46 protein-coding genes, 3 tRNA genes and 3 pseudogenes (2 of these 52 only partly in view) are annotated in these 57,370 nt (G+C 60.8%); 39 read left to right on the top strand and 13 right to left on the bottom strand.

The features are described 5' to 3' along the window. The 5 genes and pseudogenes from PSH78_RS22715 to PSH78_RS22695 all read right to left on the bottom strand — a co-directional run. Positions 1-2,790: the 5' portion of an FAD-binding and (Fe-S)-binding domain-containing protein gene (locus PSH78_RS22715; protein WP_305496933.1), read on the bottom strand. The gene continues 21 nt to the left of window position 1, outside the view; 2,790 of the gene's 2,811 nt are visible here — the first part of the coding sequence; it begins with the start codon at positions 2,788-2,790; its stop codon lies off the left edge, out of view. After that, positions 2,787-3,458 (bottom strand): lactate utilization protein, encoded by a 672-nt coding sequence (locus PSH78_RS22710; protein ID WP_305496932.1) that lies wholly within the window; start codon positions 3,456-3,458, stop codon positions 2,787-2,789. The genes PSH78_RS22715 and PSH78_RS22710 overlap by 4 nt, the downstream gene beginning before the upstream one ends. Continuing rightward, complete coding sequence (locus PSH78_RS22705) at positions 3,455-4,912, bottom strand: LutB/LldF family L-lactate oxidation iron-sulfur protein (protein ID WP_305496931.1); 1,458 nt, start codon at positions 4,910-4,912, stop codon at positions 3,455-3,457. The genes PSH78_RS22710 and PSH78_RS22705 overlap by 4 nt, the downstream gene beginning before the upstream one ends. After that, positions 4,909-5,733, bottom strand: coding sequence for a (Fe-S)-binding protein (locus PSH78_RS22700; RefSeq protein ID WP_305496929.1), 825 nt, complete (start codon positions 5,731-5,733; stop codon positions 4,909-4,911). Before PSH78_RS22700 ends, PSH78_RS22705 begins: the two co-directional genes overlap by 4 nt. 150 nt (positions 5,734-5,883) lie before the next feature. Further along, positions 5,884-7,577 (bottom strand): annotated as a pseudogene (locus PSH78_RS22695) (lactate permease LctP family transporter). 263 nt (positions 7,578-7,840) lie between these two features. Here PSH78_RS22695 and PSH78_RS22690 point away from each other — a divergent pair. Next, positions 7,841-8,608, top strand: a complete 768-nt coding sequence (locus PSH78_RS22690) for a GntR family transcriptional regulator (protein WP_305496928.1) — start codon at positions 7,841-7,843, stop codon at positions 8,606-8,608. A gap of 120 nt (positions 8,609-8,728) precedes the next feature. Here the strand turns inward: PSH78_RS22690 and smpB are convergent, their stop codons facing one another. After that, positions 8,729-9,211, bottom strand: coding sequence for an SsrA-binding protein SmpB (smpB, locus tag PSH78_RS22685; protein ID WP_030139770.1), 483 nt, complete (start codon positions 9,209-9,211; stop codon positions 8,729-8,731). A 118-nt stretch (positions 9,212-9,329) separates the two neighbouring features. Between smpB and PSH78_RS22680 the strand changes: the two genes are divergently transcribed. Genes PSH78_RS22680 through PSH78_RS22670 form a run of 3 tightly spaced genes read left to right on the top strand, consistent with a single transcriptional unit; the run spans position 9,330 to position 11,483 of the window. Next, positions 9,330-10,733, top strand: coding sequence for a sodium-dependent transporter (locus PSH78_RS22680; protein WP_305496927.1), 1,404 nt, complete (start codon positions 9,330-9,332; stop codon positions 10,731-10,733). Between the two features lie 7 nt (positions 10,734-10,740). Continuing rightward, a complete protein-coding gene (locus PSH78_RS22675) occupies positions 10,741-11,184 on the top strand; it encodes a type II toxin-antitoxin system RatA family toxin (protein WP_305496926.1) in 444 nt (147 codons plus the stop codon). After that, the gene (locus PSH78_RS22670; protein WP_305496925.1) at positions 11,181-11,483 is read left to right on the top strand and encodes an RnfH family protein; all 303 of its coding nucleotides are present in this window, start codon (positions 11,181-11,183) and stop codon (positions 11,481-11,483) included. Before PSH78_RS22675 ends, PSH78_RS22670 begins: the two co-directional genes overlap by 4 nt. 60 nt (positions 11,484-11,543) lie before the next feature. On the opposite strand, the gene bamE is transcribed toward PSH78_RS22670, so the two are convergent. After that, positions 11,544-12,071, bottom strand: coding sequence for an outer membrane protein assembly factor BamE (gene bamE, locus PSH78_RS22665; protein WP_305496923.1), 528 nt, complete (start codon positions 12,069-12,071; stop codon positions 11,544-11,546). 97 nt (positions 12,072-12,168) lie between these two features. On the opposite strand from bamE, the gene fur reads away from it, so the two are divergent. Beyond that, positions 12,169-12,573 carry a ferric iron uptake transcriptional regulator gene (fur, locus tag PSH78_RS22660; protein WP_305496921.1) on the top strand — a complete coding sequence of 135 codons (405 nt, stop codon included), beginning with the start codon at positions 12,169-12,171 and terminating at the stop codon, positions 12,571-12,573. Positions 12,574-12,647: 74 nt separating this feature from the next. Here the strand turns inward: fur and recN are convergent, their stop codons facing one another. Next, positions 12,648-14,321 (bottom strand): DNA repair protein RecN, encoded by a 1,674-nt coding sequence (recN, locus tag PSH78_RS22655; protein ID WP_305496920.1) that lies wholly within the window; start codon positions 14,319-14,321, stop codon positions 12,648-12,650. Positions 14,322-14,561: 240 nt separating this feature from the next. Between recN and grpE the strand changes: the two genes are divergently transcribed. The 8 genes from grpE (at position 14,562) to PSH78_RS22615 (ending at position 25,007) form a co-directional block, all read left to right on the top strand. Beyond that, a complete protein-coding gene (grpE, locus tag PSH78_RS22650) occupies positions 14,562-15,128 on the top strand; it encodes a nucleotide exchange factor GrpE (RefSeq protein WP_181287537.1) in 567 nt (188 codons plus the stop codon). A gap of 101 nt (positions 15,129-15,229) precedes the next feature. Next, the gene (gene dnaK / locus PSH78_RS22645) at positions 15,230-17,146 is read left to right on the top strand and encodes a molecular chaperone DnaK (RefSeq protein ID WP_305496918.1); all 1,917 of its coding nucleotides are present in this window, start codon (positions 15,230-15,232) and stop codon (positions 17,144-17,146) included. 290 nt (positions 17,147-17,436) lie between these two features. After that, entirely contained in the window at positions 17,437-18,561 is a 1,125-nt protein-coding gene (dnaJ, locus tag PSH78_RS22640; protein ID WP_030139779.1) for a molecular chaperone DnaJ, read from the top strand. 9 nt (positions 18,562-18,570) lie between these two features. Continuing rightward, positions 18,571-19,377 carry a 4-hydroxy-tetrahydrodipicolinate reductase gene (gene dapB, locus PSH78_RS22635; RefSeq protein WP_305496916.1) on the top strand — a complete coding sequence of 269 codons (807 nt, stop codon included), beginning with the start codon at positions 18,571-18,573 and terminating at the stop codon, positions 19,375-19,377. A 254-nt stretch (positions 19,378-19,631) separates the two neighbouring features. Beyond that, complete coding sequence (carA, locus tag PSH78_RS22630) at positions 19,632-20,768, top strand: glutamine-hydrolyzing carbamoyl-phosphate synthase small subunit (protein ID WP_305496914.1); 1,137 nt, start codon at positions 19,632-19,634, stop codon at positions 20,766-20,768. A 105-nt stretch (positions 20,769-20,873) separates the two neighbouring features. After that, positions 20,874-24,095, top strand: a complete 3,222-nt coding sequence (gene carB, locus PSH78_RS22625; protein WP_305496913.1) for a carbamoyl-phosphate synthase large subunit — start codon at positions 20,874-20,876, stop codon at positions 24,093-24,095. Positions 24,096-24,097: 2 nt separating this feature from the next. Beyond that, positions 24,098-24,574 carry a transcription elongation factor GreA gene (greA, locus tag PSH78_RS22620; RefSeq protein WP_030139783.1) on the top strand — a complete coding sequence of 159 codons (477 nt, stop codon included), beginning with the start codon at positions 24,098-24,100 and terminating at the stop codon, positions 24,572-24,574. A 28-nt stretch (positions 24,575-24,602) separates the two neighbouring features. Continuing rightward, on the top strand, positions 24,603-25,007 hold the full coding sequence (locus PSH78_RS22615; protein ID WP_305496910.1) for an MFS transporter: 405 nt from the start codon (positions 24,603-24,605) through the stop codon (positions 25,005-25,007). 9 nt (positions 25,008-25,016) lie between these two features. On the opposite strand, the gene PSH78_RS22610 is transcribed toward PSH78_RS22615, so the two are convergent. Beyond that, positions 25,017-25,325, bottom strand: a complete 309-nt coding sequence (locus PSH78_RS22610; RefSeq protein WP_305496909.1) for a YhbY family RNA-binding protein — start codon at positions 25,323-25,325, stop codon at positions 25,017-25,019. 107 nt (positions 25,326-25,432) lie between these two features. Here PSH78_RS22610 and rlmE point away from each other — a divergent pair, with 107 nt between their 5' ends. The 16 genes and pseudogenes from rlmE to PSH78_RS22530 all read left to right on the top strand — a co-directional run bounded on the left by rlmE (position 25,433) and on the right by PSH78_RS22530 (position 40,958). After that, on the top strand, positions 25,433-26,083 hold the full coding sequence (gene rlmE / locus PSH78_RS22605; RefSeq protein ID WP_305496908.1) for a 23S rRNA (uridine(2552)-2'-O)-methyltransferase RlmE: 651 nt from the start codon (positions 25,433-25,435) through the stop codon (positions 26,081-26,083). A gap of 193 nt (positions 26,084-26,276) precedes the next feature. After that, entirely contained in the window at positions 26,277-28,190 is a 1,914-nt protein-coding gene (gene ftsH / locus PSH78_RS22600) for an ATP-dependent zinc metalloprotease FtsH (RefSeq protein ID WP_305496907.1), read from the top strand. An 8-nt stretch (positions 28,191-28,198) separates the two neighbouring features. Continuing rightward, positions 28,199-29,051: pseudogene (gene folP, locus PSH78_RS22595) on the top strand (dihydropteroate synthase). A gap of 16 nt (positions 29,052-29,067) precedes the next feature. Then, positions 29,068-30,405 carry a phosphoglucosamine mutase gene (glmM, locus tag PSH78_RS22590; RefSeq protein WP_305496906.1) on the top strand — a complete coding sequence of 446 codons (1,338 nt, stop codon included), beginning with the start codon at positions 29,068-29,070 and terminating at the stop codon, positions 30,403-30,405. A gap of 66 nt (positions 30,406-30,471) precedes the next feature. Beyond that, positions 30,472-31,227: a triose-phosphate isomerase gene (gene tpiA / locus PSH78_RS22585; RefSeq protein ID WP_305496904.1), complete on the top strand. Its 756-nt coding sequence runs from the start codon at positions 30,472-30,474 to the stop codon at positions 31,225-31,227. A gap of 4 nt (positions 31,228-31,231) precedes the next feature. Next, a complete protein-coding gene (secG, locus tag PSH78_RS22580) occupies positions 31,232-31,615 on the top strand; it encodes a preprotein translocase subunit SecG (RefSeq protein WP_025211789.1) in 384 nt (127 codons plus the stop codon). Positions 31,616-31,636: 21 nt separating this feature from the next. Next, a tRNA-Leu gene (locus tag PSH78_RS22575) sits at positions 31,637-31,722 on the top strand. 97 nt (positions 31,723-31,819) lie between these two features. Further along, a tRNA-Met gene (locus tag PSH78_RS22570) sits at positions 31,820-31,896 on the top strand. A 138-nt stretch (positions 31,897-32,034) separates the two neighbouring features. Next, positions 32,035-32,493, top strand: coding sequence for a ribosome maturation factor RimP (rimP, locus tag PSH78_RS22565; protein WP_013692254.1), 459 nt, complete (start codon positions 32,035-32,037; stop codon positions 32,491-32,493). Between the two features lie 59 nt (positions 32,494-32,552). Continuing rightward, positions 32,553-34,034: a transcription termination factor NusA gene (gene nusA, locus PSH78_RS22560; RefSeq protein WP_047229054.1), complete on the top strand. Its 1,482-nt coding sequence runs from the start codon at positions 32,553-32,555 to the stop codon at positions 34,032-34,034. A 27-nt stretch (positions 34,035-34,061) separates the two neighbouring features. Then, positions 34,062-36,581, top strand: coding sequence for a translation initiation factor IF-2 (infB, locus tag PSH78_RS22555; RefSeq protein WP_305496903.1), 2,520 nt, complete (start codon positions 34,062-34,064; stop codon positions 36,579-36,581). Between the two features lie 159 nt (positions 36,582-36,740). Next, positions 36,741-37,142 (top strand): 30S ribosome-binding factor RbfA, encoded by a 402-nt coding sequence (gene rbfA / locus PSH78_RS22550; protein WP_181287552.1) that lies wholly within the window; start codon positions 36,741-36,743, stop codon positions 37,140-37,142. 3 nt (positions 37,143-37,145) lie between these two features. Next, positions 37,146-38,063, top strand: coding sequence for a tRNA pseudouridine(55) synthase TruB (truB, locus tag PSH78_RS22545; RefSeq protein ID WP_030139793.1), 918 nt, complete (start codon positions 37,146-37,148; stop codon positions 38,061-38,063). A gap of 142 nt (positions 38,064-38,205) precedes the next feature. Beyond that, complete coding sequence (gene rpsO, locus PSH78_RS22540; RefSeq protein WP_039592311.1) at positions 38,206-38,475, top strand: 30S ribosomal protein S15; 270 nt, start codon at positions 38,206-38,208, stop codon at positions 38,473-38,475. A 175-nt stretch (positions 38,476-38,650) separates the two neighbouring features. Beyond that, the gene (gene pnp / locus PSH78_RS22535) at positions 38,651-40,756 is read left to right on the top strand and encodes a polyribonucleotide nucleotidyltransferase (protein WP_305496899.1); all 2,106 of its coding nucleotides are present in this window, start codon (positions 38,651-38,653) and stop codon (positions 40,754-40,756) included. A 126-nt stretch (positions 40,757-40,882) separates the two neighbouring features. Then, positions 40,883-40,958 (top strand) — tRNA-Thr (locus PSH78_RS22530). Between the two features lie 10 nt (positions 40,959-40,968). On the opposite strand, the gene PSH78_RS22525 is transcribed toward PSH78_RS22530, so the two are convergent. Next, complete coding sequence (locus PSH78_RS22525; protein ID WP_305501362.1) at positions 40,969-41,514, bottom strand: hypothetical protein; 546 nt, start codon at positions 41,512-41,514, stop codon at positions 40,969-40,971. 299 nt (positions 41,515-41,813) lie between these two features. Between PSH78_RS22525 and PSH78_RS22520 the strand changes: the two genes are divergently transcribed. Then, the gene (locus PSH78_RS22520; protein WP_305496898.1) at positions 41,814-42,119 is read left to right on the top strand and encodes a DUF6388 family protein; all 306 of its coding nucleotides are present in this window, start codon (positions 41,814-41,816) and stop codon (positions 42,117-42,119) included. Between the two features lie 39 nt (positions 42,120-42,158). Here PSH78_RS22520 and nadC read toward each other — a convergent pair whose 3' ends face one another. After that, positions 42,159-43,007: a carboxylating nicotinate-nucleotide diphosphorylase gene (gene nadC, locus PSH78_RS22515; protein ID WP_305496896.1), complete on the bottom strand. Its 849-nt coding sequence runs from the start codon at positions 43,005-43,007 to the stop codon at positions 42,159-42,161. Positions 43,008-43,273: 266 nt separating this feature from the next. Here nadC and PSH78_RS22510 point away from each other — a divergent pair, with 266 nt between their 5' ends. The 5 genes and pseudogenes from PSH78_RS22510 to PSH78_RS26735 all read left to right on the top strand — a co-directional run bounded on the left by PSH78_RS22510 (position 43,274) and on the right by PSH78_RS26735 (position 49,240). Continuing rightward, positions 43,274-45,484, top strand: coding sequence for a DUF1631 domain-containing protein (locus PSH78_RS22510; protein WP_305496895.1), 2,211 nt, complete (start codon positions 43,274-43,276; stop codon positions 45,482-45,484). 64 nt (positions 45,485-45,548) lie between these two features. Beyond that, positions 45,549-46,109: a 1,6-anhydro-N-acetylmuramyl-L-alanine amidase AmpD gene (ampD, locus tag PSH78_RS22505; RefSeq protein ID WP_305496893.1), complete on the top strand. Its 561-nt coding sequence runs from the start codon at positions 45,549-45,551 to the stop codon at positions 46,107-46,109. Further along, a complete protein-coding gene (gene ampE / locus PSH78_RS22500; protein WP_305496891.1) occupies positions 46,106-46,942 on the top strand; it encodes a regulatory signaling modulator protein AmpE in 837 nt (278 codons plus the stop codon). Before ampD ends, ampE begins: the two co-directional genes overlap by 4 nt. Before the next feature lie 300 nt (positions 46,943-47,242). After that, positions 47,243-48,334, top strand: a pseudogene (locus PSH78_RS26740) (methyl-accepting chemotaxis protein); the annotation flags it as partial. Further along, on the top strand, positions 48,311-49,240 hold the full coding sequence (locus tag PSH78_RS26735; RefSeq protein WP_370871138.1) for a methyl-accepting chemotaxis protein: 930 nt from the start codon (positions 48,311-48,313) through the stop codon (positions 49,238-49,240). The pseudogene PSH78_RS26740 and the gene PSH78_RS26735, both read left to right, overlap by 24 nt. A gap of 117 nt (positions 49,241-49,357) precedes the next feature. Here the strand turns inward: PSH78_RS26735 and PSH78_RS22490 are convergent, their stop codons facing one another. Both PSH78_RS22490 and cra read right to left on the bottom strand, forming a co-directional pair. After that, a complete protein-coding gene (locus PSH78_RS22490; RefSeq protein ID WP_305496886.1) occupies positions 49,358-50,134 on the bottom strand; it encodes a TatD family hydrolase in 777 nt (258 codons plus the stop codon). Positions 50,135-50,154: 20 nt separating this feature from the next. Then, on the bottom strand, positions 50,155-51,150 hold the full coding sequence (gene cra / locus PSH78_RS22485; protein ID WP_305496884.1) for a catabolite repressor/activator: 996 nt from the start codon (positions 51,148-51,150) through the stop codon (positions 50,155-50,157). A 288-nt stretch (positions 51,151-51,438) separates the two neighbouring features. On the opposite strand from cra, the gene ptsP reads away from it, so the two are divergent. The 4 genes from ptsP to PSH78_RS22465 form a co-directional block, all read left to right on the top strand. Beyond that, complete coding sequence (gene ptsP / locus PSH78_RS22480; protein WP_305496882.1) at positions 51,439-54,303, top strand: phosphoenolpyruvate--protein phosphotransferase; 2,865 nt, start codon at positions 51,439-51,441, stop codon at positions 54,301-54,303. After that, entirely contained in the window at positions 54,303-55,244 is a 942-nt protein-coding gene (gene pfkB / locus PSH78_RS22475; protein WP_305496880.1) for a 1-phosphofructokinase, read from the top strand. Before ptsP ends, pfkB begins: the two co-directional genes overlap by 1 nt. A gap of 13 nt (positions 55,245-55,257) precedes the next feature. Continuing rightward, positions 55,258-57,003, top strand: coding sequence for a PTS fructose-like transporter subunit IIB (locus PSH78_RS22470; protein WP_305496879.1), 1,746 nt, complete (start codon positions 55,258-55,260; stop codon positions 57,001-57,003). A 191-nt stretch (positions 57,004-57,194) separates the two neighbouring features. After that, on the top strand, positions 57,195-57,370 hold the 5' end (the start) of the coding sequence (locus PSH78_RS22465; protein ID WP_305496877.1) for an alkaline phosphatase. 1,366 nt of this gene lie beyond the right edge of the window; the window shows 176 of its 1,542 coding nt (coding positions 1-176); it begins with the start codon at positions 57,195-57,197; the stop codon falls past the right edge of the window.

Below are 57,370 nucleotides of genomic sequence, written 5' to 3'. Positions count from 1 at the left end.
CACTCGGTCGACCAGATAAACCAGCCCGTGGTAATCAATCGCACCGTGTTGCGTAAGACCGATCTCACAGGTCCGGCTGGTGGAGATCCCTTCGCTGCAATGCTCTACCGCGCCCTTCAGCGTGCGCAACGAGTGGGCGTTCAGTTCCGGCGTGGTGAAGCCTTTGTCTCCGGCAAATCCGCAGCAATGGATGCCTTCCGGGATGACCACGTTTTTGCTGCACTTGCGCGCCAGATCGATCAACGCCTGGCTCTCGCCAAGGTGCTGCGTGCTGCAGGTGACGTGCACCGCAATGGGCGCCTCCTGAGGAATGAAGTCGAGGCGATCCATCAGGTGCGTGCGAATGAAACGCACCGGGTCGTACAGGTCCAGACGTACGTCACCCAAGTCTTGAACCAGGCGCAGGGTGCATGGGCTGGTGTCGCAATAGATCGGGTCGAGCCCGCCGCGGCTGGCGTGCAGCAGCGCGCCGATCAGCTCCTGGCGCTTGTGCTCGGCCTGTTCGGCGTAGCCCTTGGATGCAAAGGGCTGGCCGCAGCAGAGGCTGTCTACGTTGTCCGGGAAAACGACTTGGTAACCGGCTTTTTCCAGCAGCCCGCGGGTCTTGTCGTGCAGCGACATCTGTTCTTTGTCCCCCGCCGCCGGGCCCATGACCCGCGACACGCAGGCCGCCAGATAAACCACCCTCGGGCGTTCGTCCGACACGCTGGGGCTGAACCGAATCGCCCTTTCCGGCTGCGGCATGGCGTTGGTCCACTGCGGGACCTGCCCTTTGGACAGCCGCGTCAGCCCGGCGGACAAGCGTGCCAGGCGCGGCTCTCCCAACATCATTCGCGCTCCGTTGGCGACGTGCAGGGTGAAGCGCGCCCCTTGCAGCGCAGTGGCGAAATTGCCCGCAAGCCAATCGGCGGTTTTCGTACGCGTCGCAGTGCGGCTGCGGAGTTTTTTCACCAGTTCGCCAGTGTTTATTCCGACAGGGCAGCGCTGGGCGCACAGCCCGGTGGCGGCACAGGTATCGATGCCCTGGTATTGGTAGGCCGTTTCCAGTTCGGAAGTATCCATGCCTGCGCGCTTTTTCGCTTGAATGTCGCGCCAGATCACGATGCGCTGGCGCGGGCTCAAGGTCAGGTCCTTGGAGGGACACACCGGCTCGCAGAAACCACACTCGATGCACTTGTCGACAATCTCATCGGCTGCCGGCAATGGCTTGAGGTGCTTGAGGTGGATCTGCGGGTCCTCGCTGAGCACCACGTCCGGGTTGAGAATGCCGTTGGGGTCGAGCAAGCGCTTGAGCTGCCACATCAGTTGATAGGCATCGGTGCCCCATTCCAGCTCGACGAACGGTGCCATGTTGCGACCGGTGCCGTGTTCGGCTTTCAGCGAGCCGCCGAATTCCACCGCCACCAGTTGCGCTACGTCATCCATGAACGCCTGGTAGCGTGCGACTTCTTCAGTGCTGTTGAAGCCTTGGGTGAAGACAAAGTGCAGATTGCCTTCCAGTGCGTGTCCGAAAAGGATCGCTTCGTCGTAGTGATGTTTGTCGAACAGGGCGATCAGGCGATTCACGCCGGCGGCCAGTTGCTCGACCGGGAAGGTCACGTCTTCGATGATGACCGTGGTTCCGGTCTTGCGCACCGCGCCCACGGCGGGGAAGGTGTCTTTGCGGATGGCCCAGAGCCGGGCGTTTTCTCGCGGGTCCTCGGTGAAGTCGACCTGTTTTTCCACCGGGAAAGCCGCCAGGGAAGCCATGATCCGGGCCAGTTGTTCCTGTAGTAACGATGACGAAGCGGCGCGGGATTCGATCAGCAAGGCACAGGCATTGTTCGACAGGTGCTGTACGAAATCCGGCATGCCCGGCTTGTCCTGCACCGAGCGCAGGCTGCGGCGGTCCAGCAGCTCAACGGCGGAGACCGGCTGGCTTTTCAGTACGGTCACGGCGTTGCAGCAGGTCTCCACATCCGGAAACACAATCAGTGCCGAGGCCTTGTTCGGGTGGTCGATGACGGTGTTGTAGGTCACCGCGCTGATGAATCCCAGCGTGCCTTCAGAGCCCACCAGCAGGTGGCTGAGGATATCCACCGGCTCGTCGAAATCCACCAGGGCATTGAGCGACAGGCCGGTGGTATTTTTCAGACGGTATTTGTGGCGAATTCGGTCGGCGAGCTCCGTGTTGGCGCGGGTCTCACGGCCAAGGGTTGCCAGCCGCTCCAGCAGTTCGCCGTGGCTCGCCCTGAATGCCGCCACGCTGGCGGCGTCTTCGGTGTCCAGGCGCGTGCCATCGGCGAGTACCAGGCGAATGCCGGCCAGGGTGTGATAGGTGTTCTGCGCCGTGCCGCAGCACATGCCGCTGGCGTTGTTGGCGACGATGCCGCCAATCTTGCAGGCGTTGATCGACGCCGGATCCGGGCCGATCTTGCGCCCGAACGGGGCCAACCAGGCGTTGGCCTGGGCGCCGATCACGCCGGGTTGCAAACGGATCTGTGTGCCTTGCCCGCGAATGTCCCGGCCGTTCCAGTTGTCCCCGAGCACAATCAGCACTGAATCGCTGATGGCCTGGCCGGACAGGCTGGTGCCGGCCGCACGGAAGGTCACCGGAACCCGGTCGCGCTGGGCCAGTTGCAGCAGGGCGATGACTTCGTCTTCGCTTTCGACGCGCACCACCAGTTTCGGAATCAGCCGATAAAAGCTCGCATCGGTGCCGAAGGCCAGGGTCGACAACGGGTCGTCGAAGCGTCGTTTTTGCGGGATCAGTTGGTGTACGTCGCGCAGGAAAGGGGCCGGAAGCGTCATTGGTCCTCCAGAATCAGCACCACCAGATCCTTTGGTCCATGGGCGCCGTAGGCCAGGACCTGCTCGATGTCGGCGGTCTTTGACGGGCCCGACACCAACAGGGCATTGGTCGGCATGCCTTGGGCCCATTCGAATTCCTGTTGCACTTCATAGAAGTTGTCACGGATTTCGCTGGCCTTGAGCAAGGCGAAGTGCACCGGCGGGACGAGGCTCATCAGGCGCGGTTCTTCCCGCGTCGGCCAGAGAATCAGGCTACCGGTTGCGGCGATGGCTCCGAGGGTGCCGGTCAGGCTGGCAGGCGTATCGTTGAACAGCTCGGCTTTCCATTCCTCGATGGGGCGGTCGTAGGTCTTGAGGGTAGGAAGGTCCGGATTGTTCGCCCAGAACTGTACGATTTTTCGCCCGTGGGGCGTTGTCGGTGCGATCAGCAGGCTCGGCAGTTGCCGGTCGCGCAGCAGTTGCGCCAGCAGCGTCGGCCAGGCTTCGCCGGACGTCAGGTGAATTTCGGTGTGCACCGCTTCCATCAGCTTGCGCAGTTGTGGGATGCGTTCCTCGGGCGCGTAGCGGTAGGTCTGTGTCACCAGTTCGACGTCGTAGTTGTCGGCAACGGGCGTGGTGCCGGTGAGGCTTTTACGCAGCTTGGCGAGGATATTTTCCTTGGCGCTCATCGGCGGTCTCCCTGCGGGGTCAGGTGGTCGCGGGCCAGGTCATGCAACGAGCGGGCGGCGGGTTTCGGGGCGCTGTGGTTCTGGGTCCAGGGGCCGACATTCTGCGGTGTCAGGCCGCGCAGGCGCGTGGCGAGGAAAGCGAACAGCCGATACAGCCGTGGCGAGCTGTTGAGCCGGGCCCAGGCATTCCAGATGAAGCGCTCCTTGGCCGAATACTTGCTGCCCTGGCCGCGCATGACCGGGTTGGGGCTATCCGGCGCCTTGACGTTTTCTTCTCGCAGCCGTCGTAGCAGGGCCGGGATCGGAATTTTCACCGGGCACACTTCGCCGCAGGCACCGCACAGCGAAGACGCGCTCGGATGATCTGGCACCTTGGCCAGGCCGACCATGTGCGGCGTGATGATTTTTCCGATAGGTCCCGGGTAAACCTCGCCGTAGGCATGGCCGCCGATTCGGGTGTAGACCGGGCAATGATTCATACAGGCGCCGCAGCGAATGCAGTTCAGGGTCTGGCGCAACTCACTGTCGGCAAATGCCTGGCTGCGACCGTTGTCGAGCAGGACCAGGTGAACTTCCTGCGGCCCGTCCAGTTCGTTTGCCTTGCGCGGGCTGGAGATCATGTTGACGTAGGTAGTGATCGGCTGACCAAGGGCAGAGCGGGTCAGCAGCGAGAGCAGCGGCACGACGTCCCGCAGGTTCTCCACGACTTTTTCAATGCCGGTCACGGCAATGTGCACCGGCGGCACCGTGGTCGACATCCGCCCGTTGCCTTCGTTTTCCACCAGCAGCAGCGTGCCGGTTTCGGCGACGGCGAAGTTGACACCGGAAACGCCGATGTCGGCTTCGAAGAATTTCTGCCGCAACACCTTGCGACCGATCTGAATGAGTTGGTCGACGTCCTTGGTGTACTCCACGCCAAGTTTGTCGTGGAACAAGGACGCGACCTGACCGGCATTCTTGTGGATTGCCGGCATGATTATGTGTGAAGGCTTCTCGTGGTCGAGCTGGACGATGTATTCCCCCATATCGGATTCGAGACATTCAATGTCCCGAGCCTCGAGGAAATGGTTCATCTCCATCTCTTCGCTGACCATCGATTTGCCCTTGATCACTTGCCGCGCCTCGTGAGCGCGGATGATCGAGAGGACGATGCCATTGGCCTCGTCCACCGTTTCCGCCCAGTGCACGTTCACACCGTTGCGGGTCAGGTTGGCTTCAAGTTGCTCGAGCAGGTCGGGCAGCTTGGATAACGCACGGGCGCGGACAGCATTGCCCAGCACCCGCAGGTGTTCTCTTTCGTGGGCATCGCTGAAGGACGTTGCCCGTTTTGTCATCAGTGAATCCATCGCAGTGCGAAAGTTGTTTCGCAGTTGCGTGTCGTCCAAAGCCTTGTGGGCTCGGGCGCGAAAATCGTCCTGCACCTCAACGGTAGGAATCAGCGTCGGCGTGCTCATGCGGCACCTCCGGTTCGCTGCCAGAGGAAGCTCGCCAGATGCTGGCCGCGTAGCGCTTCGCGCTGTTTTTCCAGCGCCCCGTTGATGTTCATCAGGCAACCGCAGTCGGCGCTGACCACCTGATGCGCGCCGGACTCCTTCAGCGCGCGGGTCTTGTCGGCCACCATCGCGCCGGAAATATCCGGCATGCGAACGCTGAACGTCCCACCAAAACCGCAGCATTCACTTTCGTGACTGTGGTCGACCCGTTCCACATTCCGCAGCTGTGCCAACAACTCACGGCCATGCAGGTGCGTATTCATTTCCCGTCGTGCCGAGCAGGACGTATGCAGCGCGACCTTTACCGGCGCGCCAGCGTCGTTCAATTGCACCTTGCACACGAACAGCAGGAACTCGGCCAGCTCATAGGTCCTGGCCGCCAGGGCCTGGACCTGTTTGAGCATTTGCGGCTCGTCCTTGAACAGGTCGGCGTAATGTTCACGCAGCATGCCGGCACACGAGCCCGACGGCACGACCACCGGATAATCCCCGGCAAACAGGGCCAGTTGCGCCCGCGCCACCGTCCGCGCCTGCTCGGTATACCCCGACGTATAGGCCGGTTGCCCGCAGCATGTTTGGCCTTGCGGGTAGTCGACCTGGATGCCTTCGCGCTCAAGCAGATGAATCGCGTCCATCCCGGCTTCGGGGTAGAACAGATCCACCACGCAGGTTCCGAACAGATAGACCCGTCGGGGTTTCTCGCTGGGATACTGGCGCGGCTCAGGCAATGGCGGGGCGACTCGGGTCGCGTTCGGCACGGCGTTGTAAAAAAGCTCGCTCATCAGGCGTGTCTCCGGGTGGTCCCGGTTATCCGTCTGCTGAGGCTGCTGAATATAGAGAGGAAATCTTTCAGCAGCCTTGCAGACCCGGTGGTGAATAGCGGACGCCGAATCACGTTTCAGCGTCGGGTTTTTTAATGTTTCTTGTAGTACTCAGTGAACCAGCATGCCGGTGAACCAGTAGGCCTGGGCCAACGTGATCAAGCCGACGATCGTTGCAAAGAATAGGCTGTGTTTCAGGGTGAAACGGAACAGATCCGATTCCTTGCCCACCAGGCCGGTTGCCGCGCAGGCTACGGCGATCGATTGCGGCGAAATCATCTTGCCGGTGACGCCGCCACTGGTATTGGCTGCGACGAGCAATGTGTCGTTGACGCCGATCTGGTGCGCGGTTGTCGCTTGCAGCGAGCCGAACAGCGCATTGGACGAGGTATCGGAGCCGGTCAGGAACACGCCCAGCCAGCCGAGGAATGGCGAGAAGAACGGGAACGCTGCGCCAGTTCCGGCCAATACCAGGGCCATGGTGGATGACATGCCCGAGAAGTTGGTGACGAAGGCGAAGGCCAGGACCATGCCGATGGACAGGATAGGCCAGCGCAGTTCGTAGAAGGTCTCCTTCAAAGTGGTAAGACCAGTTCTGAAGTTGATCTTCAAGACGATCATCGAGATGAGCGCCGAGAAGAAAATCGCCGTGCCGGTGGCCGAAATCGGATCGAGCTTGAACACCGCCGGAATCGCCGTGGGGTTGATCACGATGGGGGCGACCTTGATGACCAGTTGATCCAGGTGCGGGATCGCGAAGTTGAACACCCAGCCGTACATCGAGCCACCGGCGGCGAACATCGCCTTGAAGGGCTTCAGGGTCCAGAGGGTCACCAGCACGGTCAGGATCAGGAACGGTGACCAGGCCTTGATGATTTCCCCCAGGCTGTAGGGCGAGGCCACGGTGCTGCGCGGCTGGCCGAAACCGCCGACGCTGGCGGTGATCGCTGCGCTGGAGGTTGCGCCGGCAATCTGGGCACCGGCGGTACGCTTGGGCTGCCAGATTTTCAGGAACAACGTCAGGGATACCAGGCTGGCCAGGGCCGACGTGATGTCCGGCAGTTCCGGGCCGATGAAGTTCGAAGTGAAGTACTGGGTGATGGCGAAACTCAAGCCCGCCACCAGGGCGGCCGGCCAGGTTTCCCGCACACCGCGCAGGCCATCCATCATGAATACCAGCCAGAACGGCACGAACAGCGACAGCAATGGCAACTGGCGACCGGTCATGGCGCCGATCTTGAAGGCGTCGATTCCGGTGACCTGGCCCGCAACGATAATCGGAATGCCCAGTGCGCCGAAGGCTACCGGAGCGGTGTTGGCGATCAGGCACAGGCCGGCGGCGTAGAGCGGGTTGAAACCCAGGCCGACCAGCAGCGCGGCGGTAATCGCGACCGGAGCGCCGAAACCGGCGGCACCTTCCAGGAATGCGCCGAAGCAGAAGCCGATGAGCAACACTTGCAGGCGTTGGTCATCGGTAATCGACAGCACCGAGCTGCGGATGATTTCGAACTGGCCGCTCTTGACGGTCAGTTTGTAGAGAAACACGGCGGCGACGATGATCCAGGCAATCGGCCAAAGACCATAGGCAAAGCCATAGCCGGCGGCCGCAAACGCCATGTCGGCCGGCATCTGGAAAGCGAAGATCGCGACGGCAATCGCCAAGGCCAGGGTGATGCTGCCCGCCACGTGCCCCTTGAGGCGAAACACCGCCAGGGCGAGGAAGAAAACACGATGGGAATGACGGCCGCGAGTGCGGACAAGCCTAGGCTGCCGAGCGGGCTGTAAAGCTGTTGCCAGGTTTGCATATTGGGTGAGCCCCTAATTGTTGTTGGTCAGGCACTGTTCAGCGGTTTTGGGTAATTGGTAATACCAATTTACAAGCGCTGTCGGCTAGGGTAAAAGCCTTGGTCGTCGTGTGTCAATTTGCCGCTTTGAAACTTTCGTCGAATAAGCGGTGCAGATGACATCTGATCTGCTGGCATTAATATTTTTTGTTGGGTGTGGACGAGGCCCGGATGGGCCAGAATAGAGAGCCCGGCGAGCCGTCGGGACCGTGGAGAATCGAGTTATGGGGTTTGATCAGATTCGTCAGCGCCGTTTGTCTGACGATATTGTCGAGCGGCTTGAAGGCATGATCCTCGAGGGCACGTTGAAGTCCGGCGAGCGATTGCCGGCCGAACGGGCCCTGGCCGAGCAGTTCGGTGTGTCACGCCCTTCGTTGCGTGAGGCAATCCAGAAGCTGACGGCCAAGGGTTTGCTGATCAGTCGTCAGGGCGGCGGCAACTATGTGGTGGAGTCGCTGGGCTCGACGTTCAGTGATCCGCTGCTGCAGCTTTTGGAAAGCAATCCCGAAGCACAGCGTGATCTATTGGAGTTCCGGCATACCTTGGAGGCGTCCTGCGCTTATTACGCAGCACTGCGGGCTACCGAGGTCGATCGCGAGCGGCTGACAGCGGCGTTCGATGAGTTGCAGGATTGTTACTCGCGTCACGAAGAAGTGAGTCGGGCGGAGGAGGGCGCGGCGGATGCGCGCTTTCATCTGGCGATCGCCGAGGCCAGTCATAACGCGGTTTTGCTGCACACCATTCGCGGCTTGTTCGACCTGCTCAAGCGCAACGTGGTGACCAATATCGGCGGCATGTACAAACAGCGCAGCGAGACCCGCGACATGCTGATCAGTCAGCATCGGGAGTTGTATCAAGCCATCATGGATGGTCACGCCGAGCTGGCGCGGGAGGTTTCCAGCCGACATATCCTGTATGTGCAGGAGGTGCTGGAAGAGGTGCGTCAGGAAGTGCAGCGGGTGGCGCGAGCGGAGCGGCGCAAGGGGATGTAATCCTGTTGCGGAACTTGTGGGAGCGAGCTTGCTCGCGATGGCGGTCTGTCTGACACATCAATGCAAGATATGCCGATGCCATCGCGAGCAAGCTCGCTCCCACAGTGGCTCGCGGTTGGGCTAGTCTTCCTTGCCCTTGTTCCGCACCGCGCGCTGCAACTCGCGCCCGGCGTCGCGTTCGCGCTCGGTGTCGCGCTTGTCGTATTCCTTCTTGCCCTTGCCCAGTGCAATTTCGCACTTGATCAAATGCTTGCTCCAGTACAGCGAGGTACAGACGCAGGCATAACCCTTCTGCTGCACGGAGGCGAAGAGCTTCTCCAGCTCCCGCTTGTTGAGCAGCAGTTTGCGCGAGCGCACGGGATCGGCAATGACATGGGTGCTGGCGGTGGTCAGCGGCGTGATGTGGCTGCCCAGCAGCCAGGCTTCGCCGTCCTTGAGCAGGACGTAACTGTCGACCAGTTGCGCCTTGCCGGCACGCAAGCTTTTTACTTCCCAGCCGGCCAGGACCATGCCAGCCTCGAAACGCTGTTCGATGAAGTAATCGTGTCGCGCCTTTTTGTTTTGCGCGATGGTCCCTGTGGGGTGTTTCTTCTGTTTAGCCATAGGGGCGGCATTATAGGCAGTTGCGTGCGTGTCGGCTACGGTGAAGCAGCATGCTTGAGCAGGTTGAATGAATCCCGGACAATGCGGCCTCTTTTTTGAACGCTTGGGCGTGATCACGATGTCGACAGACAAGGTTTCTGTCCACGGCAGTTGGGCTAGCCGCTGGGTCTTCATATTCGCTGCGACCGGTTCGGCCGTGGGGCTGGGTAGTATCTGGAAGTTTCCGTACATGGTCGGCGTCTACGGCGGCGGTGCCTTCGTATTGATGTTCCTGGCATGCATCGCCCTGATCGGTGCGCCGGTCATGTTGGCCGAAACACTGATCGGTCGTCGCGCCCGGCAAAGCCCGGCCAATGCCTTGAAGGTGCTGGCGACGGAGGCGGGCCATTCGGCCAGGTGGTCGTGGGGCGCATTCGCCGGAATGGTCACGGCACTGTTGATTCTTTCTTTCTACAGTGTGGTTGGCGGCTGGTCCCTGGATTACATCATCGATATGGGGCGGGGAGATTTCCAGGGGGCGACGCCCGATCAGGTCGGCGCCTACTTCGGCAACGTGATCGCCGACCCTTGGAGGCTGACACTTTGGCACACGCTGTTCATGGTGCTCTCTGCCGTGGTGATCGCCCGAGGCGTGGTCGCCGGGCTTGAGCGCAGCCTGCGGATCATGATGCCGCTGCTGTTCGTGATGATCCTGGTGCTGCTGGGCTACAGCATGACCACCGGACATTTCATGGAGGGCGTGCATTTCATGTTCGACTTCCAGCCGGAGAAAGTCATGGACGGGCTGCTGCCGGCCATGGGGCATGCGTTTTTCTCCCTGAGCGTTGGCGTCGGCTCGATCATGATCTACGGCGCCTACATGCCCAAGAACGCCTCGCTGACCAGGACTGTCTTCGGCGTTGCGTTGCTGGATACCTTTGTATCGCTGCTCGCAGGGGTGGCGTTGTTCCCGATTGTCTTCGCCGCAGGCCTGAACCCCAGTGAAGGGCCGGGGCTGATGTTCGTCAGCCTGCCTTTCGCCTTCGGCAGCATGCCGTTCGGCCAGGTGATGGGCGTGGTGTTTTTTGTCCTGGTGGCAGTCGCTGCCTGGAGTTCGGCCATTTCCTTGCTCGAACCGATGGTGGCTTACCTGGTTGAGCGAACCCGCTTGAGCCGCGCCTGGGTCACTTTCTGGCTGGCCTTCACCTGCTGGTTCGTGGGATTGGGCACGGTGTTTTCCTTCAATATATGGAAGCAGGCAAAGTTTTTCGTGAACGAAGGCGGTCTGTTCCACCTCTATCAGTGGGGAGCGACCGGAGGGCTGGATTTCTTCGGAGTGATTGATTTCTTCACGTCACGGATCATGCTGCCTTTGGGTGGATTGTGTTTCGTGGTGTTTGCAGGGTGGATCATGGGGCGTGACGCGGTGCGTGATGAACTGTCGCTACGCAGCCCGGTGGTGTTCGCCTTGAGTCTGTTCTTGATGCGCTATGTGGCGCCCATCGGCATCCTGGTAGTGTTTGCCGCCCAGCTGTGGAAGTGACGCTTACATGACGACACATATTCAACGCTCGGCCTTGCTGCCCTACCCGGCGCAGGCGCTGTACGACCTGGTCAACGATGTGGCGAGTTATCCGGAGTTCTTGCCCTGGTGCTCGTCCGCCGAGGTGCTTGAAAGCTCCGAAACCCACATGCGCGCCAGTCTCAATGTGGCCAAGGGCGGATTGAGCCAGCACTTTGTCACGCGTAACACCTTGGTGCCGGGGCAGTCGATCGAAATGAACCTCGAAGAGGGGCCGTTCAATCAGCTCCATGGTGTCTGGGTGTTCAAGCCGCTCGGGGAAAAGGCCTGCAAGATCAGCCTGGATCTTTCGTTCGACTACGCGGGGCCTATCGTGCGGGCGACCTTGGGGCCGCTGTTCAACCAGGCGGCCAACACGCTGGTCGATGCGTTCTGCCAACGCGCCAAACAGAACGCCGAGCTCAAGCGTTGATCGAGATTGAAGTGGTGCATGCCAGCGTCGACCGCCAGGTCTTGCGCACGTGTGCAGTGCCTGAAGGCACCAGCGTTCGCGCTGCGCTGTTGGCGTCGGGTATTGCCGAAGATTTTCCGGAGCTGGACTTGAGCACGTGTCCGATCGGTATTTTTGGCAAGGTGGTCGCCGATCCGGATCGGCAAGCGGTGCAGGCTTGTGATCGGCTCGAAATCTATCGACCGTTGCTGGCTGATCCGAAAGAAATTCGTCGTCTGCGAGCGGCCAAGGCTGCTCAGGCACGTCAGGCGGATCAGTAAGCAACGCCTAATTGCAGGCAATAAAAAACCCGGCATGCCGGGTTTTTTTGTTGTCGCAATTTATTGCGGCGAGGTGTCCAGAGGCTCGGGCGTCGGGACAGGTACGGTCTCGACATTGTCCACGTCCTTCTGGATCTGATCCAGCAACGAACCTGGCTTGGCCGGTTTTTCCGGTTTCGGCTGTTCGGCATTCTGGGTCGGGTCGGTGACGGTCGTACCGCTGTCCTTGCCCATGATGGCCTCATCGCGGCTCACACCAGGCATGAAATCACCCGATAGGCTGACAAGTTGGTCATTGGCATTGAAGATAACGCTGATGCGTTCCTGTTGCCGTTCACCACCGCCTGGCTGCAGGCTGTACAGGTAATCCCAGCGATCGGCATGGAACGTGTCGGTCAGCAGGGGGTTGCCCATGATAAACCGTACTTGCCGACGGGTCATTCCCGGGCGTAACTGGTCTATCATGTCCTGCGTGACGACATTGCCCTGCTGGATGTCGATTTTGTAAACCCCGGGGAATGAACAACCGGCGAGTGCGAGCAGTCCCACGAAGGTGAAACTGGTTAGCAAGAGCTTGGTGTTTTGCATCGGTGGGCGACTTCCACTATCTTGGCTGGGACAACGTAAACGCCGATCATACCCGCATTAAGAGAAGCTGCGAAGCAGCATCGCGAGAAAGCTGACCATGGTTGAAAATAGCGAACTACGCAAAGCCGGCCTCAAAGTGACCCTGCCAAGGGTCAAGATTCTGCAAATGCTCGATTCCGCCGAGCAACGCCACATGAGTGCCGAAGACGTCTACAAGGCGCTCATGGAAGCTGGCGAGGACGTCGGTCTGGCCACGGTTTACCGTGTATTGACCCAATTCGAGGCGGCGGGACTGGTGGCTCGTCATAATTTTGATGGCGGTCATGCTGTCTTCGAATTGGCGGACGGGGAGCACCACGACCACATGGTGGATGTGGAGACTCGCGAGGTAATCGAGTTCGTCAGTCCTGAAATCGAGAAGCTGCAAAAGGCAATTGCAGACGAGTATGGCTTCGATTTGATCGATCACCATCTCGTCTTGCATGTCCGCAAGCGCAAGTAAGTTCGTCACGTAGGCGAAAGCCCGCAAAACGAAAGAAGGCGACCCTCGGGTCGCCTTCTTGCTTTACGACGCTTTCAGGTTTTTGCCGCAACCACCATTTTTTTGGCATGGGCCAGGGATTCCTTGGTCAGGTCGATGCCTCCCAGCATTCGTGCCACTTCTTCCACGCGCTCGTTCTTGTCGAGCTTGGAGACGGCGGTGCGAGTAGCGTCTTCGCCACGCACCTTATGCACGAACAAATGCTGATGGCCCTGGGCTGCGACCTGAGGCAGGTGAGTCACCGTCAGTACCTGCCCGCGCTCACCCAGCCTGCGCAGTAATTGACCGACGATCTCCGCTGTCGGGCCGCCAATGCCCACGTCGACTTCGTCGAAGACCAATGTCGGTACACGGGATGTCTGCGCCGTGATGACCTGGATGGCCAGGCTGATGCGCGACAACTCACCGCCGGACGCCACTTTTGCCAGCGCCTTGAGCGGTTGCCCGGGGTTGGCACTGACCAGTAGCTCCACTTGTTCCAAGCCATTGGGTTGAAGCTCGTCGCCGGCGTTGGGGCGTAGTTCGATGGTAAACCGGCCGCCTGGCATGCCAAGGCGCTGGATTTCCTGCTCCACGGCACCGGCCAGGCCGGTGGCGGCCTTGCGGCGCAGTTCGCTGAGTTCCCTGGCCTTTTCCTGGTAATGCCGCGCGTAGGAAGCCAGCTCATCCCCGAGTCGCTCGATGGATTCATCGTTGGCGTTCAGGGTCTCCAGTTCTTCCAGCAGCCGTTGTTGCAGTTCAACAACTTCGGTTGGCTGGACGCGGTGCTTGCGTGCGAGCGTATAGATAGTGTCCAGGCGCTCTTCCAGGTATTGCAGGCGCGCTGGGTCGGCATCGAAATGATCCAGGAACCGGTTCAGTTCGCCGACGGCTTCCTCGACCTGGATCTGTGCGCTGGTCAGCAGGTTGCTGGCCTCGCTCAGGGCGCCTACCGAATTGCTGACGCTGGAGAGCCGGTTCAGGCTCGCCGTCAATGCGCTGAGCACATTGCCCGAGTCGCTTTCGCTGCATTGTTCGACTACCTGCCGGCAGACGCCCAGCAGTGCTTCGGCGTTGGTCAGGTTCTTGTGTTCCTGTTCCAGCTCCTCCAGTTCGTTTTCACCCAGGGCCAGGTTCTCCAGCTCTTCGAGCTGGTAGCTCAAGAGTTGGTGACGGGCGCGTTGCTCGTCGCCGGAATTGGCGAGTCGGTCCAGCTCCTGCCGTGTCTGGCGCCAGCGTTGGGCTGCCAGGTGAACCTGGCGGGCCAGGTCGGTGGCTCCGGCGTATTCGTCGAGCAGGCGGCGATGGGTATCGGTCTTGAGCAGGGACTGGTGTTCATGCTGGCTGTGAATATCGATCAGCAGTTCGCCGAGTGCCTTCAGATCACCCAGCGGGCAAGGGGCGCCATTGATATAGCCGCGGGAGCGACCTTCGGCGGTAATGACCCGGCGCAGGATGCACAGGCCGTCGGTGTCCAGGTCCCGTTCGGCCAGCCACGCGCTGGCTTCGGGAATGTCGACCAGGTCGAAAGTTGCCAGGATGTCGGCCTTGTCTGCGCCGGGGCGCACCACGCCGCTGTCGGCACGATCACCCAGGGTCAGCCCGAGGGCATCGAGCATGATCGATTTGCCAGCGCCGGTTTCACCGGTAATCACGCTCATGCCTCGGTCGAGTTCGAGGTCGAGATGTTCGACGATGGCGTAGTTGTGTACGGACAGGTGCACCAGCATAAGGCCGCTCCCAGGCATTAGGTCTGGTTATTTATACAGTGTTTTGTCGCGAGCTGACAATGCCCGGGCTTAGCTCGATTTGCTTGGATTGCGTGGTTTTTTAGCGCGGCTGGTAATGATATGCAGCTGTTTTTTGTAAGGTTAATTCGTCGCGCGGCCCTTGAAGCTGAAAAACGTGGCCCCATATACCGGGGCAGAAGCGCGAGTCGAGCTCGCGGACGAAGTTGAAAGGAGAAATCTATGGCTGACGAACAGACGCAGGATACGCAAAATCTAGACGCCAATCAGGCTCCCCAGGATTCGGGCGAAGACCTGTCGGCTCGTGTACAAGTGCTCGAAGAGCAACTGGCCGGTGCTCAGGATCAGGCGTTGCGCGTAGCAGCCGACCTGCAGAATGTCCGCCGCCGCGCCGAGCAAGACGTGGAAAAGGCCCACAAATTCGCCCTGGAGCGTTTCGCCGGCGACCTGCTGCCGATCATCGACAGCCTGGAGCGCGGCCTGGAGCTGTCCAACCCGGACGACGAGAACATCCGTCCGATGCGTGAAGGCATCGAGCTGACGCTGAAAATGTTCCAGGACACCCTCAAGCGTTATCAGCTTGAAGCGATCGATCCCCACGGTGAACCCTTCAACGCCGAGCACCACCAGGCCATGGCGATGCAAGAAAGTGCCGACGTCGAGCCGAACAGCGTGCTGAAAGTGTTCCAGAAGGGCTACCTGCTCAACGGCCGCTTGCTGCGCCCGGCCATGGTTGTGGTCAGCAAGGCGCCAGCACCGGTTTCGCCTTCTATCGATGAGCAGGCTTGAAATCGGGCGCAACGGCCCCATTAAGAAGTCAAGCGTTTAAGTACTACCGCAGTTAGCCACCACTGCTGCGGCAAAAAAATTCAAGTTCCGGGAGAGTTAACATGGGCAAGATTATCGGTATCGACCTGGGGACCACCAACTCGTGCGTCTCCGTGCTGGAAAACGGCAAGGCCAAAGTCATCGAGAATGCTGAAGGCGCGCGTACCACGCCGTCGATCATCGCTTACGCCAACGATGGCGAGATCCTGGTGGGCCAGTCCGCCAAGCGTCAGGCTGTGACCAATCCGCATAACACCCTGTACGCGGTGAAGCGTCTGATCGGTCGCAAGTTCGACGAAGAAGTCGTGCAGAAAGACATCAAGATGGTGCCTTACAAAATCGCCAAGGCCGACAACGGCGACGCATGGGTTGAAGTGAACGGCCAGAAAATGGCGCCGCCACAGATCTCGGCTGAAATCCTGAAAAAAATGAAGAAGACCGCCGAAGACTACCTCGGCGAGCCAGTGACTGAAGCGGTCATTACCGTTCCTGCCTACTTCAACGACAGCCAGCGCCAGGCGACCAAAGACGCCGGCCGCATCGCTGGCCTGGACGTGAAACGTATCATCAACGAGCCAACCGCAGCCGCTCTGGCCTACGGTATGGACAAGGCCAAGGGCGATCACACCGTGATCGTTTATGACCTGGGTGGCGGTACTTTCGACGTTTCCGTGATCGAAATCGCCGAAGTCGATGGCGAGCACCAGTTCGAAGTATTGGCAACCAACGGCGATACATTCCTGGGTGGTGAAGACTTCGACATCCGCCTGATCGACTACCTCGTCGATGAGTTCAAGAAAGAAAGCGGCATGAACCTCAAGGGTGACCCGCTGGCCATGCAGCGTCTGAAAGAGGCCGCTGAGAAAGCCAAGATCGAACTGTCCTCGAGCCAGTCGACCGACGTGAACCTGCCGTACATCACCGCAGACGCTACCGGTCCGAAGCACCTGAACGTGAAGATCTCCCGCGCCAAGCTCGAAGCGCTGGTGGAAGACCTGGTTCAGCGCACCATCGAACCTTGCCGCATTGCGATGAAGGATGCCGGTATCGACGTTGGCTCGATCAACGACGTGATCCTGGTCGGCGGCCAGACCCGTATGCCGCTGGTCCAGAAGCTGGTAACCGATTTCTTCGGCAAGGAAGCACGCAAGGACGTGAACCCGGACGAAGCTGTTGCCATGGGTGCTGCCATCCAAGGCGCCGTTTTGGCCGGCGATGTGAAGGACGTTCTGCTGCTCGATGTCAGCCCGCTGACCCTGGGTATCGAAACCATGGGCGGCGTGATGACCGCGCTTATCGAGAAAAACACCACGATTCCTACCAAGAAATCCCAGGTGTTCTCGACGGCCGATGACAACCAGAGCGCCGTGACCATCCACGTGCTGCAAGGTGAGCGCAAGCAAGCGGCCCAGAACAAGTCCCTGGGCAAGTTCGACTTGGCCGAGATTCCGCCAGCGCCACGCGGTGTGCCACAAATCGAAGTGACCTTCGACATCGACGCCAACGGCATCCTGCACGTCGGCGCGAAAGACAAGGCCACCGGCAAGACCCAGTCGATCGTGATCAAGGCCAACTCCGGTCTGTCCGAGGAAGAAATTCAGCAGATGGTTCGCGACGCTGAAGCCAACGCCGAGGAAGACCGCAAGTTCGAAGAGCTGGCCAGCGCTCGTAACCAGGGCGACGCCTTGGTTCACTCGACCCGCAAGATGGTTGCCGATGCCGGCGATAAAGTGACCGCTGAAGAGAAGACCGCGATCGAAGCTGCCGTGGTTGCCCTTGAAGCTGCCGTCAAAGGCGACGACAAGGCTGCCATCGAAGCGAAGATCGAAGAGCTGTCGAAAGTCTCCGCGCCAGTCGCCCAGAAGATGTATGCCGAGCAGGCTCAGCCAGCTGAAGGTGCTGCGCAGCAAGGCGAATCGGCCGAGAAAGCCGATGACGTGGTCGACGCTGAGTTCGAAGAAGTGAAAGACAACAAGTAATCGCTTGTTGGTCGGCCGGTTGACTGCGTTTGTGCGGTGGCTGGTAGGATGTCGCCGCGCGGGAGCTTGCTCCCGCGTTGGCGTGTCTGGAGTCAGTGAATTTTTACAGCATGCGACAGCGTTCGGATGCTGGCGGTGTGTTCGGGAATGCTCCTGCTTTCCGGGCGATATGCGCCGAGACCAGGATCGTTGAATCGACGTGAGTTGGGTCCGGGCCTGTATTGGGGCTCAACGAGTTTGGCAAGGTTCAGGAGAGGTTTGCCGGACGTCCTATAAGAGTGCAAAGACTAATGGCGAAGCGTGATTTTTACGAAGTATTGGGTGTCGAGCGGGGGGCCAGCGAGGCAGAGCTGAAAAAGGCTTACCGTCGCCTGGCGATGAAGCACCACCCAGACCGTAATCCCGGCGATAAAGCGTCGGAAGAGATGTTCAAGGAAGCCAACGAGGCTTACGAAGTTCTGTCCGATTCCAGCAAGCGCGCGGCCTACGACCAATACGGGCATGCCGGCGTCGACCCGAGCATGGGTGGCGGCGGTGCCGGTTTCGGCGGCCAGAACTTCTCCGATATCTTCGGCGATGTGTTCAGTGATTTTTTTGGCGGCGGCCGCGGCGGCGCCCGTGGTGGTGCCCAGCGTGGCAGCGATTTGCGCTACACGCTGGAGCTGAACCTGGAAGAGGCGGTGCGCGGTACCACGGTCAATATCCGTGTGCCGACGCTGGTCAATTGCAAGCCGTGCGACGGTTCGGGCGCCAAGAAGGGCTCCTCGCCGGTCACCTGCCCGACTTGCGGCGGCATCGGCCAGGTTCGCATGCAGCAGGGCTTCTTCTCGGTCCAGCAGACCTGCCCGCGTTGCCATGGTCAGGGCAAGATCATCTCCGATCCGTGCGACTCCTGCCACGGCGAAGGGCGTGTCGAAGAGTACAAGACGCTGTCGGTCAAAGTGCCGGCCGGTGTCGACACCGGTGACCGCATTCGTCTGTCCGGCGAAGGCGAGGCGGGTGCCCAGGGCGGCCCGACCGGCGATCTGTATGTGGTGATCAACGTGCGCGAGCACGCGATTTTCCAGCGTGATGGCAAACACCTGTTCTGCGAAGTGCCGATCAGTTTTGTTGATGCGGCGTTGGGCGGTGAGCTTGAAATCCCGACCCTTGATGGTCGCGTCAAATTGAAGATTCCCGAAGGGACGCAAACCGGCAAGCAGTTCCGCATTCGCGGCAAGGGCGTGGCTCCGGTGCGTGGCGGCGGTGCGGGCGACCTGATGTGTCGCGTCGCGGTAGAGACACCGGTCAACCTGAGCCGGCGCCAGCGGGAGCTGCTCGAAGAGTTCCGCAGTTCCCTGGCGGATGACAACAGCCACTCGCCGAAAACCACCGGTTGGTTCGAAGGTGTGAAGCGCTTCTTCGGCGATCTGTAAGGAGTGGGCATGCGACGTATAGCTGTGATGGGCGCCGCGGGGCGTATGGGCAAGGCGCTGGTCGAGGCGGTGCAGCAGCGCTCGCCGCTCTCTGGCCTGACGGCTGCCATCGTCCGGCCCGACAGTACGCTGGTGGGCGCCGATGCTGGCGAGCTGGCCTCGATCGGCCGTATCGGCGTGCCGATGTCCGGTGGGCTGGAAAAGGTGCTCGACGAGTTTGACGTCCTGATCGACTTCACCCTGCCAGAAGTCATGCTGAAAAACCTCGCCACCTGCCGCAAGGCCGGCAAGGCCATGGTCATCGGCACGACCGGCCTGGACGCCGCGCAGAAGCAATTGTTGGCCGATGCCGGCAAGGACATACCGATCGTGTTCGCGGCGAACTTCAGCGTGGGCGTGAATCTCTCGCTCAAGCTGCTGGATCTGACGGCGCGGGTGTTGGGTGATGATGCGGATATCGAAATCATCGAGGCGCATCACCGTCACAAGATCGATGCGCCCTCGGGAACAGCCTTGCGCATGGGAGAGGTGATTGCCGATGCGCTGGGTCGCGACCTGCAGGAAGTGGCCGTGTATGGGCGCCAGGGGCACACCGGTGCGCGTGAGCGAGACACCATCGGTTTCGCGACCGTACGTGGCGGCGACGTGGTAGGTGATCACACTGTGCTGTTCGCCACCGAGGGTGAGCGGCTGGAGATTACGCACAAGGCGTCGAGTCGGATGACTTTCGCCAAGGGCGCCGTGCGCGCCGCGCTGTGGCTGGATGGTCGCGAGCCCGGCTTGTACGACATGCAGGACGTTCTCGACCTGCGTTAATGCCTTCAGGGCGGGGTTCAGGTTACACTGAGCCCCGTTTTACACCGCTTCGCGACGGCCTGTCGCATTCCCCTGCCTTTAAGGCTCATTAGCGGTGGACCAAAAAAGCCTTTTTCTGTAAGCTACAGCTTTAGTGTGTCCACTAAAAGCGCGCAGAATAATTCAGTGAACAAGCGGGGTGACGTGTCCATACGTCACTCCGCTTTTTTACAACCTGCGATCGCCCTTTCAGGCTTTATTTACGGGAGGTCTTCTTGACTAAGCCAGCCATACTCGCCCTTGCTGATGGCAGCATTTTTCGCGGCGAAGCCATTGGAGCCGACGGTCAGACCGTTGGTGAGGTGGTGTTTAACACCGCAATGACCGGCTATCAGGAAATTCTTACCGATCCTTCCTACGCCCAGCAAATCGTTACCCTGACTTACCCGCACATCGGCAACACCGGCACCACGCCGGAAGATGCCGAGTCCGATCGTGTCTGGTCCGCTGGCCTGGTCATCCGCGACCTGCCACTGGTAGCGAGCAACTGGCGTAACAAGATGTCCCTGTCCGACTACCTGAAAGCCAACAACGTCGTGGCGATCGCCGGTATCGACACGCGCCGCCTGACCCGCATCCTGCGGGAAAAAGGCGCGCAGAACGGCTGCATCATGGCCGGCGACAATATTTCCGACGAGGCCGCGATTGCCGCTGCCCAGGGTTTCCCAGGCCTCAAGGGCATGGACCTGGCGAAAGTCGTCAGCACTCAGAAGCAGTACGAGTGGCGCTCCTCGGTCTGGGACTTGAAAACCGATAGTCACGCGACGATCGAGGCTTCCGAGCTGCCGTATCACGTGGTTGCGTACGATTACGGCGTCAAGCTGAACATCCTGCGCATGCTGGTCGCGCGCGGGTGCCGCGTCACCGTAGTGCCGGCCCAGACCCCGGCGGCTGACGTCCTGGCCCTCAAGCCCGACGGCGTGTTCCTGTCCAACGGCCCGGGTGATCCGGAGCCATGCGACTACGCGATCCAGGCGATCAAGGATGTGCTGGAAACCGAGATCCCGGTATTCGGTATCTGCCTGGGGCACCAGTTGCTGGCCCTGGCTTCGGGCGCCAAGACCCTGAAAATGGGCCACGGCCACCACGGTGCCAACCACCCGGTTCAGGACCTGGATACCGGTGTCGTCATGATCACCAGCCAGAACCACGGTTTTGCGGTTGACGAGGCGACCCTGCCGGCCAACGTACGGGCCATCCACAAGTCGCTGTTCGACGGCACGCTGCAAGGCATCGAGCGTACCGACAAGAGCGCGTTCAGCTTCCAGGGCCACCCTGAGGCGAGCCCGGGCCCGAACGATGTGGCGCCGCTGTTCGATCGCTTCATCAATGAGATGGCCAAGCGACGCTGACCGCGTGAAACCCGAGGGCGGCCCCGGAAACGGTGGCCCCCGCGGGCGCTTCAAAGATTGTTCGACGGCCTAGCCGACTGACCTGCGGATTTGAGTGACAAACCCATGCCAAAACGTACAGACATAAAAAGCATCCTGATTCTCGGCGCTGGCCCGATCGTGATCGGCCAGGCCTGCGAATTCGACTACTCCGGCGCCCAGGCTTGCAAGGCCCTGCGCGAAGAGGGTTATCGCGTCATCCTGGTGAACTCCAACCCGGCCACCATCATGACCGACCCGGCCATGGCTGACGCCACCTACATCGAGCCGATCAAGTGGCAGACCGTTGCCAAGATCATCGAGAAGGAACGTCCGGACGCGCTGCTGCCGACCATGGGTGGCCAGACCGCATTGAACTGCGCCCTGGACCTGGAGCGCGAAGGCGTCCTGGAGAAGTTCGGTGTGGAAATGATCGGCGCCAATGCCGACACCATCGACAAGGCCGAAGATCGTTCGCGCTTCGACAAGGCGATGAAATCCATCGGCCTGGACTGCCCGCGCTCGGGTATCGCCCACAGCATGGAAGAAGCCAACGCCGTGCTGGAGCGCCTCGGCTTCCCGTGCATCATCCGTCCGTCCTTCACCATGGGCGGCACGGGTGGTGGCATCGCCTACAACCGTGAAGAATTCGAAGAAATCTGCGCCCGTGGCCTGGACCTGTCGCCAACCAAGGAACTGCTGATCGACGAGTCCCTGATCGGTTGGAAAGAATACGAAATGGAAGTTGTCCGCGACAAAAAGGACAACTGCATCATCGTTTGCTCCATCGAGAACTTCGACCCGATGGGCGTGCACACCGGCGACTCGATCACCGTTGCGCCGGCCCAGACCCTGACCGACAAGGAATACCAGATCCTGCGTAACGCCTCCCTGGCGGTACTGCGCGAGATCGGCGTGGAAACCGGTGGCTCCAACGTCCAGTTCGGCATCTGCCCGAACACTGGCCGCATGGTGGTCATCGAGATGAACCCGCGCGTATCCCGTTCGTCGGCCCTGGCCTCGAAGGCCACCGGCTTCCCGATCGCCAAGGTCGCCGCCAAGCTGGCCGTCGGCTACACCCTGGACGAACTGTCGAACGACATCACCGGCGGCAAGACTCCGGCGTCCTTCGAGCCGTCCATCGACTACGTAGTGACCAAGCTGCCGCGTTTCGCCTTCGAAAAATTCGCCAAGGCTGACGCGCGCCTGACCACCCAGATGAAATCGGTGGGTGAAGTCATGGCCATCGGCCGGACTTTCCAGGAATCCCTGCAAAAAGCCCTTCGTGGCCTGGAAGTGGGCGTCTGCGGCCTCGATCCGAAGCTGGACCTGAGCAAGCCGGAAAGCATGAGCGAGCTCAAGCGCGAGCTGACCGTGCCGGGCGCCGAGCGTATCTGGTACGTGGCGGATGCCTTCCGCGCCGGCATGACTGTCGAGCAGATTTTCGACATGAACATGATCGACCCTTGGTTCTTGGTGCAGATCGAAGATCTGATCAAGGAAGAAGAGAAGGTCAAGACCATGGGTATGTCCAGCATCGATCGCAACACGATGCTGGGTCTCAAGCGCAAGGGCTTCTCCGACATGCGCCTGGCCAAGCTGCTCGGTGTGACCGAGAAGAGCCTGCGCACTCACCGCCACAAGCTGGAAGTCTTTCCGGTCTACAAGCGCGTCGACACCTGCGCGGCCGAGTTCGCCACCGACACCGCGTACCTGTACTCCACGTACGAAGAAGAGTGCGAAGCCGCGCCTTCGACCCGGGACAAGATCATGATCCTGGGCGGCGGTCCGAACCGGATCGGCCAGGGCATCGAGTTCGACTACTGCTGCGTCCACGCGGCACTGGCGCTGCGCGACGATGGTTACGAAACCATCATGGTCAACTGCAACCCGGAGACCGTTTCCACCGACTACGACACCTCTGATCGCCTGTACTTCGAGCCAGTGACCCTGGAAGACGTGCTGGAAATCGTCCGTGTCGAGAAGCCAAAAGGCGTGATCGTCCAGTACGGCGGGCAGACCCCTCTGAAACTGGCCCGCGCCCTCGAAGCCGCCGGCGTGCCGATCATCGGCACCAGCCCGGATGCGATCGACCGCGCCGAAGACCGCGAGCGCTTCCAGCAGATGGTCGAGCGCCTGAACCTGCGCCAGCCACCAAACGCCACCGTGCGCAGCGAAGACGAAGCGATTCGTGCGGCGGCGAAGATCGGTTATCCGCTGGTGGTGCGCCCGTCCTACGTACTGGGCGGCCGTGCGATGGAAATCGTTTACCAGGAAGACGAACTCAAGCGTTACCTGCGCGAAGCGGTCCAGGTGTCCAATGACAGCCCGGTTCTGCTCGACCACTTCCTCAACTGCGCCATCGAAATGGACGTGGACGCGGTCTGCGACGGCAAGGATGTCGTGATCGGCGCAATCATGCAGCACATCGAGCAGGCCGGCGTTCACTCCGGTGACTCCGCCTGTTCGTTGCCGCCATACTCGTTGCCGGCCCATATCCAGGACGAGATGCGTGAGCAGGTCAAGAAAATGGCCCTGGAGCTCGGTGTTGTCGGCCTGATGAACGTGCAGCTGGCGCTTCAGGGCGAAGACATCTATGTCATCGAAGTCAACCCGCGCGCCTCCCGGACCGTACCGTTCGTGTCCAAGTGCATCGGTGTTTCCCTGGCGATGATCGCAGCTCGCGTGATGGCTGGTAAAACCTTGGCGGAGCTGAACTTCACCAAGGAAATCATCCCGAACTTCTACAGCGTGAAAGAGGCGGTGTTCCCATTCGCCAAATTCCCTGGCGTTGACCCGATCCTCGGCCCGGAAATGAAGTCCACCGGTGAAGTGATGGGCGTTGGCGACACCTTCGGCGAGGCCTTTGCCAAGGCCCAGATGGGCGCCAGCGAAGTCCTGCCAACGGGCGGCACGGCGTTCATCAGCGTGCGTGATGACGACAAGCCACTGGTTGCGGGCGTGGCCCGTGATCTGATCAACTTGGGTTTCGAAGTGGTCGCCACTGCCGGTACCGCCAAGCTGATCGAGGCGGCGGGGCTGAAAGTGCGCCGCGTGAACAAGGTGACCGAGGGTCGTCCGCACGTGGTCGACATGATCAAGAATGACGAAGTCACGCTGATCATCAACACCACCGAAGGTCGTCAATCGATCGCCGATTCCTATTCCATTCGTCGCAATGCGCTGCAGCATAAGATCTACTGCACCACGACTATTGCTGCCGGCGAAGCGATCTGCGAAGCGCTCAAGTTCGGACCTGAGAAGACCGTACGTCGCTTGCAGGATCTACATGCAGGATTGAAGGCATGAGCATAACCAAGTACCCGATGACTGTTCAGGGCGCGAAGGCTCTGGAGGAAGAACACGCTTTCCTGACCAAGGTCGAGCGCCCGCGCTTGAGCCAGGCGATCGGTGAAGCCCGTGAACTGGGCGACCTGAAGGAAAACGCCGAATACCACGCTGCCCGAGAGGAGCAAGGCATGGTCGAGGCGCGTGTCCGTGACATCGAAGGCCGCATGCAGAATGCGGTGATCATCGATGTCACGACGATTCCGCATACCGGCAAGGTCATTTTTGGCACGACGGTAGAGATCGCCAACGTCGAGACCGACGAAAGCGTGACTTACCAGATCGTTGGCGAGGACGAGGCAGACATCAAACTCGGCAAGATTTCCGTCGGTTCGCCCATTGCTCGCGCCTTGATTGCCAAGGAAGAGGGTGATGTGGTGGCGGTGAAGACGCCGGGTGGTGTCATCGAGTATGAGATTGTCGAAGTCCGTCATATCTGAACGAAGGCGCCCGCTGCGTGCGGGTGCCATGATCTGGCAGCTCACCCAGATGTTGTGGGTGGGCGGCGTCTGGTTGCTGCACGTCGGTCTGCTGCCGGTGCTGGGTCGGATTGGCCTGGCACCGCTGCTCATCAATGAAATCGCGGGTATGCTGACGGCGCTGCTGGTGGGTTTTTCAGCAGTTTGCGTGATATTCCAGGCTTTGGTGCTGGTTCAGGCCGAGGGCCTTGGCAGCCTATGGCGCGACATCCGTGGGCAATTGCTGCTCATGGCCTTGTACGCTTGCGGGATGTTCCTGGCGGTGCGTCTCGGTTGGCCGGACGCGAGCCAATGGCAGGTATTCAGCTACCTGGTGCTGGGTTTTTCCGGCCTGGTGCTGGTATTGCAGCCGGTTCCCGGATGGAGCGGCAGGGTGCGCGAAGCACACCCTTGACCCTTTGCATCATTTGAAGCGGTGAACGTTCGACAGTTGTTTGTTGACGCTGAAGTTCTTGCGATAAATCAGCGCCATCTTGCCGATGACCTGGACCAGGTCAGCCTTGCCGACCCTGCATAGTTCGGCAACGGCAGCCAGGCGGGCTTCGCGGTCGAGGATGTTGAGCTTGATCTTGATCAGCTCGTGATCGCCGAGGGCGCGTTCCAGTTCAGCGAGGACACCTTCAGTCAAACCGTTGTCAGCCACAGTCAAAACCGGTTTCAGATGGTGGCCGATGGATTTGTATTGTTTCTTCTGCTCTTGAGTGAGCGGCATAATCTGACCCCTGCGTCTGATCTTGTAAAAAGCGGCGGCCAGTTTACCCGAGCGAGTCCGGGACCGCCCACTTAATCACGACCCGATTTATTTTTCAGAGGTGGCCCGTGGCCCGTTCCAAGACTAGCCAGAACTGGCTCAGAGAGCATTTCAACGATCCGTACGTCAAAATGGCGCAAAAAGACGGCTATCGCTCGCGCGCCAGCTATAAATTGCTGGAGATCCAGGAGAAGGATCGCCTGATCCGTCCTGGCATGACCGTGATCGACCTCGGTGCGGCGCCGGGTGGCTGGTCGCAAGTAACCAGTCGTCTGATTGGCGGCCAGGGGCGGTTGATCGCTTCGGACATCCTGGAAATGGACAGCATCCCCGACGTGACCTTTATTCAGGGTGATTTCACCGAGGACGCCGTATTGGCGCAAATCCTCGAGGCCGTCGGAAATACGCAAGTCGACCTTGTGATTTCCGATATGGCCCCCAATATGAGTGGATTGGCGGCTGTCGACATGCCTCGTGCAATGTTCCTCAGCGAGCTGGCCCTGGATCTGGCGGGGCGGGTTCTACGTCCAGGTGGCGATTTCCTGATCAAGGTCTTCCAGGGTGAAGGCTTCGATGAATACCACAAGGGCATGCGCAAATTGTTCGACAAGGTGCAGATGCGCAAGCCATTGTCGTCCCGCGATCGCTCTCGCGAGCAGTATCTGCTGGCGCGAGGGTTTCGCGGAATTGAAGGCGCTTCCAGTGATGAGCGGCTTTGAAGCAGGCCGATAGTTTTTTTTGTATCGCATTGCGGGCGTCGCGTAACGAAAATTGCGCGAGTCAAAGTTTCACAAAGGGTTACAGACGGCGCCTGCCAGAGTCGCAGGTAATGTAGTAAGTTAGGCCGGTGAATATCATGCGAAGCGCGCGCCAGTAGCGGAGCTTGCTTCAGAGGGTAGTTAATTGAACGATATGGCAAAGAATCTGATCCTGTGGTTGATCATCGCCGCTGTCCTTGTGACCGTGATGAACAACTTCTCCAGCCCTAACGAGCCGCAGACCCTCAACTATTCCGATTTCCTCCAGCAGGTCAAGGAAGGCAAGGTCGAGCGCGTAGCCGTTGATGGTTATGTGATTACCGGCAAGCGCAGCGATGGCGACAGCTTCAAGACCATTCGTCCGGCGATCCAGGACAATGGTCTGATCGGCGACCTGGTGGACAATCACGTCGTGATCGAAGGCAAGCAGCCTGAGCAGCAAAGTATCTGGACCCAGCTCCTGGTCGCGAGCTTCCCGATCCTGGTGATCATCGCGGTGTTCATGTTCTTCATGCGCCAGATGCAGGGCGGGGCCGGAGGGAAGGGCGGGCCGATGAGTTTCGGCAAGAGCAAGGCCCGACTATTGTCCGAAGATCAGGTCAAGACCACCCTGGCTGACGTCGCCGGTTGCGATGAAGCGAAGGAAGAAGTCGGCGAGCTGGTGGAATTCCTGCGTGATCCAGGCAAGTTCCAGCGCCTGGGCGGACGCATTCCCCGCGGCGTACTGATGGTGGGGCCACCGGGTACCGGTAAAACCTTGCTCGCCAAGGCAATCGCCGGCGAAGCCAAGGTTCCGTTCTTCACCATTTCCGGTTCCGACTTCGTCGAGATGTTCGTCGGCGTAGGTGCCAGCCGTGTTCGCGACATGTTCGAGCAGGCGAAGAAGCACGCGCCATGCATTATCTTCATCGACGAGATCGACGCCGTTGGTCGCCACCGTGGAGCCGGCATGGGCGGCGGTCACGATGAGCGCGAGCAGACCCTCAACCAGTTGCTGGTGGAGATGGACGGTTTCGAGATGAATGACGGCATCATCGTGATCGCCGCTACCAACCGTCCCGATGTGCTCGACCCTGCGCTGCTGCGTCCAGGTCGTTTTGACCGTCAGGTCGTGGTGGGGCTGCCGGACATTCGTGGTCGCGAGCAGATCCTGAAGGTTCACATGCGCAAGGTGCCCATGGGGGATGACGTTGCTCCAGCGGTCATCGCTCGCGGCACACCGGGTTTCTCCGGTGCTGACCTGGCGAACCTGGTAAACGAAGCGTCGCTGTTTGCTGCTCGTTCCGGCAAGCGTGTCGTGGAAATGAAGGAGTTCGAACTCGCCAAGGACAAGATCATGATGGGCGCCGAGCGCAAATCCATGGTCATGTCGGAAAAGGAAAAGCAGAACACCGCTTACCACGAGGCAGGGCATGCCATCGTCGGCCGTGTCGTGCCTGAGCATGATCCGGTGTACAAGGTTTCGATCATTCCGCGCGGTCGTGCGCTGGGTGTGACGATGTTCCTGCCGGAGGAGGACCGTTACAGCCTGTCCAAGCGCGCGCTGATCAGCCAGATCTGTTCGCTGTACGGTGGCCGTATCGCCGAGGAAATGACGTTGGGCTTTGACGGCGTGACGACGGGTGCCTCCAACGACATCATGCGCGCAAGCCAGATTGCCCGGAACATGGTTACCAAGTGGGGCTTGTCCGAAAAGCTCGGCCCGCTGATGTACGCCGAGGAAGAGGGCGAAGTATTCCTGGGTCGTGGCGGCGGTGGCCAGCATGCAAGCTTCTCTGGTGAGACGGCCAAACTGATCGACTCGGAAGTTCGCAGCATCATTGACCAGTGCTACGGCACGGCCAAGCAGATCCTTACGGACAACCGCGACAAACTGGACGCGATGGCTGACGCACTGATGAAATATGAAACCATCGATGCCGAGCAAATCGACGACATCATGGCCGGCCGCACGCCTCGTGAGCCTCGTGATTGGTCCGGTGGTGGCACGGGTACCTCCGGTACGCCGCCAGCGGTACAGGGTGAGCGTCCCGAGACGCCCATCGGTGGTCCGGCCGCCGACGTCTAAGGCTTGAAATGACTTCTGTTCAGTCCTCTAACCGGTTGCCTTGCGGCAACCGGTTTCTTGATTTGGCCCGTGCGCACGTCATGGGCATTCTTAATGTCACTCCCGATTCCTTTTCCGATGGCGGAAAATTCTGCCAGCTCGACGCTGCATTGCGGCATGCCGAGGCCATGGTGGCAGCGGGCGCAACGCTGATCGATGTGGGTGGTGAATCGACCCGTCCCGGTGCGCGGGCGGTGTCACCTACCGAAGAGCTGGAGCGAGTGGCGCCGATTGTCGAGCGTATACACCGCGAGCTTGATGTCATCATTTCGGTTGATACCTCCACGCCTGCGGTCATGCGCGAGGCAGCGCGACTGGGGGGCGGGGCTGATCAATGATGTCCGGTCCTTGCGGCGCGACGGTGCGCTGGACGCCGCGGCTGCAACCGGGTTGCCGGTGTGCCTGATGCATATGCTCGGCGAGCCGGGGACCATGCAGGACGATCCGCACTATGATGATGTGACCAGGGAAGTCGCCGGGTTCCTCGCGGAGCGCCTGGACCAGTGTGCTGCCGTGGGCATCCCTGCCGAGCGGGTCATCCTTGATCCCGGGTTCGGCTTTGCCAAGACCCTGGCTCACAACCTGAGCCTGTTCAAGCATATGGAAGCCCTGCATGCGCTGGGACGGCCCCTGTTGGTTGGCGTCTCGCGAAAGAGCATGATAGGCAATGCCTTGGGCCGCCCGGTGGGAGAGCGCTTGTATGGCGGTCTCGCCCTGGCTGCATTGGCCCTTACCAAAGGTGCGCGCATTTTGCGCGTGCATGATGTAGCCGAAACGATGGATGTCGTGCGGATGATCGACGCAGTGGATTCAGCCGAATAAGAATGACGGAGCACTTATGAGCAAGAAATATTTTGGCACCGACGGTATTCGTGGTCGGGTCGGCGAATACCCTATTACCCCTGATTTCATGCTCAAGCTCGGCTGGGCCGCCGGCATGGCGTTCCGCAAGATGGGCGCATGCAAGGTGCTGGTCGGCAAGGACACGCGAATTTCCGGCTACATGTTCGAATCGGCTCTTGAGGCCGGCCTTACTTCGGCGGGCGCCGATGTGATGTTGCTGGGTCCGATGCCGACGCCGGCCATTGCCTACCTGACCCGTACATTCCAGGCCCAGGCGGGCATTGTGATCAGTGCTTCGCACAACCCTCATGATGACAACGGCATCAAGTTTTTCTCTGGCAAGGGCACCAAGCTGCCGGACGAAATCGAGCTGATGATCGAAGAGCTGCTGGATGCGCCGATGACGGTGGTCGAGTCGAGCAAGATCGGCAAGGTGTCGCGGATCAACGATGCATCGGGTCGTTACATCGAATTCTGCAAAGGCAGTGTGCCGACCGGTACGAGCTTCTCCGGTCTGAAAATCGTTGTCGATTGCGCGCACGGCGCAACCTATAAGGTCGCGCCCAGCGTTTTCCGCGAGTTGGGCGCCGAGGTGGTAGTGCTCTCTGCCCAGCCCAACGGGCTGAATATCAACCACAATTGCGGCTCGACCCATACCGAGGCATTGCAGGCTGCGGTCCTGGCCGAACATGCCGATCTCGGGATCGCTTTCGACGGTGACGGTGATCGGGTGTTGATGGTCGACCATACCGGAACGGTCGTTGACGGTGACGAGCTGCTGTTTATCATCGCGCGCGATCTGCATGGTCGCGGCAAGCTGCAGGGCGGCGTGGTTGGTACGTTGATGAGCAACCTCGGGCTTGAGTTGGCCTTGGCGGATCTGGATATCCCATTCGTCCGGGCTAATGTCGGCGACCGCTATGTGATCTCGGAATTGCTGGAGCGCAACTGGGTCATCGGCGGCGAGAATTCCGGCCACATCGTCTGCTTCGACCATACCACCACCGGTGATGCGATCATCGCTGCGCTGCAAGTGCTGATGGCGCTCAAGGCCCGTAACGAAGGGCTGGCGCAGTCGCGCCAGGCGCTGCGCAAATGTCCGCAAGTATTGATCAATGTGCGTTTTGGTGGAGGTGTCAGTCCTCTTGAACATGCAACGGTCAAGCAGGCCAGCGAGCGCATCACACAGGCTATGGCCGGGCGTGGGCGGGTGTTGTTGCGCAAGTCCGGCACGGAGCCTTTGGTGCGCGTCATGGTCGAAGGCGAGGATGAAGCACAGGTCCGCGGTTATGCCGAAGAGCTGGCGAAGCTGGTTACTGAAGTTTCTGCCTGAATTCGGCTTGCCAGTCATGAATCCGTTGGGTAACATCTGCGCCCACTTTGACCGACGAGGTACAGCATGCGTCGCCCTATGGTAGCTGGTAACTGGAAGATGCACGGTACCCGCGCCAGCGTCGCTGAGCTGATCAAGGGCCTTCGTAACCTGGCCTTGCCAAGCGGTGTTGATGTAGCGGTGTTCCCGCCTTGCCTGTATATCAACCAAGTGGTTGATGGCTTGAAAGGCAAGTCGATTTCGGTTGGTGCACAAAACTCTGCAGTGGAATCCATGCAGGGTGCGTTGACCGGTGAAATCGCGCCGAGTCAACTGGTGGACGCAGGATGCTCACTCGTCCTGGTCGGTCATTCCGAGCGTCGCCTGATCATGGGCGAGCAGGACAAGACCCTGATTCGCAAATTTGCTGCGGCACAGGCTTGTGGCCTGATCCCGGTGTTGTGCGTAGGGGAGACCCTCGAACAGCGTGAGGCAGGCAAGACTCTCGAAGTTGTTGCTCGCCAGTTGGGCAGCATCATCGAGGACCTGGGTGTCGGTGCGTTTGCAAAGGCAGTCATTGCTTACGAGCCGGTCTGGGCCATTGGCACCGGGCTGACTGCTTCGCCTCAACAAGCGCAGGATGTGCACGCCGCCATCCGCGCGCAGTTGGCGCAAGAAAATTCTGAAGTGGCACGAGGTGTGCGGCTTCTATACGGCGGCAGCGTGAAGGCGGCCAATGCGGTCGAACTGTTCGGCATGCCGGATATCGATGGGGGGCTCATTGGTGGAGCGTCCCTGAATGCAGATGAGTTCGGTGCGATCTGTCGCGCCGCGGGAAACTGAAAAAATGCTGGAAACAGTCGTAGTCGTTTTTCATCTGCTGGGCGCACTGGGTGTAGTTGCTCTCGTATTGCTGCAGCAGGGTAAAGGTGCGGATGCTGGTGCGTCTTTCGGTGCAGGTGCTTCAAATACTGTATTCGGAAGCCAAGGTTCCTCTACCTTTCTTAGTAAGTTTACTGCTATACTCGCCGCCGGTTTCTTCATAACCAGCTTGGGGTTAGGTTACTTTGCTAAAGAGAAGGCTCATGAGCTGACTCAAGTAGGTTTGCCAAACCCAGCGGTGTTGGAAGCGCCAAAGCAACAACCGGCTTCTGATGATGTCCCGGTGCTTCAAGAGCAAAAGTCGGCCAATCCGGCGACTGACGTACCTCCAGCTCAAGAGCAGAAGTAAGAAGGTTTCAAACGCTGTATTGCCGAGGTGGTGGAATTGGTAGACACGCAACCTTGAGGTGGTTGTGCCCATAGGGTGTAGGGGTTCGAGTCCCCTTCTCGGTACCAATTATCAGGAGAGCCCGCAATTGCGGGCTTTCTTGTAGGTGGAAGCGTTACATTGACCCTGTAAGGGATCGGTCGTATACTTCCGCCCCAGCTTTGTCGCGGGATGGAGCAGCCTGGTAGCTCGTCGGGCTCATAACCCGAAGGTCGTCGGTTCAAATCCGGCTCCCGCAACCAGTTTCAGGGCCCCTTCCAAGGGGCTTTTTGTTAGCTGGACATTTACAACGCCGCTGTTCGACGGCGTTTCAGGGATGGGCGATTCGCCCATTTTTTTTTATTTGCATGGCATGCACATACATGCACGAGGGGGTTCAGGTGTCGAGCAAGCTAGAACAGTTGCAGGCCTTGTTGGCCCCGGTGGTCGTGGCCCTTGGCTATGAATGCTGGGGTATTGAGTTTTCGGCTCAAGGTCGCCACTCACTGTTGCGCGTTTATATCGATAAGGAAGGCGGCGTGTTGGTGGATGATTGCGCCATCGTCAGCCGTCAGATCAGTGGTGTGCTGGATGTTGAAGATCCCATCACCTCCGAATACACCCTTGAAGTTTCCTCGCCTGGCATGGAACGCCCTCTGTTCACTCTTGAACAGTTCGCTTCGTTTGCCGGTGAACAAGTGAAGATCAAGCTGCGCTCGCCCTTTGAAGGCCGACGCAACTTCCAAGGCCTTCTGCGCGGTGTGGAAGAACAGGATGTCGTGGTGCAGGTAGATGACCATGAGTTCCTGTTGCCGATCGATATGATCGACAAGGCCAACATTATTCCCAGTTTTGACTGATACGTGCCAGATACTGCGGATCCCGCGGATCCAATGGCTTGCGAAAGGCGAGGCGTACGATGAGCAAAGAAGTACTGCTGGTTGTTGAGTCGGTATCCAATGAAAAGGGCGTACCGGCTAACGTTATTTTTGAAGCACTGGAGCTGGCCCTGGCCACTGCTACCAAGAAGCGCTTCGAAGACGAAGTTGATTTGCGTGTGGAGATCAATCGCCACACCGGAGCCTACGAGACTTTCCGTCGCTGGACGGTAGTCGAGGAGGCCGACCTGGATGATCCGGCTATCGAAACCTGGCCGAGCAAGGTTGCAGAAACGCATCCTGGCGCCAAGGTGGGTGATGTCGTCGAAGAAAAGATCGAGTCCATCGAATTTGGCCGCATTGCTGCACAGACTGCCAAGCAGGTCATTGTGCAGAAAGTTCGCGAAGCCGAGCGCGCGCAAGTCGTCGATGCGTATCGCGAGCGCCTGGGAGAGATCATCTCCGGGACTGTTAAAAAAGTCACCCGCGACAACGTGATCGTTGATCTGGGCAACAATGCCGAAGCATTGCTGGCCCGTGAAGACATCATTTCTCGCGAAACTTTCCGGGTTGGCGTGCGGTTGCGTGCGCTGCTCAAGGAAATCCGCACCGAGAACCGCGGCCCGCAGCTGATCCTGTCGCGTACCGCGCCGGAAATGCTGATCGAGTTGTTCCGCATCGAAGTGCCGGAAATTGCTGAAGGCCTGATCGAAGTAATGGCCGCCTCCCGTGATCCGGGTTCGCGGGCCAAGATCGCGGTCCGCTCCAAGGACAAGCGCATCGACCCGCAAGGTGCCTGCATCGGCATGCGTGGTTCGCGCGTCCAGGCCGTATCCGGCGAGTTGGGCGGCGAGCGTGTGGATATCGTCCTGTGGGACGATAACCCGGCTCAGTTCGTGATCAATGCCATGTCGCCCGCTGAAGTGGCGGCAATTATCGTCGACGAGGATGCCCATGCCATGGACATCGCCGTTGGCGCAGACAATCTCGCTCAGGCCATCGGTCGCGGTGGTCAGAACGTGCGTCTGGCTAGCCAATTGACTGGCTGGACACTGAACGTGATGACCGAATCGGACATCCAGGCCAAGCAGCAAGCTGAAACCGGCGACATCCTGCGCAACTTCATCGAAGAGCTTGAAGTCGATGAAGAGCTGGCGCAGGTGCTGGTGGATGAAGGCTTTACCAGCCTGGAAGAGATTGCCTACGTACCGGTGGAGGAAATGCTCAACATCGACGGCTTTGACGAGGACATCGTCAACGAGCTTCGCGCTCGTGCCAAGGATCGCTTGTTGACCAAAGCCATCGCTACTGAGGAAAAGCTGGCAGACGCCCATCCGGCCGAAGACCTGCTCTCGCTTGAGGGCATGGACAAGGATTTGGCGATGGAACTGGCGGTGCGCGGCGTAATTACCCGCGAAGACCTGGCCGAGCAGTCTATTGACGATCTGCTCGACATCGACGGCATTGACGATGATCGTGCCGGCAAGTTGATCATGGCCGCCCGAGCCCACTGGTTCGAGTAATTAGGCGCGGCCTGAGGAGAGAAGTGCATGACGCAAGTCACGGTGAAACAACTGGCCGATGAGGTCAAAACACCGGTAGAGCGCCTGTTGCAGCAGATGCGTGAGGCAGGTCTGCCGCACACCGCCGCCGAGGAACATGTGACCGACAGTGAGAAGCAGTCCCTGCTCACTCACTTGAAGAGCAGTCACAAGGCGAAAGTGGAAGAACCGCGCAAGATCACTCTGCAGCGTAAAACCACCAGCACCCTGCGTGTTGCCGGTAGCAAAAGCATCAGCGTTGAAGTACGCAAGAAGAAAGTCTTCGTACAGCGCAGCCCGGAAGAAATCGAAGCCGAGCGCAAACGCGAACTGGAAGAACGTCGCGCGGCGGAAAATGCTGCACGTCAGAAGGCTGAAGAAGAAGCCAAGCGTCGCGCCGAAGAAGAAGCGCGTCGCCAGCCTGCTGCTGCGCAATCTGCTCCAGCCGAAGTGGTCGAGACGCCTGCGGCGGCAGCTGAGCCAGTGCGTGAAAGCGCGCCTGTCGTGGCAGCTGCTCCGGCGCCGGCGGACACCCGCAAGCGCGACGAACAGCGTCGTCCGGACAAACCACGTGCCGACGACAACCGTCGTGGCAGTGGCGATGGCGAGCGCAAAAACGCTCCTCATCGTGCTTCGGTCAAGGAAAAGGCGCCCGCACCGCGTGTTGCGCCACGTACCACTGACGAAGAAAGCGATGGCTTCCGTCGCGGCGGTCGCGGCAAGGCCAAGCTGAAGAAGCGCAACGCCCACGGTTTCCAGAGCCCTACCGGCCCTGTCGTGCGTGAAGTGAAGATCGGCGAGACCATCACTGTGGGCGATCTGGCCCAGCAGATGTCGGTCAAGGCTGCTGAAATCATCAAGTTCATGTTCAAGCTGGGCACGCCAGCCACCATCAACCAGGTACTGGACCAGGAAACTGCCCAACTGGTTGCCGAAGAGCTGGGCCACAAAGTGACCCTGGTCAGCGACACCGCCCTGGAAGATTCCCTGGCCGAGTCCCTGAAGTTTGAAGGTGAAGCGGTTTCCCGTGCGCCGGTCGTGACCGTCATGGGTCACGTTGACCACGGTAAAACCTCGCTGCTCGACTACATCCGTCGTGCCAAGGTAGCCGCTGGCGAAGCTGGTGGTATCACCCAGCACATCGGTGCGTACCACGTTGAAACCGACCGTGGCATGGTGACGTTCCTCGACACCCCGGGCCACGCCGCGTTTACCGCCATGCGTGCCCGTGGTGCCAAGGCGACCGACATCGTGATCCTGGTGGTTGCAGCGGACGACGGCGTGATGCCGCAAACCATCGAAGCCGTTCAGCATGCCAAGGCTGCTGGCGTGCCGCTGGTGGTTGCGGTGAACAAGATCGACAAGCCGGGCGCCGATCTCGATCGCATCCGCAGCGAACTGTCGGTCCACGGCGTGACCTCCGAAGAGTGGGGTGGCGACACTCCTTTCGTTCCTGTCTCGGCGAAGATGGGTACCGGCGTTGACGAACTGCTCGAAGCCGTTCTGTTGCAAGCCGAAGTTCTGGAGTTGACCGCTACACCTTCGGCTCCTGGCCGTGGCGTGGTTGTTGAATCGCGTCTCGACAAGGGCCGTGGCCCGGTCGCGACCGTCCTGGTTCAGGACGGTACCCTGCGTCAGGGCGACATGGTGCTGGTCGGTTCGAACTATGGCCGCGTGCGCGCCATGCTCGACGAGAACGGCAAGCCAATCAAGGAAGCCGGTCCGGCTATCCCGGTCGAGATCCTCGGTCTGGACGGTACTCCGGATGCTGGCGACGAGATGAGCGTTGTGGCTGACGAGAAGAAAGCCCGTGAAGTGGCTCTGTTCCGTCAAGGCAAGTTCCGTGAAGTCAAACTGGCTCGCGCTCACGCCGGCAAGCTGGAAAACATCTTCGAGAACATGGGCCAGGAAGAGAAGAAGACGCTCAACATCGTCCTCAAATCCGACGTCCGTGGTTCGCTCGAAGCGTTGAACGGCGCCTTGAATGGCCTGGGTAACGACGAAGTGCAAGTGCGCGTTGTCGGTGGCGGTGTCGGTGGTATCACCGAATCCGACGCCAACCTGGCACTCGCTTCCAACGCTGTACTGTTCGGCTTCAACGTGCGTGCCGATGCCGGCGCGCGCAAGATCGTCGAGCAGGAAGGCCTGGATATGCGTTACTACAACGTGATCTACGACATCATCGAAGACGTCAAGAAAGCCTTGACCGGTATGCTCGGCAGCGACGTTCGCGAGAACATCCTGGGCGTGGCCGAAGTGCGCGATGTGTTCCGTTCGCCGAAGTTCGGCGCGATCGCCGGTTGCATGGTGATCGAAGGTGTCGTTCACCGTAACCGTCCGATCCGCGTATTGCGTGAAGATATCGTGATCTTCGAAGGCGAGCTGGAATCCCTGCGCCGCTTCAAGGATGACGCTTCCGAAGTACGTGCCGGCATGGAATGCGGTATCGGCGTCAAGAGCTACAACGACGTCAAGGTCGGCGACAAGATCGAAGTCTTCGAGAAGGTCCAGGTTGCTCGCAGCCTCTGACTCGCGTACTTCAAGAGCCGTACCGGGCAGCCGCATGAATATGCGCTGCCTGGCTGGCGGACTCTAAACGCAACGCCCGGTCTGGCTTTTGCCAGGCCGGGCGTTTGCCGCTTTCAGACCTCACGGGTTTGACCGTGGGGCAGTAACAGGTAACAAGACATGGCAAAAGAATATAGCCGTACCCAACGAATCGGCGATCAGATGCAGCGCGAGCTGGCCCAACTGATCCGTCGCGAAGTCAAAGACCCGCGTGTCGGCCTGGTGACCATCACCGCTGTTGAAGTCAGCCGTGACGTCGGTCACGCCAAGATCTTCATCACGGTGATGGGACAGGACAGCGCCGAAGAAATAGCCCAGAGCATCAAGGTGCTCAACTCGGCGGCCGGTTTCCTGCGCATGCAACTGGCGCGGGAAATGAAGCTGCGCAGCGTTCCACAGCTGCACTTCCACTACGACGAAAGCGTCGTGCGGGGTGCGCATCTGTCGGCGCTGATCGAGCGTGCCGTGGCTGAAGACAGTCAGCATCCGGCTGCCGCTGAACCCGAAGACACCAAGGAGTAATCGGTGGCTCAGGTCAAACGTATCCGTCGTAACGTCAGCGGCATCATCCTGCTCGACAAACCGTTGGGATTTACCTCCAACGCGGCGTTGCAGAAGGTTCGCTGGCTGCTCAATGCTGAAAAGGCCGGGCACACCGGCAGCCTCGATCCACTGGCTACCGGCGTGCTGCCGCTGTGCTTTGGCGAGGCGACCAAGTTCTCCCAATACCTGCTCGATTCCGACAAGGGTTATGAAACCCTGGCGCAACTGGGCAAGACCACCACCACGGCGGACGCCGAAGGTGAAGTTTTGCTGGAGCGCCCGGTGACCGTTGGTCAGGCGGATGTCGAAGCGGTGTTGCCGAAATTTCGTGGGCAAATCAGTCAGATACCGCCGATGTACTCTGCGCTCAAGCGTGATGGGCAGCCGTTGTACAAACTGGCCCGTGCAGGCGAAGTAGTGGAGCGCGAACCGCGTTCTGTTACTATTGCGCGCTTGGAATTGCTGGCCTTTGACGGTAATACTGCACGGCTCGCCGTGGATTGCAGCAAAGGCACCTATATCCGTACCCTGGTGGAGGATATCGGCGAGCAGCTCGGCTGTGGCGCGTACGTGGCGGAATTGCGACGGACCCAGGCCGGGCCTTTCACCCTGGCCCAGACGGTCACGCTGGAAGAGCTCGAAGCGGTACACGCCGAAGGCGGCAACGAAGCGGTCGACCGTTTCCTCATGCCTTCGGACAGCGGCTTGCTCGATTGGCCGCTGCTGCAGTTCTCCGAACACAGTGCGTTCTACTGGCTCAATGGCCAGCCGGTGCGCGCTCCGGATGCGCCGAAGTTCGGCATGGTCCGGGTGCAGGATCACAATGGTCGCTTCATCGGTATCGGTGAAGTGAGCGAAGACGGGCGCATCGCGCCGCGTCGATTGATTCGGTCGGAATGACCGGAACCAGCCTGTGTAACAACAGGCTGGCGAGTGTGGCTGTTAACAGGCACGGTCACTACTCATTTATAGATACAGGGATCTGTCCCTGGCCTGTTGGTACGGTTTCCCTGGAGACGGTACCTCACAAGAGGAAAGCCACATGGCACTCAGCGTTGAAGAAAAAGCTCAGATCGTGACCGACTACCAGCAAGCTGTTGGTGATACTGGTTCGCCAGAAGTGCAAGTTGCACTGCTGACCGCCAACATCAACAAACTGCAAGGTCACTTCAAGGCCAACGGTAAAGATCACCACTCCCGTCGTGGTCTGATCCGCATGGTAAACCAGCGTCGCAAGCTGCTGGATTACCTCAAGGGCAAGGACGTTAATCGTTACAGCACCTTGATCGGTCGCCTGGGTCTGCGTCGCTAATCAGCGATTGCGCTATGAGGTTGGTTGTTTGCCAGTTGCCTGCGTTCTGCGTCGGCGACCGGCAGGCTCCCAGCCTCAAGTTTTATCTGGACAGTCGTTGGGCCGATTCCCCGCACTGCCCAAGAATTTCGCAAGAAGACAAGTTCCCCAAGAGCCACAAAGAAGGTAGGACACCGTGAACCCGGTAATCAAAAAATTCCAGTTCGGTCAGTCGACCGTTACCCTCGAGACTGGCCGTATCGCCCGTCAGGCCTCCGGCGCAGTGCTGGTCACCGTTGACGACGACGTCAGCGTATTGGTGACCGTAGTGGGTGCCAAGCAAGCCGATCCAGGCAAGGGCTTCTTCCCTCTGTCTGTGCACTACCAGGAAAAGACCTACGCCGCGGGCAAGATCCCTGGCGGTTTCTTCAAGCGTGAAGGCCGTCCTTCCGAGAAAGAAACCCTGACTTCCCGACTGATCGACCGTCCGATCCGTCCGCTTTTCCCTGAAGGTTTCATGAACGAAGTGCAGGTTGTCTGCACCGTCGTTTCCACCAGCAAGAAGACCGATCCGGACATCGCTGCGATGATCGGTACCTCGGCTGCGCTGGCGATCTCCGGTATTCCTTTCGATGGCCCGATCGGCGCTGCTCGCGTTGCGTTCCACGAAAGCACCGGCTACCTGCTGAACCCGACCTACGAGCAACAGAAGGCATCGAGCCTGGACATGGTCGTGGCCGGTACTTCCGAAGCCGTGCTGATGGTTGAATCCGAAGCCAAGGAACTGACCGAAGACCAGATGCTGGGCGCCGTGCTGTTCGCCCACGACGAGTTCCAGGTGGTCATCAACGCCGTCAAGGAACTGGCCGCCGAAGCCGCCAAGCCAACCTGGACCTGGGCTCCTCAGCCAGAAGCCACCGAGCTGCTGGGCGCGATCCGTGCCGAGTTCGGCGAAGCGATCTCCCAGGCCTACACCATCACCATCAAGGCCGACCGCTATGCGCGTCTGGGCGAGCTGCGTGACCAGGTCGTTGCCAAGTTCTCCGGCGAAGAAGGCCAGCCATCGGCCAGCGACGTCAAGGCGGCTTTCGGTGAAATCGAATACCGCACCGTTCGCGAAAACATCGTCAACGGCAAGCCGCGTATCGACGGTCGCGACACTCGCACCGTGCGTCCGCTGAACATCGAAGTCGGCGTCCTGCCAAAGACCCACGGTTCGGCACTGTTCACCCGTGGTGAAACCCAGGCGCTGGTCGTTGCAACACTGGGCACCGCCCGTGACGCGCAACTGCTCGACACCCTGGAAGGCGAAAAGAAAGACCCGTTCATGCTGCACTACAACTTCCCTCCGTTTTCGGTGGGCGAGTGTGGTCGCATGGGTGGCGCCGGTCGTCGCGAAATCGGTCACGGCCGTCTGGCCCGTCGTTCGGTCCAGGCCATGCTGCCGGCCGCTGACGTGTTCCCGTACACCATTCGCGTGGTATCGGAAATCACCGAGTCCAACGGTTCGAGCTCGATGGCTTCGGTCTGCGGCGCTTCCCTGGCCCTGATGGACGCTGGTGTGCCGATGAAGGCGCCGGTGGCCGGTATCGCCATGGGCCTGGTCAAGGAAGGCGAGAAATTCGCCGTCCTGACCGACATCCTGGGTGACGAAGACCACCTGGGCGACATGGACTTCAAAGTGGCCGGTACCGCCAAGGGCGTCACCGCACTGCAGATGGACATCAAGATCAAGGGCATCACCGAAGAGATCATGGAAATCGCCCTGGGCCAAGCCCTGGAAGCGCGCCTGAACATCCTCGGCCAGATGAACCAGATCATCGGTCAGTCCCGTACCGAACTGTCGGAAAATGCTCCGACCATGATCGCGATGAAAATCGACACCGACAAAATCCGTGATGTCATCGGTAAAGGCGGCGCGACCATCCGTGCGATCTGTGAAGAAACCAAGGCTTCGATCGACATCGAAGACGACGGTTCGATCAAGATCTTCGGCGAAACCAAGGAAGCGGCAGAAGCAGCACGCCAGCGCGTCCTGGGCATCACCGCAGAGGCCGAGATCGGCAAGATCTACGTCGGCAAGGTTGAACGCATCGTCGACTTCGGCGCGTTCGTCAACATCCTGCCGGGCAAGGACGGTCTGGTTCACATCTCCATGCTGAGCGATGCTCGCGTCGAGAAAGTGACTGACATCCTGAAAGAAGGCCAGGAAGTGGAAGTGCTGGTACTGGACGTGGACAACCGCGGCCGTATCAAGCTGTCCATCAAGGACGTTGCAGCAGCCAAGGCATCGGGCGTTTAATCACTCCCTCGCTTGACCGCTGAACAAGCAAACGCCCCGACCGGTTCGGGGCGTTTTGCTGTGTGCTGAAAATCCCTTCAGGGCAGGTTGCCTGTCCCCCGGGGACGATGCTAGGTTTAGCGCCACGCCCGTGTAGCTCAGTCGGTAGAGCAGCGCACTCGTAACGCGAAGGTCGCAGGTTCGATTCCTGTCTCGGGCACCACCCCCCCTCGTTATTTCACCTTCCTGCTCAGCTCCTCGACCGTGCGTTTGAGCTGTGTCATCTCGTTATCCTGATCGCTGAGCTCCCGTTTCAGGGACGAAATTTCGCTGCTGCTCGAACTCGAACTGGAACCGCTGTTACGCTTGAGTTCTTCCACTTGCTTGCCAAGGTCGTTCAGATCGCGTTCCTGTTCCTTGATGATGCGCTTGAGGTCGTCTATCTCCTTGCTGCTGGAGGTGGAGCTGGAGCCACTGTTGCGTTTGAGCTCTTCGATTTGTCGGGCCTGCTCGCCAAGGGTGCGTTTCTGGCTGTCCAGCTCCGCGGAGTTGTCCTTGACTGCTTCTGGTAATTTTTCCAGGTCACCCACGCTGATATTGGTCTTGATCAGAACATCCTTGCCGAATGAGTTGCGAAGCAGCGGGATCGTGTCTGAGGGCAGAGGGGTGCCGGAGGAAACTTCGACAGCCGCTTGAGCAGCACCGATCAAGGTCAGGCTGCCGAGCAGGAGGGACGTGGTAGCAAACCGGGTCGACGAACGTTTCGCAAGACTGCGCATCATTGGGTTCCTGAAGAAGTGCTGATATGGCACATCGCTATGACTGGTTGCCATGACAAATGTTCCTGGGCACCTTGCCGTCGGGCATGAGATTTTTTCTGCGGTGGATGTAAAGAGCCGTGTAAATCGTTGGCAAAACATCCTATATTCGTCACCTGCATGAGCATCGCCCAGCAGTTTTCAGATGATCCACGAATGGTTCTGAAGGCCAGGAAAACCGAGCTTCCAACGGCTTCCTGCGTCAGAGAGATCCTTGATGATCCAGATCCATCTTCCATTCCCAGATCAGCGAGAACGCCATGACCGTTAAAGAGTTGTCCCAAGAAGCCAGACACGAACAAGCCCTGGAAAAGTACCTCAAAGAAACGCCGCAATTGGCAGAGGAAATCAAGGACTTGTCCGCTGATGATCAGAAAGACCAGATCCAGTGGGCATTCGAGGACGAGGCCGAGGCCCAGGGCCTGCAGCCTTGGGAGCTGACGCTCAAGTACACCAGTACGCCGGAAGAGTTCGAGGTGCAGCGCCTTGCCTTGCACAAGGAAGCGGCCGAGGTGCTGGGTGTGGAATGGGATGAGTACTGCGAGATGAATAATCTGGTGGTCTGAAAAAAACGCCAGCCTCTTCAAGGCTGGCGTTTTTTGTTGTCAGAGGCTCAAGCGCATCGACAGGTCCACGGCTTTTACGTCCTTGGTCATCGCACCGATGGAGATATAGTCCACGCCGGTCTCGGCGATCGGGCGCAACGTGCTTTCGTTGATGCCGCCGCTGGCTTCCAGTTTCGCCTTGCCGCCGTTCAGGCGCACGGCTTCGCGCATGTCGTCCAGGCTCAGCTCGTCGAGCATGATGATGTCGGCATCGGCCGCCAGCGCTTCTTTCAATTCCGCCAGGCTTTCCACTTCGATTTCCACCGGCTTGCCCGGTGCGATCTTGTGGGCGGCGCTGATGGCCTGGGCAATGCCACCGCAGGCGGCGATATGGTTTTCCTTGATCAGGAAGGCATCGTAAAGGCCGATGCGATGGTTATGGCAACCGCCGCAGGTCACCGCGTACTTCTGGGCCAGGCGCAGCCCGGGCAGGGTTTTGCGGGTATCCAGCAGCTTGACCTGGGTGTCGGCAACGGAGTCCGCCAGGTAGCGGGCCCGGGTGGCAACGCCCGAGAGCATCTGCAGGAAGTTCAGCGCGCTGCGTTCGCCCGTCAGCAGTGAGCGAGCCGGGCCTTCGAGGTGGAACAGCGCCTGGTCGGGACTCGCCCGGTCGCCGTCGCGCACTTGCCAGTGCACCGCGACGCGGGGATCCAGTTGCCGGAACACCGCATCGACCCAGGCCGTGCCGCTGATGATCGCGGCTTCGCGGGTGATGATGGTGGCCTTGGCCAGGCGTTCGGCGGGGATCAGTTGTGCGGTGATGTCGCCGCTGCCGATGTCTTCGAGCAACGCACGGCGCACGTTGGCTTCGATTTCGGCGGTCAGATCGGCGAGGCGTAGATTCGGCATGACGGGCTCCACAAACAAAGTGGCCGGATTATAGGGCCAGGCCGCAGGCGAACCCAAGGCGCCACTTGCGTGCTGCTGAATGAAACCTGCATTTGGTCGCATGGCCGCAACATTTTCCCGATTGTCCTGTCACTTGTTCCGAGTATTTCGAGCTGGTTCACAAGTGTCTACTGTGCGGCAGGGTTCTTTTACCTGATAATCCGCCTTTCGATTGACGCCATGACTTTGACGTCGCAAGCCGAAGAATACCCTTTCAGGAGGCCAGGATGCACAACGACGGGAATGTAGTGCCTTTGCACAAGGCGTCTACCGATCAGGCGAGTCGCTCGCCGCTCGCCCGCCTGCCTGTGATTCTGCTTCAGGTTCGCGACAAGGCTGCGCAGCAGTTGCGCCTTGGCTTGCAGGAACTGTTCGATAACGCTGACGATACCCTGTTCGAAATGGCCGACCGGGCGCGGAACGATGTCGAGCAGAACCTCTACTTCGAAGCCATGCGAGACCTGCGGCTGAAACGCAAGAGCATCGAACGTGAGTTCCTCGAACAGTTTTTCGAGGCGTTCGTCAATCTCGCCCAATACGATCTGACCCAGGCCACCCTCGCGCCTGTACTAGGCGCCATACCGGCCCAGCGAAACCATGATGACCTCGAACGCCGGCTGGCGGTGGAAACCATGGTCACCCGGGTGCTCAGTCGCGATGGCCTGTCCCTCGATCAGCTCACGGCGCGACTCGGCGCGTTACTGTCGCGGCCCCTGGCGAACCAGCACAACCCCTTGAGCCCGGCCCTGCTGTGTGAGAATTTTCTCCAGGCCGGGCGTAACCTGGGCGTAGGCATCAAGGTCAAGCTGATCCTGCTCAAGCTCTTCGAGCGGTATGTGCTCAGCGAATGCGACAACCTTTATTCCGAGGCCAATCAGCTATTGGCGGCAACCGGGATCTTGCCGGATCTGAAGGTTTCTCCGTCGCGGCGCGCCTCGGATCGTGTCGAGGAGCCTGCTCGGCCCAGCACTGCCGGGCCTGCCAGGCCAAGGGTCGACGATGTCGATGACAGCGTGCAGGAAGTCTTCGCCGCTTTGCAGAAGTTGTTGGTCCAGGTGCGCGGCAGTGTCGCGCCGACCCTTGAGCCCAGTGCACCGGCCCAGCCGATCACGACCCGTGACCTTTTGCGCTTGTTGTCTCATTTGCAGCAATACGTGCCGGCCCCCTCGGTTCAGGATGACTTCGACCTGCGTAGCCAGCTCGAACAGCTGTTGACCCGGGTCAGCGTCAAGAGCGGCAAATCCCGCGTGGTCGAAGGCGCGGACGAAGACGTGATCAACCTGATCGCGATGATGTTCGAATTCATCCTTGATGACCGTAACCTGCCGGATTCCCTCAAGGCCTTGATCGGCCGGCTGCAGATCCCGATGCTCAAGGTCGCGGTGCAGGACAAGAGTTTTTTCAGTCGCAGTAATCATCCGGCGCGCCGGTTGCTCAATGAAATCGCCGCGGCGGCGATGGGTTGGGGTGATTGCGATGATCATCAGCGTGACAGCCTCTACCTGCGCATCGAGCAGGTGGTGCAGCGCCTGTTGAATGACTTCGTCGACGATCCGGCGATATTTTCCGAAGTGCTGGCCGATTTCCTGGCCTTCACCAGCGACGAGCGCCGCCGTTGTGAATTGCTTGAGCAGCGCATCCGTGACGCCGAAGAGGGAAGGGCAAAGGCCGACCTGGCTCGACAGCGGGTCGAAGGGGCGCTGAACCAGGTCATGCTCGGCAAAGTCCTGCCCCAGGCCGTAGTCGATTTCGTGCAGCAGGCCTGGAGCCAGGTGCTGCTGCTGACCGGCTTCAAGCATGGCGAGCATTCAGCCGAATGGCGGGCCGACGTGCTGACCCTCGAACAATTGGTCTGGAGTGTCCAGCATCACGAAGAGTCCGATGCGGGCCTGCGTTTGCTGGCGATGGTGCCGGAGCTGCTCAAGGCCCTGCGCGAGGGGCTGAGTCGCTCGGCGTTCGATCCGTTCGCCACCAGCGAATTCTTCAGCGAGCTGGAACTGCTTCATGTCCAGGCCCTGCAGCGGCTGGGCCAGGCAACGGAGGCTGGCGAGCCGGCGGATCTGCCGGTCATGGTCGAAGTGGCGGAACCCATCGTCCTTCGCACTGCGTCACAGACGCCCGCGCAAGAGCCGACCGTGCGCTTGCCGGCTGATGATGCAGGCCTGCGTCAGGTCGATCAATTGCGCCTGGGATGCTGGGTCGAGTTCCAGGAAGACGAAGACAACAGCCTGCGTTGCAAGCTGGCGGCAATCATCCAGGCCACCGGCAAATTCGTTTTCGTCAACCGCACCGGCCTCAAGGTCCTGGAGCACAGCCGCACCAGCCTGGCCCTGGAATTCCGCCGGGGAGCGGCACGTCTGCTGGACGACACCCTGCTGTTCGACCGGGCACTGGAGTCTGTTCTCGGCAACCTGCGCCAGCTCAATCGCGGCAAGTGATCGCGCAGCCGACGTAGATCGCGGCATACTGGCGGCACTCACCGTCGTCATCGAAGGAACCCGTATGCAGCTGGACCCCGTGAGCGGTTGGTGCGATGGCGTGCGTCATTGCCCTTCGCCCAATTTTAATGCGCGCCCCGAGGGCGAGATCTCCCTGCTGGTGATCCACAACATCAGCTTGCCGCCGGCACAGTTCGCGACCGGCAAGGTACAGGAATTTTTCCAGAATCGTCTGGATGTCACGGAACATCCCTACTTTGCCGGTATTGCCGACCTGCGTGTCTCTGCGCATTTTCTGATCGAACGTGACGGCGCCGTGACCCAGTTTGTCTCTTGTCTGGAGCGTGCGTGGCATGCGGGGGTTTCGTGCTTCGAAGGGCGGGAGACGTGTAACGATTTTTCCATAGGCATCGAGCTTGAAGGCACCGATGATCTGCCGTTCACCGACGCGCAATATGTCGCCTTGGTGGACCTGACCCGGCAGTTGCGCGCGGCGTTTACGGCGATCACGGTGCAGCGCATCTGTGGGCACAGCGACATTGCCCCGGGGCGCAAGACCGATCCGGGACTGGCATTCGACTGGGCGCGCTATCGCGCGGCCCTGACAGAAGGGGAAGGACAATGAGTTTTCTGGTGTTGCTGCTGGCAGTCTGGATCGAGAAATTCTCGGCCCTGCGCCAGCGGGTCCAGCGTGACGGCGGCTGGCTGGGCGAGCTGAACAAGCTCGAAGCGAGCCCGCGCTGGGTCAATCGGCCCTGGCTGGTGCTGATGGTGATGGTGCTGTTGCCGGTGGCGCTGCTGGCGTTGCTGCTATGGGTACTGGAGCCGGTGGCCTATGGTCTGCTGGCACTGCCGGTGCACCTGTTGGTGGTGATCTACAGCCTGGGGCGCGGCGATCTGTTGGCTGAACTCGGGCCGTTTCGCGACGCTTGGCGCCGGGAAGATCTGCAGGCAGCGAATCATGTGGCCAAGCGCGACCTGAACATCGATGCCGATGGCGGCGAGCAGTTGCTGGAACGGGTCCAGGGGCACTTGCTGTGGCAGGCGTACCAGAGTTTTTTTGCTGTCATCTTCTGGTATTTCCTGCTGGGCCCGGTGGCTGCCCTGAGCTATCGATTGCTCGCCCTGGCCGCCGAACACAGCCACAACCCCGGCGTGGCCGAGCGTGCGGCGCAACTGCGCCACGCGTTCGATTGGGTACCGGTGCGATTGCTGGCGGCGAGCTTCGCCCTGGTGGGCAACTTCGTGGCGGTCAGCCGGGTGATGCTGCACGAACTGCTGAACTGGAACATCAGCGCGGCCGACCTGATCAACAAGGTCGGCCTGGTGGCCGGCGAGATCCCGACTCCCGTCGCCGGGCCGGACGGCATCAACAGCCTGGATCGGCTGTGGGAACTGCTGTTGCGCGCGGCGGTACTCTGGTATGCCGGGTTTGCGTTGTGGACGGTGTTGGCCTAGGCAAGCGAGTCGGTTGTGGCGAGGGGATTTATCCCCGCTGGGGCGCGAAGCGGCCCCCTCGCTTTTGGAAGCCAGATACCAGGGGCTGCTTCGCAGCCCAACGGGGATAAATCCCCTCGCCACGACTGAGCCGGGTCATTCCTCTCGTTAACCTTAAGTTACAAATCTCCCCGCCGATTTAGGCTATACAGAAGCAGCGTCCGCATAGTGGCCTTCTGCTGCCTGCCCGCGCGCCTATAAAAATAAAAATTATCGGGAGACTTCCTTGTGAAGAGTTTGCTCTGGCCCGCCGTCGCCCTGATGAACCGCCTGAGCTTCGGCATGAAGTTCAGCCTGATCAGCGTGTTGTTCCTGCTGCCGATGCTGGTGACCAACTTCTTTCTGGTACGTGATTCCTACCGGGAGTTCCAGGGCACCCAAGTCGAGTTGCAAAGCCTCGACTTGCTGGGCAGCAGCCTGACTCTGCGCCGCGACCTGGAGACCTTGAACAACCTGGTGCAGATCAATGCCAGCCTGGGTCAGTCCGGCAAGGCGGGCGATGTGGAAAGCCGGATCAGCACCCTGGAGCAACAGATTCTCGCGCGCCTCCAGGGCATGCAGGCGATGGCCGCAGAGCCCGAGCACGTCAGCGCCTTCGATGCCAAGCGCGACGAAATGATCGCCGCCTTCAAGGCCCAGCAGGCCGAAAGCTCCCTGCAAAGCAAGAGCGCGCTGATCGGCAGGTTGCTCAACAATGCGCAGATATTTGGCCAGGTCATCGCCAGCCAGGCGGGCCTGAGCCGCGACAACCAGGGCGACATCCGCCAACTCAGCGACCTGATGGTTGGCGTAACCCCCAAGGTCACCCAGATCCTGGGCGAGGGACGGGCGCTGGGGGCTTCGTCGTTGGGCTTGGGGTTCCTCAATTCTGCTTCGAGCACCCGGTTTGACGAGTTGCTGGTACAGGTCGAAAAACTCCAGGGCGAATATGATCTGAAATTGCAGGATGCCCTTGGCTCCAGCCAGGCGGCCGGGCAAGCGCTTGCCGAGCAGGCTGGCGCCAGCAGGAATTCTCTCAAACAGGCCGCCGAACTGATCGAGGAACAGGTGGTGATGGCCGATACGCTCGACGCCCCCTGGTCGGCGTTTTACCAGCAGGTCAGCGGCCTGATGGAACAGACCTATCGGCTGAACGAAGTGACACTGGGCTTTCTCGGTGTCCAGTTGCAGCACCGCCTGGAGCAGAACCGCAGCCACATGGTGCTGCAAGCGGTGGCACTGGCGGTGGTGTTCCTGTTGATTTTTTACCTGTACGCCGGTTTCTATGTCTCGACTCGCACCACGCTCAAGCATTTGGGCGCAATGATGGACAAGGTCGCGGCCGGCGACATGACGGTCAATTTCGTGGCTCGCAGCAAGGATGAGTTGGGCGAGCTGGGTGAAGTGTTCAACGGCACCGTGGCGAAGATCCATGACTTGATCGAGCAGGTCAGTCGCACGGTTGCCGAGGTCGAGCGCCAGGCCGGTCAGGTACAAGCCGTGTCTGCCCAGAGCAACCAGGCCGTGGCCGGGCAGCGCAGCCAGATCGAGCTGGTCGCTACGGCGATGAACCAGATGTCGGCCACCGCCCAGGAAGTCGCCAGCAGTGCCGCCGCGGCAGTCAGCAGCGCCCATAGCGTGAACGATGAAACCCTCAGCGGACGCGGCCTGGTTGAGTCACAGCAAAGCAGCATCGCCCGGCTGGCCAGTGAAATCGAACAGTCGGTGCAAGTGATCAATCAACTGGCCACCGACAGCCAGGCCATCAGCCGTGTACTGGATGTGATCAAGAGCATCGCCGAGCAGACCAACCTGCTGGCGCTCAATGCCGCGATCGAAGCGGCCCGGGCCGGCGAGCAAGGGCGTGGATTCGCGGTGGTGGCCGATGAGGTCCGGACCCTCGCCAAGCGAACCCAGCAATCGACCGAGGAAATCGAAGCGATGATCAGCCGGCTGCACAGCGGCGTGGGCGCCGCCGTCAAGGCCATGGGCAGCAGTCATGAGATGGCCAGCGGCACCGTCGGCCAGTCGGAAAGGGTTCAGCAGGCGCTGGAAAATATCCTCGGCGCCGTTGGCATGATCGTCGACCAGAACCAGCAGATCGCCGCTGCCGCAGAGCAACAGACGGCGGTCGCCCATGACATCGACCAGAACATCGTCGAGATCAACCGCGCCGGCGAACGCACCGCCGAAGGCGCGCACCAGACCGAAGACGCCAGCCGTGAGCTGTCCGCGCAAGTGGTGCAGCTCAAGCAGTTGATCAATGCGTTTCGGGTGTGATTCCTGTGTCCACATAGTTCCAATGTGGGAGCGAGCCTGCTCGCGAAAGCGCTGTATCAGTCGGGCATAGGGTGTCTGATACACCGTATTCGCGAGCAGGCTCGCTCCCACAGGTCGTCACCAATTGAACAGTTGGCGGGCGTTGGCCGTGCTGGCTTCGGCCAGTCGTTCCGGGCTGATCCCCATGATCTGCGCCAACGCCGCGCAAATCGCCGGCAAATGCGCCGGGCTGTTGCGCTGGCCGGGGAACATCGCCGGGGCCATGTCCGGTGAATCGGTCTCCAGCACCACCGCGTCCAGCGGCAGTTTTGGCAACACTCGGTGCATGCGCAAAGCCTGCGGCCATGTCGCGGCGCCACCGAGGCCGAGCTTGTAACCGAGTCTGATGTATTCGCGGGCCTCTTCGAAGCTGCCGGCGAAGGCGTGGATGATGCCAGTGCGGGCGGGGCGGATACGCTTCAGGGTCGCGATCACCGCGGCGTGGCTGCGGCGCACATGGATCAGCGCCGGAAGGTTGAATTCCACGGCCAGTTCCAGTTGCGCCTCGAACAATGCCTGCTGGCTATCACGGTCCAGGGTCTCGATGTAGTAGTCCAGGCCGATTTCCCCCACCGCACACAGCTGCCGATGCCCGGCCAGGCGGGCCAGCCAGTCACGTAAGTTCTCAAGATCTTCGCCCCGATGCTGATCGAGGTACACCGGGTGCAGGCCCAGCGCGGCATGCAGGTCGGGGTCGCTTTGCACGAGGTCCCAGACCCGTTGCCAGTTGTCCCGATATACCCCCAGCAAGACCATTTTCCGAACGCCCAGGGCGCGGCTTTCGGCCAGCAGCGCCGAGCGATCCGCGTCGAAATCCGGGAAGTCCAGGTGGGTGTGGGTGTCGATCAGCTCCATGGTTCGATCCGGGAAAATCCTCAGCCTTGGTGGATACGCTGTTTGAACGTGCGGGCAATCGCCTGGACACCAGGCTGGTAGTCATCGTTCTCGATGGCCGCCAGCGCCAGTTCCAGCGCCTTGGCGGCGATCAGTTGATGCTGTTGGGACATGGCATTGACCGGCAGCGGCAGGAAATCCAGCAGTTGCGTGTCACCAAACGTGCCCAGGCGCAGCGGCCGCGACTTGAGCGGAAAATCATGCAGGGCGTCGAACACGCCTTGCAGCAGCACATAGGAGGTGGTGATCAGCGCATCGGGCAAATGCCCCAGGCGCGCGAGCATCTCGTCCATCAGTTGGCGACCGCATTCACGGCTGAACGACTCGCCGTGTTCGATCAACACCTGGCCGTCGAACCCGGCAAGCGCCTCGCGAAACCCCGCGGCCCGCTCCTGGCTGATGCTCAGTTCGGGGCGGGCACTGATCAGTGCGATCTGCCGCGGGTGGGTGTCCAGCAGGCTGCGGGTCAGTTGCAGGCTGGCCTGGCGGTCATCGCTGATCACCGAGCAGAAGTGCGCCGGTTCCATCACCCGGTCGATGGCGATGATCGGAATTCCCTTGGCCTGGAGCTGGCGGTAACTGTCATCCTCGGCCGGCAGGCAACTGGCGACGATCAGCGCATCGCAGCGCCGGGCGCGGAACAGTTGCAGCAATTGCCGCTCGCTGTCAGGCGCGTCGTCGGAACTGGCGATCAACAGTTGATAGCCCCGGGCGCGGGCGCCTTGCTCCAGGAGCTTGGCAATACGGGCATAGCTGGGGTTTTCCAGGTCCGGCAGGATGAAACCCAACGTCCGCGTGTGCCGGCTGCGCAGCCCGGCGGCCTGGGGGTTGGGCGTGAAGCCATGTTCTTCGACCACCGCCCGCACCCGTTCGACGGTCGCGTTGCTGATGCGTTGCTGTTCGGCCTTGCCGTTGATGACGTAGCTGGCGGTGGTGACGGACACACCGGCAAGCTGGGCGATATCACTGAGTTTCAACCCGGTTTTCCTTGTTTTTTCGAGTGTGCCGCGACATTGAAGGCCCATCCTACCCGATTCGGCACGATGGTCACCCCCGAGGCGCTTTCGACAAGTTGCACTTCAAGGATGAGAGATTATCGAGTAACGTGCCAATCTTTCTAGATTAAACGTTTCAGCAAGCGTATTTTCAGGCTCTTGGGATTTTCTGGCCGCACTGCCGCGATACCGCCGGAAGCCGTCCCACACGCTAAGCTGATTCATTCAAAACAATACCTGGCGCCCACCGGACGCCAAAAAGGAGAAAGCATGCTCGAGCTCACTCTAGAGCAGATATCCATGGCCCAGGTGGCTGTGGATAAAGACGCCGCGCTGCAATTGCTCGCCGACAAACTGGTGGCCGATGGCCTGGTCGCCGAAGGTTACCTCGCCGGCTTACAGGCCCGCGAGGCCCAGGGCTCGACCTTTCTTGGCCAAGGTATTGCCATTCCCCACGGTACCCCGCAGACCCGCGACCTGGTGTATGCCACCGGCGTGCGCTTGCTGCAATTCCCGGAAGGCGTGGATTGGGGCGATGGCCAGATCGTTTACCTGGCGATTGGCATCGCGGCCAAATCCGACGAGCACCTGCGCCTGTTGCAACTGCTGACCCGCGCCCTCGGCGAGACGGACCTGGGTCAGGCCCTGCGCCGCGCCGGGTCCGCCGAGGCACTGTTGAAACTGCTGCAAGGCGCGCCGCAGGAACTGGCGCTGGATGCGCAGATGATCGGTCTCGGCGTGTCGGCCGACGATTTCGAAGAACTGGTGTGGCGCGGCGCTCGTCTGTTGCGCCAGGCCGACTGCGTGAGCAACGGGTTCGCCGGTGTGTTGCAGCAGGTCGAGGCGCTGCCGTTGGGCGACGGCCTGTGGTGGCTGCACAGTGAACAGACCGTCAAGCGCCCTGGCCTGGCTTTCGTCACGCCGGACAAGCCCATCCGTTACCTCGGCCAGCCCCTGAGCGGACTGTTCTGCCTGGCCAGCCTCGGCGAGGCCCATCAGGCCTTGCTGGAAAGACTCTGCGCGCTGCTGATCGAAGGTCGCGGCCACGAACTGGGCCGCGCCACCAGCAGTCGCAAGGTCCTCGAAGTGCTGGGCGGCGAGCTGCCCGCCGACTGGCCCAGCGCCCGTATCGGCCTGGCCAATGCCCATGGCCTGCATGCACGTCCGGCGAAAATCCTCGCGCAATTGGCGAAAAACTTCGAAGGCGAGATCCGCGTGCGCATCGTCGACGGCCAGGACAGCGCCGTGTCGGCCAAGAGCCTGAGCAAACTGTTGAGCCTGGGCGCCCGTCGTGGCCAGGTCCTGGAGTTTATTGCCGAGCCGAGCATTGCCGCCGATGCGCTGCCGGCCTTGCTGGCCGCCGTCGAAGAGGGGCTCGGCGAAGAGGTCGAACCGCTGCCGCCACCGAGCGCGCCACGGGAAACCACCCTCGCCGAAGTCGCCAGCGTGATGCTGGCGCCCGAATCCGGCAGCCTGCTCCAGGCGGTCGCCGCCGCACCGGGCATCGCCATCGGCCCGGCGCATGTTCAAGTGCTGCAAGACATCGACTATCCGTTGCGCGGCGAGTCACCGGCCATTGAGCGCGAGCGCCTGCAAAAAGCCCTGAGCCAGGTACGCCGCGACATCGAAGGCTTGATCGAGCGCGCGAAGGCCAAGGCCATCCGCGAAATTTTCATCACTCATCAGGAAATGCTCGACGACCCGGAGCTGACCGACGAGGTCGACACCCGCTTGAAGCTGGGCGAGAGCGCGCAAGCGGCGTGGATGGGCGTGATCGAAGCCGCCGCGAAAGAACAGGAAGCCCTGCAGGATGCCTTGCTTGCCGAACGTGCCGCCGACTTGCGGGACGTTGGCCGTCGGGTGCTGGCGCAGCTGTGTGGCGTGGAAACGCCGGCTGAGCCGGATCAACCGTACATTCTGGTGATGGACGAAGTCGGCCCCTCCGACGTGGCCCGCCTGGATCCGGCTCGGGTGGCGGGGATCCTGACCGCCCGGGGCGGCGCCACCGCCCACAGCGCGATTGTCGCCCGTGCCCTGGGCATTCCCGCCCTGGTCGGCGCCGGGGCAGCGGTATTGCTGCTGGCGCCGGGCACCTCCTTGCTGCTGGACGGCCAGCGCGGTCGGCTGCATGTCGACCCGGACGCCGCCACGCTGCAACGCGCCGCCGAAGAACGCGACACCCGCGAGCAGCGCCTCAAGGCCGCCGCCGAGCAGCGTCACCAACCGGCGCTGACCCGCGACGGTCACACCGTGGAAGTGTTCGCCAACATCGGCGAAAGCGCTGGCGTCACCAGCGCGGTGGAACAGGGCGCGGAGGGCATCGGCCTGCTGCGCACCGAATTGATTTTCATGGCTCACAACGAGGCCCCGGACGAAGCGACCCAGGAAGCCGAATACCGCAAGGTGCTCGATGGCCTGGCCGGTCGGCCGCTGGTGGTGCGCACCCTTGACGTGGGCGGCGACAAACCGCTGCCGTACTGGCCGATCGCGAAGGAAGAAAACCCGTTCCTCGGGGTGCGCGGCATCCGCCTGACCTTGCAGCGTCCGCAGGTCATGGAAGCGCAGTTGCGCGCCTTGTTGCGCTCGGCGGACAACCGTCCGCTGCGGATCATGTTCCCCATGGTTGGCAGCGTCGACGAGTGGCGCCAGGCCCGCGCCATGACCGAGCGCCTGCGCCGGGAAATCCCGGTGGCGGACCTGCAACTGGGGATCATGATCGAGGTGCCGTCCGCCGCGCTGCTGGCGCCGGTGCTCGCCAAGGAGGTCGACTTCTTCAGCGTCGGCACCAATGACCTGACCCAATACACCCTGGCGATCGACCGGGGTCACCCGACCCTATCGGCCCAGGCCGATGGCCTGCATCCAGCGGTGCTGCAACTGATCGACATCACCGTGCGCGCGGCCCATGCCCATGGCAAATGGGTCGGCGTGTGCGGCGAGCTGGCGGCCGATCCGCTGGCGGTGCCGGTGCTGGTGGGCCTGGGCGTCGACGAATTGAGCGTTTCGGCCCGCAGCATCGCCGAGGTCAAGGCGCGGGTTCGCGAATTGAGCCTGGCGCAAGTACAAACCCTGGCCCAAGAGGCCTTGGCCGTGGGCAGCGCCGACGACGTGCGCGCATTAGTGGAGGCGCTGTAATGGCGAAGATTCTTACCCTGACCCTCAACCCGGCGCTCGACCTCACGGTGGAGTTGGCGCGCCTGGAACCGGGCCAGGTCAACCGCAGCGATGCCATGCACGCCCACGCCGCCGGTAAAGGCGTGAACGTGGCCCAGGTGTTGGCCGATCTCGGCCATACGCTGACGGTCAGTGGTTTTCTCGGCGAGGACAACGCCCAGGTGTTCGAGACGCTGTTCGCTCAGCGTGGCTTCGTCGACGCGTTCATCCGCGTTCCGGGCGAAACCCGCAGCAACATCAAGCTGGCCGAGCAGGACGGCCGCATCACCGATCTCAACGGCCCGGGCCCAATGGTCGACGAAGCCGCGCAGCAGGCGTTGCTGGCGCGCCTTGAGCAAATCGCTCCAGGCCATGATGTGGTGGTCGTGGCGGGCAGTTTGCCGCGTGGCGTCAGTGCGCAATGGCTGCAGGCGCTGATCACGCGCCTGAAACAACTTGGCCTGAACGTGGCCCTCGACACCAGCGGCGAAGCCTTGCGCGTCGCCCTGGCGGCGGGGCCGTGGCTGATCAAGCCGAACACCGAGGAGCTGGCCGATGCGCTGGGCTGCGCCGTGGTCAGCGAGCTGGCCCAGGCGCAAGCGGCGCAGCGCCTGCATGCTGAGGGTATCGAGCACGTGGTGATTTCCCATGGCGCCGACGGCGTGAACTGGTTCAGCGTCGGTTCGGCACTGCATGCTTCGCCGCCCAAGGTGACGGTTGCCAGTACCGTGGGCGCCGGTGATTCGCTGCTGGCCGGCATGCTGCACGGCTTGCTCGGTGCGCACACGCCGGAGCAGACCCTGCGCAGCGCCACGGCCATCGCCGCCATGGCGGTCACGCAGATCGGTTTTGGCATCCACGACACCGCGTTGCTGGCGTCGCTTGAACAGGGCGTGCGCGTGCGCCCCCTGACAGAACAATAAGAGGGTTCGCAAGATGAAATTAGCCATTGTGACGGCCTGCCCGAACGGCATGGTCACCAGTGTGTTGTGCGCCCGTCTGCTGGACGCGGCGGCCCAGCGCCAGAGCTGGAGCACCAGCGTTGAAGTGCATGACCCGGCGCACCCCGAGCGCCAGTTGTCGGCCGCCACGCTTGAGGCGGCCGAGTGGGTGCTGCTGGTTGCCAGCGGCCCGGTGGACCTCTCGCGATTCGTCGGCAAGCGGGTATTTCGCAGCACCCCGGCCCAGGCCCTGCAAGACGTTGATACGGTGTTGCGGCGTGGCGCCGAGGAAGCCGAGGTGCTGGCCGAGGCCGACGTGCTCGCCGAAGCACCACAGGCCTCGACCGAGCGCGCCCCGCGCCTGGTGGCCATCACCGCGTGCCCGACCGGCGTCGCCCACACCTTCATGGCCGCCGAAGCCTTGCAGCAGGCTGCGACGCGCCTGGGCTACGACTTGCAGATCGAAACCCAGGGCTCGGTGGGCGCGCGTAATCCGCTGAGTCCCGAGGCGATTGCCGAGGCCGACGTGGTGTTGCTGGCGACCGACATTGAAGTCGCCACCGAGCGTTTCGCCGGCAAGAAAATCTACCGTTGCGGCACCGGCATCGCGTTGAAGCAGGCCGAAGCCACGCTGAACAAAGCCTTGGCCGAAGGTCGGCAGGAAAGCGTCGCCAGCGAGGCTTCCGGCGGTCCGGCGAAGGCGGAAAAAAGCGGCGTCTACAAACACTTGCTGACCGGTGTTTCGTTCATGCTGCCGATGGTGGTGGCGGGTGGCTTGATGATCGCCTTGTCGTTCGTGTTCGGCATCGAGGCCTTCAAGGAGCCTGGCACCCTGGCGGCGGCACTGATGCAGATCGGCGGCGATACCGCATTCAAACTGATGGTGCCACTGCTGGCGGGCTACATCGCCTATTCCATCGCCGACCGGCCTGGCCTGGCGCCAGGCATGATCGGCGGGATGCTGGCGAGCACCCTGGGCGCAGGGTTCATCGGCGGGATCATTGCCGGCTTTCTGGCCGGCTATGCCGCCAAGGCGATCAACCGCTATGCGCGGCTGCCCCAGAGCCTGGAAGCGCTCAAGCCGATCCTGATCATTCCGCTGTTGGCGAGCCTGTTCACCGGCCTGGTGATGATCTACATCGTCGGCAAACCAGTGGCGGGCATGCTCGAAGGCCTGACGCATTTCCTCGACAGCATGGGCACCACCAATGCGCTGCTGCTAGGCGTGCTGCTGGGGGCGATGATGTGCGTCGACCTCGGTGGGCCGATCAACAAGGCCGCCTATGCGTTTTCGGTGGGGCTGCTGGCTTCGCAGAGTTATGCCCCCATGGCCGCGACCATGGCCGCCGGCATGGTCCCGCCGATTGGCCTGGGCATCGCTACGTTCATCGCCCGGCGCAAATTCGCCAAGACCGAGCGCGAGGCCGGTAAAGCGGCATTGGTGCTGGGGCTGTGCTTCATTTCCGAAGGCGCGATCCCGTTCGCGGCCAAGGATCCGCTGCGGGTGATCCCGTCAAGCGTCGCTGGCGGTGCGCTGACCGGTGCGCTGTCGATGTATTTCGGCTGCAAGCTCATGGCGCCTCACGGCGGCCTGTTCGTGATGCTGATCCCCAACGCCATCAATCATGCGTTGCTGTACCTGCTGGCAATCGTCGCGGGCAGCCTGCTGACGGCGGTGACCTATGCGCTGCTCAAGCGGCCGGAGGCGGTGGAAATGGCGCTGGAACCGGCGAAGGCCTGACCCAGCCCTGTTGTTTCCTGTGGGAGCGAGCTTGCTCGCGATAGCGGTGTATCAGTCGACATATTAGTTGCCTGACACTCTGCCATCGCGAGCAAGCTCGCTCCCACAGTTGATCTTGGGGCGTCCTGAGTCCCTGTCACACCCACTTCACACAGCCATGCTTAAGTTTTCCCATTTCAAGGGAGAACACCATGAGCGAATTCGACCTGGGCCGTCGCCGTGTAATGCAAGCCGTTGGTGCCGGTTTGTTGTTGCCGGGGCTGGCGCCGGCGGTGATTGCTTCGGTCAAGGACCGGCCGGTGCTGACCGAAGGCGTGCAGTCGGGCGACTTGCAGGGCGATCGGGCGATGATCTGGAGTCGCAGCGA

Source organism: Pseudomonas sp. FP198 (assembly GCF_030687895.1).
Classification (GTDB): domain Bacteria; phylum Pseudomonadota; class Gammaproteobacteria; order Pseudomonadales; family Pseudomonadaceae; genus Aquipseudomonas.
This window is presented reverse-complemented; position numbering and strand designations above follow the sequence as displayed.

Excerpts from the sequence above, each read along its gene's own strand:
- dnaJ (WP_030139779.1), top strand. The coding sequence starts at position 17,437 with ATGGCGAAGCGTGATTTTTACGAAGTATTGGGTGTCGAGCGGGGGGCC.
- nadC (WP_305496896.1), bottom strand. The coding sequence starts at position 43,007 with ATGCCGAATCTACGCCTCGCCGATCTGACCGCCGAAATCGAAGCCAAC.
- glmM (WP_305496906.1), top strand. The coding sequence starts at position 29,068 with ATGAGCAAGAAATATTTTGGCACCGACGGTATTCGTGGTCGGGTCGGC.
- recN (WP_305496920.1), bottom strand. The coding sequence starts at position 14,321 with ATGCTGGTGCACCTGTCCGTACACAACTACGCCATCGTCGAACATCTC.
- PSH78_RS22525 (WP_305501362.1), bottom strand. The coding sequence starts at position 41,514 with ATGCGCAGTCTTGCGAAACGTTCGTCGACCCGGTTTGCTACCACGTCC.
- ampE (WP_305496891.1), top strand. The coding sequence starts at position 46,106 with ATGAGTTTTCTGGTGTTGCTGCTGGCAGTCTGGATCGAGAAATTCTCG.
- PSH78_RS22520 (WP_305496898.1), top strand. The coding sequence starts at position 41,814 with ATGACCGTTAAAGAGTTGTCCCAAGAAGCCAGACACGAACAAGCCCTG.
- fur (WP_305496921.1), top strand. The coding sequence starts at position 12,169 with ATGGTTGAAAATAGCGAACTACGCAAAGCCGGCCTCAAAGTGACCCTG.
- PSH78_RS22690 (WP_305496928.1), top strand. The coding sequence starts at position 7,841 with ATGGGGTTTGATCAGATTCGTCAGCGCCGTTTGTCTGACGATATTGTC.
- nusA (WP_047229054.1), top strand. The coding sequence starts at position 32,553 with ATGAGCAAAGAAGTACTGCTGGTTGTTGAGTCGGTATCCAATGAAAAG.
- tpiA (WP_305496904.1), top strand. The coding sequence starts at position 30,472 with ATGCGTCGCCCTATGGTAGCTGGTAACTGGAAGATGCACGGTACCCGC.
- PSH78_RS22710 (WP_305496932.1), bottom strand. The coding sequence starts at position 3,458 with ATGAGCGCCAAGGAAAATATCCTCGCCAAGCTGCGTAAAAGCCTCACC.
- ampD (WP_305496893.1), top strand. The coding sequence starts at position 45,549 with ATGCAGCTGGACCCCGTGAGCGGTTGGTGCGATGGCGTGCGTCATTGC.
- dapB (WP_305496916.1), top strand. The coding sequence starts at position 18,571 with ATGCGACGTATAGCTGTGATGGGCGCCGCGGGGCGTATGGGCAAGGCG.
- carB (WP_305496913.1), top strand. The coding sequence starts at position 20,874 with ATGCCAAAACGTACAGACATAAAAAGCATCCTGATTCTCGGCGCTGGC.
- grpE (WP_181287537.1), top strand. The coding sequence starts at position 14,562 with ATGGCTGACGAACAGACGCAGGATACGCAAAATCTAGACGCCAATCAG.
- secG (WP_025211789.1), top strand. The coding sequence starts at position 31,232 with ATGCTGGAAACAGTCGTAGTCGTTTTTCATCTGCTGGGCGCACTGGGT.
- PSH78_RS22490 (WP_305496886.1), bottom strand. The coding sequence starts at position 50,134 with ATGGAGCTGATCGACACCCACACCCACCTGGACTTCCCGGATTTCGAC.
- PSH78_RS22705 (WP_305496931.1), bottom strand. The coding sequence starts at position 4,912 with ATGAGCACGCCGACGCTGATTCCTACCGTTGAGGTGCAGGACGATTTT.
- infB (WP_305496903.1), top strand. The coding sequence starts at position 34,062 with ATGACGCAAGTCACGGTGAAACAACTGGCCGATGAGGTCAAAACACCG.
- dnaK (WP_305496918.1), top strand. The coding sequence starts at position 15,230 with ATGGGCAAGATTATCGGTATCGACCTGGGGACCACCAACTCGTGCGTC.
- pfkB (WP_305496880.1), top strand. The coding sequence starts at position 54,303 with ATGGCGAAGATTCTTACCCTGACCCTCAACCCGGCGCTCGACCTCACG.
- PSH78_RS26735 (WP_370871138.1), top strand. The coding sequence starts at position 48,311 with ATGACGGTCAATTTCGTGGCTCGCAGCAAGGATGAGTTGGGCGAGCTG.
- bamE (WP_305496923.1), bottom strand. The coding sequence starts at position 12,071 with ATGCAAAACACCAAGCTCTTGCTAACCAGTTTCACCTTCGTGGGACTG.
- PSH78_RS22700 (WP_305496929.1), bottom strand. The coding sequence starts at position 5,733 with ATGAGCGAGCTTTTTTACAACGCCGTGCCGAACGCGACCCGAGTCGCC.
- ptsP (WP_305496882.1), top strand. The coding sequence starts at position 51,439 with ATGCTCGAGCTCACTCTAGAGCAGATATCCATGGCCCAGGTGGCTGTG.
- PSH78_RS22615 (WP_305496910.1), top strand. The coding sequence starts at position 24,603 with ATGATCTGGCAGCTCACCCAGATGTTGTGGGTGGGCGGCGTCTGGTTG.
- rpsO (WP_039592311.1), top strand. The coding sequence starts at position 38,206 with ATGGCACTCAGCGTTGAAGAAAAAGCTCAGATCGTGACCGACTACCAG.
- rbfA (WP_181287552.1), top strand. The coding sequence starts at position 36,741 with ATGGCAAAAGAATATAGCCGTACCCAACGAATCGGCGATCAGATGCAG.
- PSH78_RS22470 (WP_305496879.1), top strand. The coding sequence starts at position 55,258 with ATGAAATTAGCCATTGTGACGGCCTGCCCGAACGGCATGGTCACCAGT.
- PSH78_RS22510 (WP_305496895.1), top strand. The coding sequence starts at position 43,274 with ATGCACAACGACGGGAATGTAGTGCCTTTGCACAAGGCGTCTACCGAT.
- PSH78_RS22675 (WP_305496926.1), top strand. The coding sequence starts at position 10,741 with ATGACGACACATATTCAACGCTCGGCCTTGCTGCCCTACCCGGCGCAG.
- smpB (WP_030139770.1), bottom strand. The coding sequence starts at position 9,211 with ATGGCTAAACAGAAGAAACACCCCACAGGGACCATCGCGCAAAACAAA.
- PSH78_RS22610 (WP_305496909.1), bottom strand. The coding sequence starts at position 25,325 with ATGCCGCTCACTCAAGAGCAGAAGAAACAATACAAATCCATCGGCCAC.
- ftsH (WP_305496907.1), top strand. The coding sequence starts at position 26,277 with ATGGCAAAGAATCTGATCCTGTGGTTGATCATCGCCGCTGTCCTTGTG.
- PSH78_RS22680 (WP_305496927.1), top strand. The coding sequence starts at position 9,330 with ATGTCGACAGACAAGGTTTCTGTCCACGGCAGTTGGGCTAGCCGCTGG.